Source organism: Paracoccus sp. IB05 (genome assembly GCF_016405985.1).
In the GTDB taxonomy this organism is placed as follows: domain Bacteria; phylum Pseudomonadota; class Alphaproteobacteria; order Rhodobacterales; family Rhodobacteraceae; genus Pseudogemmobacter.
Genome location: NZ_JAEFCF010000042.1, coordinates 1 through 45,687, shown reverse-complemented (window position 1 = coordinate 45,687; position 45,687 = coordinate 1). Strand labels below are relative to the sequence as shown.

Genomic DNA, 45,687 nt, shown 5'->3' with positions numbered 1-45,687 from the left:
TCCGGTCCCGGCGGCGCTGTTTGATTTCGGGCTGCATGTCTTCCATTCCGGCAAGACGCTCGCCGCTGACGGGCGTGGTCCGTTCTATTACCTGCCAAAGCTGGAAAACCACCGCGAGGCGCGGCTGTGGAATTCGATCTTCCTCTATGCCCAGGAAGAAATCGGTCTTGCGCCTGGCACGATCAAAGCCACGGTGCTGATCGAGACGCTGCGCGCCGCCTTCGAGATGGATGAAATCATCTGGGAGCTGCGCGACCATATCGCCGGTCTGAACTGTGGCCGCTGGGATTACATCTTCAGCTATATCAAGACATTGCGCGCACATCGCGGTTATGTTCTGCCCGATCGGGCCGAAGTGACGATGGACCGCGCCTTCCTTGCGACCTATGCGGCGCGACTGGTCAAGATCTGCCATCGGCGCGGCATCCATGCGATGGGCGGCATGTCTGCCGTGGTGCCAGGGCGCGATAACCGGGAGGCGACAGAGGCCGCCTTCGCCCGCGTCCGCGCCGACAAAGAGCGCGAGGTGGGCCTTGGGCATGACGGCAGCTGGGTTGCGCATCCGGATCTCGTGCCGGTCGCGCTGGAGGTGTTCGACGCCGCGATGCCTGGCCCGAACCAGATCCGCCGCCCGCGTCAGGATTACCGGATCGACCCCGCGATGCTGTTGAAACCGCATGACGGACGGGTGAGCGAGGCCGGCCTGCGCGACAATATCGCGGTCGCGATCGAATATCTGGCGCAATGGCTGCAAGGACGCGGTGCGGTCGCCATCCATGGGCTGATGGAAGATGCCGCTACGGCCGAAATCGCCCGGATGCAGATCTGGCAATGGCTGCGCCATGGCGCAGAGGTGCAGCTTACCGATGGCGACCACACGAAGCTGACCGCGGAATGGCTCGCCTCGCTGATCCAGGAGGAGATCGTCGCGATCCTCGGCCACCTCGGTCCGACCGGCTTCCATTGCGGCCACTACGCCTCGGCCTCGCGGATCGTGCATGAGGCGGTCACCGCCGCCACGCCGCCCGATTTCATCACCCTGCCGGCCTATGACGTGCTGAACGCGCTCGACTGATGGACCGGCTGACCACGCTTTCCCCCTTTGGCGGGCCTGTGCCTGCCAGCCTTCTCTTCTCCATGAAAGGATCTCCTATGCCCCGCAAGACCTATGCAGAACTGCGCCGCGAGGTTGCGCAGCGTTACCCGACCGGCCAGACGGCGGGTGGGGTTTCGGTCGAGGATATCGTGCAGCTGCGGCTGCAAAACTCCTGGGAGAGCCATCTCGAGATTGCCCGCGAAATGTCGGTGGTGATGCGGGCCGATATGGCGGCCTATGACCAGGACCCGTCGAAATTCACGCAATCCCTGGGCTGCTGGTCAGGCTTTCATGCCCAGCAAATGATCAAAGCGGTCAAGCGGATGCGCGGCACCGCGAAAGGCACTTACGTCTATCTATCTGGCTGGATGGTTGCGGGGCTGCGCAATCGCTGGGGTCATCTGCCCGACCAGTCGATGCACGAAAAAACCGCCGTCGCCGATCTGATCCAGGAGATTTACACCTCGTTGCGCCAGGCCGATGAGGTGGCGCTGAACGATCTGTTCCGCGCGCTGAAATCCGCGCAGACCGAAGAGGCGCGCGACGCCGCCATTGCCGCCATTGATGGGTTCGAGACCCATGTCGTGCCGATCATCGCCGATATTGATGCCGGTTTCGGCAATGAACATGCCACCTATCTGCTGGCGAAAGAGCTGATCAGAGCGGGGGCCTGCTGCCTCCAGATCGAAAACCAGGTGTCAGACGCCAAGCAATGCGGCCACCAGGACGGCAAGGTCACCGTACCGCGCGAGGATTTCATTGAAAAGCTCCGCGCCTGCCGCCTCGCATTCGAGGAACTCGGCGTTGATCAGGGGGTGATCGTCGCGCGCACCGACAGTCTCGGTGCGGGTCTCACGCAAAAAGTGCCGGTCTCCGCCCGCCCGGGCGACCTTGCCAGCCACTATAACAAATGGCTGAAGGTAGAGCCGGTCTCTGACGCAAACCCGATCCGGGAAGGCGAGCTGGCGCTTTACCAGGGGGGCGAATTCGTGCGGCCGCTGCGCCTGCCGAACGGCCTCTTCCCCTTCAGGGAGGGCACGGGTCGCGCCCGGGTGATCGAGGATTGCATCGCGAACCTCACCGAGGGCGGCGCCGATCTCCTCTGGATCGAGACCGACACGCCGAATGTCGATGAGATCGCCGGCATGGTCGCCGAGATCCGCAAGGCGGTGCCGAATGCGAAACTGACCTATAACAACTCACCCAGCTTCAACTGGACGCTGAATCTGCGCAAACAGGTGCGCGAGGAATGGCTGGCAGCAGGCCGGATCAAAGCCACCGACTACCCGGAAGGCAATGAACTGATGAAAGCCGATTTCGACGCGACCGATCTGGGCCGTGAGGCGGATCAGCGACTTCAGCGCTTCCAGACCGATATTTCGGCGCGGGCGGGTGTGTTCCACAACCTGATCACGCTGCCGACCTTCCACCTCACCGCGAAATCCGTCGACGAGCTGTCGCGCGGCTATTTCGGCGAGGAAAAGATGCTCGCCTATGTCAAAACCGTGCAGCGCGAGGAAATCCGTCGCGGTGTCTCGGCGGTCAGGCACCAGCATGAGGTCGGGTCAGACCTTGGCGACACTTTCAAGGAAATGGTCTCGGGCGAACGTGCGCTGAAAGCCGGTGGTCACGCCAATACCATGAACCAGTTCGCGGCGGAGTGATCCCGCGACCATTGCCGGTGCTCTCCCGGCAATTGGCGCCGCCCTGTCAAAGGGGCGGCGCCGCCTGCCAGGCCACTGAGCTGTTCTGGCCCGGCCCCGGTTTCGGATCATTATTTACCTTCCGCAGCGCAAAAGCGGCGGTGGAGCCGCGCGTATCCCGGCGCGGCTTCCGTGGCGTGAGATCCGGCAGGTGGTGAACGACGCGCGGCTGGGCTTCGATGCGGGGGGCCTGGTGCTCTGCACCGGGTTCGGCCTCCCTTCGCCTGCGCCAGAGCGGCTGGTCTGCGCCTGGCACATCGCGAGGTCGCCCCTCCCGCCAGAGCCGCCCGGTTCGGATGCGGCCTGAGCGGTTTGCAGAAGCGTTCACTCTAATCTCAGAGGTCAGTACGCATTTGCCTGCCAGCCTGGTCAGTCGCCGGCGGGAGCGCGCGTTCCCTGCAGCGCCAGCTGCTGCATCCAGCGGGCGAAATGCACCACCCGGCTGCGGGCCAGCCGCTCGGTCGGGATGTCCAGCCAATAGCCATAAGGGCCGGTCACCACCACCGGATCGATCTGGATCAGCGCGCCGGAAACCAGCTCGGATTCAATCATATTGCGGTCGATCACCGCAAGACCCGCCCCCGAGACTGCGGCCTGTGTCACCATGTCCAGCGTCGCGAATTCCATCGCATTTTCCGGCAGATCGCGACGATCATGCTGAGCCGAGGCGAACCAGTTATCCCAGGTGGGCAGCCGGAGCGCGCGGTCCAGCACGTAAAGCAGGCAGCTTGCGCGCAGCCGTTCGGGATCGGCCCAGAGATCGGGGGCGCAGACCGCGATATGCTGCTCGACCATCAGGCGGGTCGATGACTGGCGGTCGCGCGGATCGGTGCCGAACCGGATCACACAGTCGAACCGCACATTGTCATCCGGGCTCAGATGCAGCGAGAGATCGAGATCGGGGAAACGCTGCCGGAACGAGACCAGCCGGCGCGAGAGCCAGCGCGCGGCAAAGGTTGGCGGCGCCAGCAGGGTCAGCTTCTGACGCGGCACAGATTTGCGCGCCTCCTGCACGGCGTCGTCGATCAGATCAAAGGCCCCGGCAAGGCGATCATGCAGGATCGCCCCGGCCTCGGTCAGCTCGACCGCATTGCCGATGCGGCGAAAGAGCGCGATGTCGAGCGTGCTTTCCAGCTGACGGATCTGCCGGCTGACCGCGCTTTGCGTGACGCCAAGGCGATGCGCGCCTTCGGTGAAGCTGAGGCATTGGCCAACGGTCGCGAAAGCGCGCAGCGAAGTCAGAGAGGGGGCGGACGACATCGGAAGGGCAGGGCTCCCGGCACAGGAAACGGGGGCGCGCCGACCGGGCGCGCCCCGAACCTTCTGCTGCTGTCTGCCGCGCGTCAAGGCCCCGTCTGATGCTTTGGCCCGGGGCGCATTGGCCCGCTTTCCCTCAGAACGCGTCGCGCCCGGGGGCGGCGGCGATCAGCTCGCGGGTATAGGGGTGCTGTGGCCGGGTCAGGACCTCGCTTGCCGGGCCGCGCTCGACCACATGGCCTTGGCTCAGCACCACGATCTCGTCGCTGATCTGGGCGGCGACACGCAGGTCATGGGTGATGAACACGACCGCAAGCTGCAGCCGTTTTTGCAGATCGGCCAGCAGATCCAGCACCTGGGCCTGGACCGAGACATCCAGCGCCGAGACGCTTTCATCGGCGATCAGAACATCGGGCTGCATCGCCAGTGCGCGGGCAATGCCGATCCGCTGCCGCTGTCCGCCGGAAAAGGCGGCCGGTCTGCGGGTATAGGCGCTGCGCTCAAGGCCCACCAGCTCCAGCAGTTCCTTTGCGCGGGTGACGGCCTCGGCGCGGCTGGCGCCCGAGAGCACGGCGGCGCGGGCGATCATCGGCCCGACCCGGCGGCGCGGGTTCAAAGATCCGAACGGGTCCTGGAAAATCATCTGGATCCGCTTGCGCATCCCGCGCAGACCCTCGCCGCCTGCGCCCAGAATATCCTCGCCCGCCACCACGATCCTGCCGGAAGTCGGATCGATCAGCCGGATCAGGTTCTTTGCGATCGTGGATTTCCCCGACCCGCTTTCGCCGACGATCGAGAGCACGCGGCCCGGTGCGACGGCGATGCTGATATCATGCAGCACCTGTTTCGCGCCGTAAGCATGGTTCAGCTGCGTGACCTCCAGCGCCGGTTTGGCGGCCTCGGGGGCAGGGCGGTCATGGGGCACAAGGCTTGGAACTGCCGCGATCAGGGTCTTGGTATAGTCATGCTGCGGATCTTTCAGCACCTGTTCGGCGGTGCCAAGCTCCACCACCTCGCCCCGCCGCATCACCGCAATACGGTCGGCGATATCGGCCACCACGCCCAGATCATGGGTGATGAAGATGATCCCATGGCCATGCACATCGCGCAGTTCCCGGATCAGTTTCAGCACCTGGGCCTGGGTGGTCACATCCAGCGCCGTGGTCGGTTCATCGGCGATCAGCAGTTTCGGGCTCATCGCCAGGGCCATCGCGATCACCACGCGCTGGCATTGCCCGCCGGAAAGCTGATGCGGGTAGCTTTTCAGGATGCGGTCGGGTTCGGGCAGATGCATTGCCTCGACCAGGCGCCGTGCCTCGCGGGCGCGATCCGCCTTTGACATATCGGAATGGAGGATGAAGACCTCTTCGATCTGGCTCGCCACCGTGAGGGCCGGGTTCAGCGAGGCCATCGGCTCCTGAAAGATCATGCCGATCTCTTTGCCGCGGATCTTCTGCCACTGCCGTTCCGAAAGTGTCAGCAGGTCCTGGCCCGCCATAAGGGCCTCGCCACCGGCGACCGAAAGACCCTTGGGCGCGGCCCCCATCAGGGTTGCGGTCAACACTGATTTGCCCGAACCGGATTCGCCAACGATGCAAAGGATTTCCCGCGGTTTCACATCCAGCGTAACGCCCTGGACCGCGAAAGGCCGGTCGGCACCTTTCGGCAGCGCGACCGAGAGATTGCGGATATCAAGCAATGCGTCGCTCATGCCTGGCGCTCCTTCGCATCATTCACTTCACGCAGCCCGTCGGCCAGCAGGCTGAGGCCCAGTGTCAGGGTCGAGATCGCGATACAGGGAAAGACCACCAGATGCGGGAAGGCGATGGCCATGGCACGGCCCTCATTCACCATGCCGCCCCAGTCGGGGGTGGGCGGCGGCAGGCCGAGACCGAGGAAGCCGAGCGTCCCGATGGTGATGGCGGTATAGCCAAGCCGCAGGCAGAAATCGACGGCGAGCGGCCCGGTGGTGTTCGGCAGGATGTCGATGAACAGGATACGCCAGGTGCTTTCGCCCTGCGTGATCGCGGCCTTGACGAAATCGCGGCTGGCGACATCAATGGTGATGGCGCGCACGATGCGGAAGATCGCCGGGGCCGAGCTGAAGGTCACCGCGATCACGATATTCACTGGAGAGGCACCGATCACCACGATGATCACGATGTAAAGCACCAGCACCGGGAAGCTGAGGATCACATTGGCGAGGAAACACAGCACCGCATCGGTGCGCCCGCCGGCATAGCCCGCGATCAGGCCAAAGCTCAGACCCAGAATATAGGCAGTCAGGGTGGCAAGCGTGGCATAGATCACCACGGTCTGCGCGCCCCAGATCAGCCGCGAAAGGATATCACGGCCCAGCATATCGGTGCCCAGCAGGAAATATTCGCCATTCGATCCGGTGGTCAGGGGTTTGACCAGAGGCTGCAGGGTTTGCAGCGGGTTATAGGGCGCAAGGACCGGCGCGAGGATCGCGACCAGCAGCCAGCCGAAGGCGAGGAATCCACCGATCAGAACCAGCGGCTTTTGCAGGTAGGGGGTCAGCGCCTTCATGCTTTTGCTCCCAGCTCGATACGGGGGTTCAGCCAGCCATAGAGCACATCCGAGAGGATCTGGCTCAGAACGACGACGAGGACCGAAATCATCGCGCAGGCTTCGATCAGATAGATGTCCTGGTTCAGCGCGGCGTCATAAAGGAGGGTGCCAAAGCCCTTATAGGCATAGAACACCTCGACCACGATCACGCCGGAGAGGAGCCAGGGCAGTTGCAGCATGATGACGGTCACAGGCGTGATCAGCGCGTTTCTCAGCGCATGGCGCAACACGATCCGCGACAGGCTTGCGCCCTTGAGCCGCGCGGTGCGGATGTAATGGGTGGACATCACATCGACCATCGAGGCACGGGTGACGCGCGCCAGATAGCCCATCGAATAAAGCCCCAGCACCGAGACCGGCAGGATCAGCTCGCGGAAAGAAAACCCGGAAATCATCGTACTGGCCCCTGGCAGCAGCCCGAGCCAGAAGACGAAGATCCCCGAGAGAAACACCGCCGAGGCGAAATCCGGGATCGAGGTAGTGATGACAGAAAACACTGAAATCACCCGGTCCAGCACGGTGCCAGGCCGCATCCCGGCAAGGATCCCAAGGCCAAGCCCGAAGATGATGATCACAAGGAGCGCGCCGCCCGCAAGGATTGCCGAGGCGCCAAGGCGCGGCAGCACCATATCCATCACCGGTGCGCGGTAATAGGTCGACTGCCCCCAGTCGCCGGTCACAAAATTCGCGAGCCAGCGGAGATAGCGGATCAGAAACGGGTCGTTATAGCCGTTTTGCAACAGCCAGGCCGCGCGCTGATCGGCGGTGGAATACTGCCCCAGCACCTTGACGGCGACTTCCTCGATATTCACCTCGAGTGCGAGAAAGATCAGGAACGAGACCGCCACCATGGTGGCGATCGCGATCGCGGTCTTTCGGATCAGAAATTTGCCCAGGGACACCAGACACCCTCCTTTTTCAGTTGAACCGCGCCGAGGCGCGAAAGGGGGCCGGGCGCAAAGGCCCGACCCCTGTTTCGGGTGGCGATCAGGCCAGCCAGACGCCATCCATACGGAAGAAGTCCGACGGATGCAGCACAAAGCCACGCACATTCTGCGCCGCGGCCGAGAAACGGTTCGGCCAATAGGGCTGCACCATCACCGCGTCATCGCGCAGAATGGTCTCGACCACCGCCATTGCCTCGCGGCGGGCGTCCGGGTCCACCAGCGACATCGCCTTGTTCAGCGCCTCGTCAAAGTCCGGGTTGGCGTAATGGCTTTCGTTCCAGGCGCCGCCCGTGCGATAGGCCAGATCCAGCGTCATGGTGCCCAGCGGGCGATGCGCCCAATAGGTGACGCCGAAGGGCACCTTGTCCCAGATCGGCCAGTATTGCGAGGCGGGCAGCACGTTCAGCTTCAGCCTTATGCCGGCCTCGGCGAGGTTCTGTTGCAGGACCTGAGCGGTGTCCTGCTCCCATTTGCCCTGGGTATTGCCAAGGGTCAGCTCGATATCGATGCCATCCGGGTAGCCGGCCTCGGCCAGCAGCGCCTTTGCGGCCGCCACATCGCGGGCAATCGGATCGACCGGCGCGTAATCGGCCTGAACCGGCGAGACATGGTAGTTTGCGCCCAGATCACCTTCGCCCCGATAGGCAATCGCCAGCATCTGGCCATTGTCAGCCGCCAGCTGCACCGCTTTGCGCACGCGGATATCGTCGAAGGGCTTCTGATCCACCTGCATCCGGATCGCCAGGGTATGGGCCGCTTTGCCGCTCAGGATCTGGATATTCGGCAGCGATTGCATAAGGTCATATTCGGCAATCGTCGCGCGGTAGAGCACGTCGACCTGGCCGCTCGACAGCGCTGCCAGATGGGTGGTGATATCCGCGCCGAGGTCGATGTAATGCACTTCGTCCAGATAAGCCGGGGTGCCCCAGTAATCGGTCCGCTTTTTGAAGATGGCCTGACGACCGACCTCATGGCTGACCAGCGAGAAGGGGCCGGTCCCGACCGGATCGGCCGGCCAGTTGCCCGCAAAACCACGATGCGCGATGGCGCAGGTATGGGAGTAAAGCTGCTCGGGCAGCGATGCGATCGGGCGCGACAGGGTGATGCGCACCGAATGATCGCCGGTCTTTTCGATTTTCGTGATCGCCTCAAACGCGCTCTTGTTCGAGGATTGCGAATCCGGTGCAATCCAGCGCTCGATGTTGAAGATCACGTCTTCCGGGCCGAACTGGTCGCCATTCGACCATTTGGCGCGCTCATCCAGCTCGAAATCCCAGACGGTCAGATCATCCGAGGCCGACCAGCTTTTCGCCAGATAGGGATGGGTGATATTGTCGGCATCGACAAAGGTCAGGAATTCAAGGCAGTTGCGCAACAGGTTCGAGGATTCGATCCAGGTCGCCATCATCGGATCGGTGATTTCCTGGATCTGGCAGGCGAAACGCAGCGTGCCGCCGGCTTTCGGCGTCTCTTCGGCGCGCAACATACCAGGGGCAGCACCTGCGGCCCCCACGGCGACGCCAAGCCATGCCATGCCACGCAGGAAACCGCGACGGTCAATCTGCCCTGCCGCAAAACGGCTTTGCATCGCGCGCGCTTCCGGGTGCAGCGGCTTGCCGCTCAGCGTTTTGAACTCATCCATCCTTATTCTCCCTGTCGGATACTTTATTGAAATGTGACCGGAGCGGCGTTGCCGCCGCTCCGGTAAAGGCCTCAGGCCACGGCCTCCAGCGCGAAACGGCCCGCAGCCGGGCGCGGCGCGCGGGGGATGCGCTTGCCGGCGGTGTAATCGTTGATCACGTCACAAGGGGTGTAATTGCGCTCGATCTCATAAACCTCATCGGCGTCAAGCTCGGTGGTCAGCGCAGCCAGCGCTGAATCGAATTGCGCCCGCGTATCGGCACCAACCAGCATCGAGGAGACCTCGGGCTTTCTCAGCACCCAGGCCTGGGCGATCTGCGCCGGGCTGAGGCCGCGCGCCTCGGCCACACGCGCGACCGACATCGCGACATCGCGCGAGGCGGCATCGTTATACATCTCGGCGGTGAAGAAGTCGGTCTTGTTGCGGACCGAATTCATATCGCTGGAAAGGATCCCCCGCGCCAGCGGGCTGAAGACCGAGACGCCCACGCCCTGATCCATGCAGAAGGGCAGCATCTCGCGTTCCTCCTCGCGGTAGGCGGCGTTCAGCTGCAGCTGCATATTGATCGGTTTCGCCCAGCCATGCTTTTCGCAGATCGCGAGGATTTTGGCGAATTGCCAGGTGAACATCGTCGAGACGCCGATATAGCGGGCTTTGCCGGCACGCACGATGTCGTTCATCGCTTCCATGGTTTCTTCGATCGGGGTCTCGGTATCGAAGTAATGCAACATATAGATGTCGACATAATCGGTCTTCATCCGGGCCAGCGAGCCATGCAGCGCATCGAACACATGTTTGCGGGAATGGCCACCATTGTTCGCGCCGCCCCCGATCGGATAGCCAAGCTTGGTCGCGATCACCAGCTCATCACGTTTCGCCAGCTTGCGCAGCACGTTGCAGACGACTTCTTCGCCCGCGCCCGCCGAGTAGAAATCGGCGAGGTCGATGAAGTTCACGCCATTGTCCAGCGCATGGCCGATGATCGGCTCGGACTCGGTTTCGTCGAAAATCCACGGCTTCCAGGATTTCGAGCCCATATTCATCGTGCCAAGGCAGAGGCGCGAGACTTTCAGGCCGGATTGGCCAAGACGGGTATATTGCATTTTGGTCTGTCTTTTCAGGGTGATGTTGCGGTCTCGGTCGGGTAGTCAGCCGCCGAAATGGATCCAGGTGCCTTTGGTTTTCGTGTAGGAAGACAGCGAATGGATCGCCATTTCCTTGCCCCAGCCGCTTTCCTTGAAGCCGCCGAAGGGTGCTGACAGCCCATAGCAGCCGTAGCGGTTCACAAAGACCATGCCGGCATCAAGGCGCTCGGCCATGCGGTGCGCGAGGTTTACATTGCCGGTATAGACGCCGGCGGCGAGGCCATAGCTGGTGCCATTGGCGATGCGAACAGCGTCCTCAGCGGTCTCGAACGGGGTGCAGGACAGGACAGGGCCGAAGATCTCTTCCTGCGCGATGCGGGCGGTGTCAGGGACGTTGGAAAAGATCGTCGGGCGGACGAACAGGCCTTTTGCGTTGCTGCCAGAGGTGTCTGCGGTACCTCCTGCGACGAGTTCGGCCTCTGTCTTGCCGATCTCGATATACTCCATAATGCGTTTGAACTGCGCCTCATTGCATTGCGCGCCCTGCTCGGTCAAAGCCAGCAGCGGGTCGCCGCAGGTCACTGCCTCCGCCTTCGCGATCAGCTTCTCCAGAACATAGTCATAGATGCCCTTCTGGATCAGGAAACGCGTCGGCTCGGAACATTTCTCGCCTTTTTGCGAGAACATGACATAGAAGGCGCGGTCAATCGCGGCATCCAGATTGAGCGTATCCTCAAAGAAGATGCAGGGCGATTTTCCGCCCAGTTCCAGCGTGACGCCTTTCAGGTTCGAGGCCCCCGAATTCGCCACGATGCGGCGCCCGACGCCGGTCGACCCGGTAAAGGACACTTTATGGACATTGCGGCTCAGCGTCAGCTGGTTCGCGGCTGCGCCATCGCAAAGGACCAGGTTCAGGAGGCCTTTGGGAAGATCCAGTTCGCGGTCGATCAGCTCAAACAGATGCAGTGTCGCAAGGGGCGTATATTCCGATGGCTTCATCACCACGGCATTGCCCATCGCCAGTGCCGGCGCGATCTTCAGGCTGGCCTGGTAGAGCGGGTAATTCCAGGGCGCGATCAGGGCGCAGACACCGACCGGCTCTTTGGTGGTGAAATTCAGGAACCCGTCTTCGACCGGCGAGACCTCGCCATAGAATTTATCGGTCCAGCCGGCGTAATATTCAAAGATCTCGGCGCAGGTGTAGATGTCGTCATTGACGGCCTCAAGGTAGGTCTTGCCATTGGCAAGGCTTTCCAGCAGCGCCAGCTGTCTGACGTTTTCGCGGATCAGCCGCGCAATCGCGATAAGCTGATCGGCGCGCGCCTTGCGCGAGGTCTTGCGGCTCCAGGCTTCCGACTGATGGCAGCGGTTCGCGGCCTCGGCGGCGGTCTCGATCTGACCGGCATCGGCCAGCGCGATCTGGCAGAGGGTTTCCCCGGTGGCCGGGTTCTTCACCCCCCAGGCGGCACCGTTTCCGGCAACCCATTCACCATTTATATACTGTTTCTTGCTCTCTTTCAGCCAGGATCTGGCCCAGTCAAGATCGGTATCGAGCAATTTATCTGTCATTGTCGTCTTCCACAGAGGAGGTCTGTTCGGGGAAACTGTCGGGTGGGTGCGGGGTACTCAGCGGGGTTCGGCTTCGGCCACCTTGCGGCGCACGAAATCAAGGTCACCCGCGGCGTCTTTGGCGACCTGCGCCGAATAGCTGTAGCCTTTCAGCTGTTTCAGCCGGATCAGCGAGGGCAGCAGGCTGGTCGAGAGATCCCGGTTGCGGTCCGTATCTGGCTGCAGGCCCTGAACGCAGTTGCGCCGCAGGGTCGCGACGCCGCTTTCCAGCACCGCGATCATCTCGAGAAGGCTTACGATCACCACCGCTTCCCAGGGGTTGTAATCCATTTCGCCATGATCCTGGGTCATCGCCATCGCCGCCGCATGGCCGGTCGCGATCATGCCGCATTGCACCATGAATTCCGGGATCGTCGGATTGACCTTGCCGGGGATTGCGGAGGATCCCGGCTGCATCGCCGGCAGCCGGATTTCGCCAAGGCCGCCATGCGGGCCCGAGGCCATCAGCCGCAGGTCTTTCGCGAACCGGATCAGGGTCCGCGCCAGCTGATCAAGCGAGGCGCCAAGCGCCAGCAGCCGGTCATGTGCCTGGCTTGCGGCAAAAAGATTGTCGGTCCGGGTGAGGCCCGCGGGCAGGCCCGCCGCCGCAAGCGCGGCATTCAGGGCGGGCAGGATCGCGGCAAAAAAGGCCGGTTCGCAATCCTCGGACCGCCCGATGATATTGCCGCCGATGGAGACCTCGCGCAGCGCATCGGCGTCACGTGTGGCGCGCTCCAGGTTAAAGCGCAGCGAGGCGGAGACGCCGCCAAGGTAATCGGCAAAACCGATATCAACTGCATCCTGCAGGCAGGTCCGCGCCAGTTTGCGCAACGGCGCCCAGCCGGCGCCCAGCCGGTCAAGATCCGTCGCGAGGCCCTCGATCTGCGCCGCCAGCCCGGCGAAAGCCGCCCGTGCCGCGATATGGCAGCCAGTGGACAGGCAGTCAGCGGTGGAGTGGTTCAGGTTCGCATGATCGTTCGGGTGGACCGGGGTGTAAGACCCGTAATCCGCGCCAAATCCGGCTTTATTCGCCAGATTGGCCAGAACCTCGTTGAGGTTCATATTAAAGGAAATCCCGCCGCCGCCATGGAAGGCATGGACCGGAAACGCCTCGGGGCGTGGGGTGGCCAGGAGGTCCGAGGCCGCCTCGATCAGCGCTTCACCCATGGCAGGCGCAATCGCGCCGGTGTCGATATTGACCTGTGCTGCGGCCTTTTTGACGATCAGCATCGCGTTCAGCAGGCCGGGGTAATCGGAAAAGCGCTTTTGCCCGGCCAGCGGGTAAAGCCGCACAGCGCGTTCGGTCTGGATGCCGAAAACGGCGTCCAGGCTGACATCAAGCATACCAATACTGTCACGCTCGACGCGTGTCTTCCGTCCGCTGACCATGAATCGGGTTCTCCCCCACGATGGCGATCAGGAAAGTCGATTTCTTGGCAGTGAACAAACGACTATTCCGCCAGGGTCATTCCAAAAAGTCATGACTTGGGGAGAAAGCGGTATTTCAGCTCAGAGGATATGCGAGGAAAGCTGGCGCGCTGCCTGGACGACGTTTTTCGAATAGACCCGCGCGCTTTGCAGGCTCAGCGCCTCGCCGGTGAAACAGGCGCTGATGGCTGCGACTGGCTCACCGCGCCCGTTCACCACGGGTGCGGCGACGCAGCCGACATCAAGCTGGATCTCGTTAAGGCTGACCGCATAGCCAAGCCGCGCCGAACGTTGCAGGTCCTGGGCCAGCGCCGGCAGATCGGCCGCCATGCCGGGCGCGGCAAGGCCCTCATCGCGCAGATAGGTGAGCTGATCTTCCAGCGGGCGGGCGGCAAGGATCGCCTTGCCGGAGGCCGAAAGATGCATCGGCATGGTGCGCCCGACATAGGCATTGAAGGCCGTGCTGGCCGGCGCATCCAGCCGCGCAAGGATCACCACCTGATTGCCGATCGGCAGGCTGAGGAAGATCGAGCGGTGGATCTCGTTCTTCAGGATCTCGGCGATGGGGTAGAAATGCGGCACAAAGGGCTGGCGGGCGAACACCGCCGAGGCAAGCTGGAACAGCCGCGAGCCGGGCATATAGGTCTTGCGCCGGCCGGGGGCGGGCGCGATCAGCCGGTGGCTGAGCATCGCATGGATGATCCTGTGCGCCGTGGCCTGGGCGATGCCGGTCTTCTCGCAGATTTCCGAGAGTTGCAGCGGCCAGGGCGAGGCCGAGAGCACGTCAAGCACAGCCACTGTGCCGTCAATGGCAGGGGCGGCGGTTTTCACGAAATCGCGTTTCGCGGCATCAGGCTTTCCGGGATCTGTCATGTTCAACGCGCTCATCGGCAAGGGGGGCGGATATTTTTTCCATATATGGAATATTTATTCCTGATATGGAAATTTATTGACAGGCTGATGCGTCTGGCCTCTGGTCCTGGCCGAAATCGGACCGGAGAACGCCATGCGGATCGACCGCAACTTCGTCAATAATGACTTCCTGACATCGGATGGCGAAGAGCTGATCGCAGTGCTGAACCCGGCCACTGGTCAGCAGATCGCGCATGTCACCGCCGCCACCGCCGCCGAGGCGCGGGCAGGCGTAGAGGCGGCGGCCCATGCACAGCGCGGCTGGCGGCGTCTGACCTCGGTCGAGCGGGCCGGGCATCTGCGGGCCCTGGCCGATATGCTGGTCGCGCGTAAGGACCGGATCGGCGCGGTGCTGGCGCTGGAATCCGGAAAAAGCCTTGAGGATGCGACCGGTGAGGTCTTTTACGCCGCCGAGCTGACGCGCTACCATGCCGAATGGGCGCGGCGGATCGAGGGGGAAATCATCCCCTCGGACAGCCCTGATGAGAACCTGCTTTTGCAGCGCGAGCCGATTGGCGTCGTCGCGGCGCTGATCCCGTTCAATTACCCGATCTATACGCTGATGCGCAAAATCGCCCCGGCGCTGATTGCGGGCAATACCGTGGTGGCGCGGCCTTCGAACAACACGCCGTCTTCGGCGCTGGAAGTGGCGCGGGCGGTGAAAGATTGCGGCTTTCCGGCGGGCGCAATCAACATCATCGCGATGACGCATCAGGTGGCGCAGACGGTCTGCACCCATCCGAGGGTTGGCATGATCACCCTGACCGGCAGCGTCGGTGCGGGCCGCAAGGTGCTGGAATACAGCCAGGTCAATATCGCGAAATCCTCGCTGGAGCTGGGCGGTAAGACGCCCGCGATCATCGAGGCGGATGCCGATCTGGAAAAAGCAGCCGCGGCGGTGGTCGCGTCGCGCACCACCCATTGCGGCCAGCTCTGCACTGCGATCGAACGGGTCTATGTGCAGGACAGCGTGCATGATCGGTTTGTCGATCTGCTGCGCAGCCATATGGCAGCGCGTAAATTCGGCGACCGGATGCGCGAGCCCTCGGTGATGGGGCCGCTGATCAACCAGAATTCCCGGGTGAACATCCATCAGATGGTCAGCCGCGCCATTGATGACGGGGCAAAGCTGGAATGCGGCGGGGTCATTCCCGAAGGGCCGGGCTGGTTCTACCCGGCCACGCTCTTGACGAATTGCCGCCAGGAGATGGAGATCGTGCAGGAAGAGGTCTTCGGCCCTGTCCTGCCGGTGCTGCGCTATCAGACGACCGAAGATGCGCTTGAGATGGCCAATGACCATCAGTTCGGTCTGTCCTCGGTCATTTATACCGAGAATTACCGCAAGGCGATGATGGTCGCGAACAATATCGAAGCGGGCGAGGTCTATATCAACCGCACCCCCGCAGACCCCTATCAGGGCTACCATTCGGGCTGGAAACGCTCGGGCCTTGGCGGGGATGACGGCAAACACGGGATGCTGGATTTCACCCAGACCCGCCTTGTGATCCAGAGCTGGTGAGGAGCGGCTTATGAAACTCGTATCCGTTAAAACCGATATAGTCGCCGTGCCGCCGCCCCATATCGGCGGTATGTACTGGATTTTTGTCACCCTGCGCACCGATGACGGGATCGAGGGCGTGGGCGAGGTCTATGCCGCGACCTTCCACCCCAAGGTCATGGTCCCGGCGATCCAGGATGTGTTTGACCGGCTGCTGGACGGCGAGGACCCGCATCATGTCGAGAAATTCTTCCGCCGCGCCTATTCCAGCGGATTCACGCAGCGCCCTGATCTGACGATGATGGGCATCGTCTCGGGCCTGGAAATGGCCTGTTGGGATATTATCGGCAAGGCGGCGGGCAAGCCGGTCTATGAGCTGATCGGCGGTCGGGTGCATGAAAAGCTGCGCTCTTACAGCTATCTTTATCCGAAGAACGCGCGTGGCGAACACGATTACAGCAATATCGAACTCAGCGTCGATTGCGCGCTGGAATATATGGAACAGGGTTTCACGGCGCTGAAATTCGACCCCGCCGGGCCTTATACCGTGATGGGCGGGCATCAGCTGTCTTTGGAAGACATGGACCGTTCGGAAACCTTCTGCCGGCGTATCCGCGAGGCGGTGGGGAACCGCTGCGATCTTCTGTTCGGTACCCATGGCCAGATGACGGTTTCCGGTGCGATCCGTCTGGCGCGGCGGCTGGAGCAATATGATCCTTTGTGGTTCGAAGAACCCGTGCCGCCCGGGCAGAGCGAGGCCATGGGCCGCGTCGCCGGGCAGACCACGATCCCGATTGCCGCCGGTGAGCGGCTGACCACGAAATACGAATTCCACGATCTCTTGCGCAACAATGGCGCCTCGATCCTGCAGATGAACCTTGGCCGCGTCGGCGGCATTCTGGAAGGCAAGAAGGTCGCGGCTTTGGCCGAGGTGCATTACGCCCAGATCGCACCGCATCTCTATAACGGGCCGGTGGGGGCTGCGGCCTCTGTGCAGCTGGCGACCGCCACGCCGAATTTCCTTGTGCAGGAAAGCATCCGCCGCTGGGATGGCTTCCATGCCGAGGTGCTGGAGGAAGGGCTGACCTGGTCTGACGGCTGGATCATCCCGTCGGAGAAGCCCGGCCTTGGCATCACCCTGAACCGTGAGGTGATCGAGGCGCATTCCCCCTATAGTGACAAGCGCCTGCACCTTTCCATGTGGGAAACCCCGCATGATTTCAAAGCGCAATCCGACACGTCCTGGAAAGAACCGCCCGCAAAGGCCTGATCATGTCTTACGATTACATCATCATCGGCGCCGGTTCGGCGGGATCCATCCTCGCCGCGCGGCTGAGCGAAGACCCGGCCACCCGCGTCTTGCTGCTGGAAGCGGGCGGCTCGGACCGGTCCTTCTGGTTCGACATGCCGGCGGGATATGCGCGCAATTATTTCAACCCCGAAACCAACTGGATGTATTCGACCGAGCCCGAACCGGGCATGGCGGGGCGTAAGATCTATACGCCGCGCGGAAAGGTCCTGGGCGGATCCGGCTCGATCAATGCGATGATCTGGGTGCGCGGACAAAGGCGTGATTTCGACGACTGGCGCGATGCGGGCAACCCCGGCTGGGGCTATGATGATGTGCTGCCCTGGTTCAGAAAGCTGGAAAACCATCCGCTGGGCGATACCGAATGGCATTCCTCCCGGGGGAAGGTCGGTATCACGCCGATGAAGGGGCAGACCCATCCGATCTGCGACCGGTTCATCGAAGCTGCGCGGGAACTGCAGCTGCCGGTCAGCGACGATTTCAATGGCGCAGAGTTTGAAGGCGCCGGGATCTATGAGACGAATATCGGCAGGGGCAGGCGGCAATCCAGTTCGAAAACCTATCTGAAACCGGCTCTGAAACGGCCCAATCTGACGATGCGGCTGAAGGTGGATGTCACCCGCATCGTGATCGATGACAGCGGGCGCGCGACCGGGGTCGAGATCCGCGCGAATGGCGTGACCGAAACCCTGAGCGCCGCCCGCGAAGTGATCCTCTCGGCCGGTGCGGTCGGGTCTCCGAAACTCCTGATGCTGTCGGGGATCGGCGATCCGGCAGAGCTGGCGCAGCACGGAATCCAGGTCAAAGCGGCGCTGCCTGCGGTGGGCGGCGGTCTCCAGGACCATCTCTGCGCAAGTTATTATTACCGCGCGAATGTGCCGACCCTGAATGACGAGCTGCGGCCCTGGTGGGGCAAGCTCTGGGCGGGGATGCGCTATGTGCTGAACCGCAAAGGCCCGCTCGCGCTCAGCGTCAATCAGGCGGGCGGGTTCTTTCGCACCGCGTCTGCGGGCGATGCGCCGAATATCCAGCTTTATTTCAACCCGATGTCCTACCGCATTCCGGCCAGCACGAAAGCAAAGCTGGAGCCGGAGCCCTATCCGGGTTTTCTGCTCGCCTTCAACTCCTGTCGCCCCGACAGCCGGGGGCGCATCTCGCTTGCCTCGGCCGATCCGCTGGCCGCGCCGCTGATCCGGCCGAATTACCTGTCAACCGGGCGCGATTGCCAGGAGGTGATCGAGGCCAGCCGGCTGATCCGTCGGTTCATGCAGGCCCCGGCGCTGCGGGCGATCACGGCAGAAGAGGTGACGCCCGGCCCCGGATGCGACAGTGATGAGGCGATGCTAGCCCATCTGCGCCAGGAGGGAGGATCCATCTACCATCTTTGCGGCAGTTGCGCGATGGGGCCGGATCCGGCAACGTCGGTGGTCGATGCCGAGCTTCGGGTGCATGGCATTCGCGGGCTGCGCGTCGTCGATGCCTCTGTCTTCCCCAATATCACCTCCGGCAATATCAATGCGCCGGTGATGATGGTGGCCGAAAAGGCCGCTGCGATGATCACAGGGCGGTAAGGCATTCAGGCAGACCGGGCCAGGGCGCGCTCCTGGTTCGGGCAACCATCGCGGTCCGGCGCCGAAAGACTCTTGCGGTGAAGAGACCTCAATGGTGGCAGGGGCCGGGGCCTTGGAGATCGACGCATGAAAGCTTGAGAAGCTCAGCCGCCTCGCGTCCTGTAACTCTACCGGCAAGGTCTGGGCCTCAGATCGGGATCGATTCATCCCGAACCCGATCCGCCAAATGCCGGGGCTTAACAGCTTGTAAGGCACCTTCTTTGTAAGGCGCAGGTCCAGGTTCGCCTTGCCGGGTGACCCGGATGGCGAGAAGGTCTGTCAAAAGACGCCGGATGCGCCGCTTGCGCTGATCTGGTGGGGCCGGTGGTTCTTCAGGCTGGGGGCTGCGCCTGGTCTTCCCTGTGGCGGCCATGGGACCGGAGCGCGTGGGGCGCGTCCGCCTTTGTCGCGATAAGGATCGAGGTCGGCGGCGTGTTCAGCCTGCTCCGGCGATGCCCCGCGCAAAAGTCTCGGCAATGGCCAGGACGGCGGCATGGATCGGGCCGGCGGTCAGGGCAGGCAGCACCGAGGCATCGACCACCGCAAGATTATCGGTGCCGTTCAGCCTCAGATCGGGCGTGGTCACCGCGCCCGCATCGCGCCCCATGCGGCAGGTGCCGGACGGATGGTGGTGGGTGATCGCGGCCTGGGCGATAAAGGCATCCAGATCCGCATCCGTATAGACCGGGCCCGGCAGGATTTCATGGTCGCGCCAGGGGTCGAGTTCGGGCCTGGCACCGATCTCGCGGGCGGCTTTCAGCGCCGCGCGGAAGAGGCGACGGTCATTGCCGGTTGAAAGATAGCGCGGCTCGATCACCAGCGGATCGCCGGGCGAGGGGCCGGTGACGCGGATCTCGCCCCGGCTGGTCGGATGGGTGACCCCGAACAGCAAGCTGTAGGCGGTGCCCTGGGCAGGGGCGTCGAACATTTCGGAGGTGATCGGCGCCACGCCGCAGCCAACCACGATTTCCGGCTGGCCGTTGGCGGTGAAACCCTCTGCCCGCATATAGGCCATGCTTTCGGAGTGCTGGAGCCTTGAGGGCGCCACAGGGCGCTTTGCCGTATAGAGATTGCCGGCGCCGAGCAGGTGGTCCATCAGGTTCCGCCCCAGCTCCGGCACCGCCAGCTGGCAGGGGATCCCGGCAGCTGCCAGCACCGCTTCCGGACCGATGCCGGAGCGCATCAGCAGGGCCGGGCTTTCGAGCGCGCCTGCGGAGAGGAGGATCTGATCGGCCTCGATCCGGCCCGCAGAGGTCTCCAGCGCGGTGATGCGCGATCCCGCCAGGATAAGGCGGGTCACCAGTGTCCCGGTGAGGAGTGTCAGGTTCGTGCGCGCCCGAACGGCGGGCGTCAGCCAGGCCTCGGCGGTGGTCACGCGTTTCCCGTTGCGGATCATCAGCGAATTGGGCGTGACCCCGATCATCGCGCCGGTGTTATGTCCGTTCAGGCGTTTCAGCCCCAGCCCCGCGCCCGCCTCGATAAAGGCGCGGGCGAGGGGAGAGACCTCTTCGCCCGGCAGCCAGACCGGCATCGGGCCGCCTTTGCCATGGATACCATCCCCGCCATAGCTATGATCCTCGATGGCGAGAAACGCAGGCATAAGACCCTCCCAGGACCAGCGGGGATCGCCGGTCGCCTGCTCCCAGGTGGCAAAATCCTCGCGGCAGCCCCGGAAATGGCCAAGCGCATGCAGCATCGACGAGCCGCCAAGCCCCCGCCCGCGTGCCCAGGAGAGAGCGCGCCCGGCAAGCCCTGGCTGTGGCGTGGTGCGGTAATCCCAGTCATAGTCGCGATGCTGGATCGCGGGCCACATCTGCGGATTGAGGATGTCGGGGTCGGTGGGTTCGCCCCCGGCCTCGATCAGCACCACCTGCCGCGTGGGGTCTTCCGACAACCGTGCCGCCAGCAGGGCGCCGGCAGAGCCGCCACCGACAATCGCGAGGTCAAAGCGCATGGGTTACTTCTGGTCCGGTGGTTGCACCACGCCGTCAATCGTCATCGCCTCACCATCCAGCGAGACCGAGCAGTTCCGGAGCGGAATATCGAGGTGGCAGGGCGTGTCGCGGTCGCCGCCGGCCTCGGTATTCGGGCCGGAAGACCAGAGGAAATTGCCTGCAAAAGACCGCGCATCCATGCCGAGCTGCGATTGCGGGTTGTAAAGGCCCAGCACCGTCCAATGTGCGCGGTTTTCCAGCCCCCAGCCGACATGCGCCATGGCATAGGCACGCGGATCATTGAAGCTTTCCATGAATTTGCGCATGAATTCGGCCTCGGTGCGGCCTTTGATATCGACGATCATGCCTTTCTCGATGGTCACGAAGACCTGTTCGCGGGCGTAATGTTTGAAGGGCAGGATGATGTCACCCTCATCGATCACGATGGTGCCCTCGGCGCTGCCCTCATCGGGCCAGCGCGCCGAAAAGCAGGAGGGCCAGTGATCCCAGCGGCCCGGCTCATCGGCCAGCCCATATTGCGTCAGCACCGGATATTGCCCCAGCCTGCAGCGGAAATCCGTCCCGGCAGCTGAGGTCACGTGCATTTCTTTCGCCTGCCCGATCTTCTTTGCCGCCGCCAGCACGCGGAGCTTATCTTCCGGGCGCGGGATCTGGCGCATCATGATCTCGGGTGGCTCGACCGCGAGCAACATGCGGGTGCCGCCTTTCAGCACCTCTTCCTGTTCTTTGGAAAACAAGAGTTGCAACGTGTCGATCACCAGGTCGGACGCCTTCAGGCAGGCGAGCGCCGCCGAGTTCAGCTCCAGCGCGGTTTTGCCGACATAGCCGGATTTATCCGGCGACAGCGCCTTCTCGCCATTCATCACCGGCAGGTTCAGCTCGGTCACCACCGCGCCAAGATCCGAGGCTGCCAGCTTGGCAATATAGGCAATCTGGCGGTTGCTGTCGTCGCCCGTCAGCACCGTCACCTGTTCGCCGGGTTTCAGCTTGCACGCGGTCAGCACCTCTTTCCAGCCCCTGAGGAAATGCGCGTCGCTGATGGCCATGGGGGGATCCTTCCTGATGGGGCGCTGTCAGAGCGCGGTCGTATGGGCGAGGGTGAAGAAGCTGCGGTTGAAATGCAGCAAAGGCGACGGCGCGGTGCCAAAGCGGATGGCCCGGACCTCGCCGATAAAGATCGAATGGCTGCCTGTTTCGGTCGCGCCTGCGATCTGGCAGTCGAGATTGACCAGCGCGCCGTCGAGGGCAGGTGCGCCGGTGGCGAGATGCGTCCAGCCATGCGGGGCGAACTTGTCCTCGCCCTGGTCACCGGTCTGGCCGGCAAAGCGCTGTGCCACCTCGCGCTGGTCATCGGCGAGGATATTGACGCAGAAACTGCCCGCGTCTGAAATGGCGCGATGTGCCGCGCCGCCCCTGTTGACGCAGACCAGCATCGAAGGCGGCGTGACCGACATCGAACAGACGGCAGTGGCGGTGAGGCCGCGCCGGGCAGGGCCTTCTCCTGCGGTGATGATGGTGACCGTGGCCGCCAGCAGCCGCATCGCGGCGCGGAAATCATCTGGCAGCGGGTCTGTTCCATGGGTCGGGTCTGGGCCTTGGGTCATGGAAGCGCCTTTTGCATCTGTTCCAGCCAGAGCGCCGCAGAGGCCAGCCGGTGATCCGCGCCGCGCGCGCCCACAAGCTGCACGCCGATCGGCAGGCCCCTGGGCCCGGTCGCGCCGGGAAGGTTGATCAGAGGCACCTGCAAGACGCTCCAGAGCCGGTTGAAGATCGGATCACCCGTCGCGATGCCTTCCGGCGCCTCGCCTGGGGCTGCGAGGGTGAGCACGGCGTCGAACCGCGCCAGCAGATCGTCCATCCGGGTGCGAAGGGCGGGGAGCTGTTCCCGTGCGGCGCGATAGCGCGGCTCCGTCACCCGGGCCTGATCTTCCAGCATGGCGCGGGTGACGGGGGTCAGGCCCTGCCAGTGGTCGCGGATCTCGGGGGCGAGGGAATGCGTTACTTCCCAGCCCATCACGGCTTCATGCAGGTCGAAAATACCGTCATACCAGGCGGGCGGGTCGAGAAAGGTGACCTCGGCCCCGGCCTGTTCTGCCCGGGCCTTAAGGCGTAAAACCGCCTCTGTGCTTGCCGGATCGGCCTTTTCAAGCCGCGTGCCGGGCAGAACCGCGAGGCGCGGGCGGGCAGGGGGTGTAAGGGTCGCGAGGGCCCTATACCCCGAAAGCACCGAGGCCGCATGCGCGGCGTCTTCAATGCCGCGCGCGAGGATCCCCAGCGTGTCGAGGCTGTGGCAGAGCACTTTGATCCCCACCGTATTGATCAGCCCGAATGAGGGTTTCAGCGCAGTGACGCCGCAATAGCTCGCCGGCCGGATCACCGAGCCGGAGGTCTGGGTGCCAAAAGCCAGCGGCACATGGCCGGCGGCGACAGCGGCACAGGATCCCGAAGAGGAGCCGCCCGGCGTATGGGCCGGATTATGCGGGTTTCGGGTCTTATTCGGGCTCGCCATGGCGAGTTCGGTCGAGACGGTCTTGCCAAGGATCAGCCCGTCGGCGGATCGGGTCAGCGCGACCGCTGCCGCGTCCCAGGGGGGGCGGAAACCATCATAGATATTCGTGCCGTAACCCGTGGGCATATCTGCGGTGTCGATCACATCCTTGACGCCGACCGGCACACCCGCAAGCGGACCATGTGCGCCGCGCCGGTCCAGCGCATCGGCGCTTGCGCGGGCCTGATCCGGGTCGAGATATTGCCAGGCCATGACCGGGCCGTCAGTGGCGGCGATGTGGTCGAGATGCGCCTCGGTCACCTGGCGGGCGGTGAGATCACCCGAGGCGACGCGGGATGCGATCTCGCGGGCGGAAAGGGCAAGGATCGTCTCTGGTTTCATCGCGCTCACCCGAAGATCGTCGGGCGGCGCCTGGCCCAGGGCATGGCGGATTCGATGTCATGGGCGAGTTGCAGCAGCATGGCGTCCTCGCCAAATCCGGCGCCGATATGAATGCCGATGGGCAACCCGCCGGCGCTTGTGCCGAAGGGCACCGACATGGCGGGGCAGCCGGAGGCATTGAAGACGGCGGTAAAGGGGGAATGCGACCAGAACTGGTCATAAAAGGCGTCGAGGCTCTGACCGCTGCCGGCAAGCTTTCCGATGGGCGGTGCCGGTTCAGCGGCGGCGGGGGTCAGAACAGCGTCATATTGTGCGAAGAAGCGGCCAAGCGCGCGGGCTGCGCTGTGCAGGGTCTGCACCGCCGCAAGATAGGTGGTCGCGGGCAGCAACAGCGCCTCGTGCACCCATTCGCGGTTGACCTCTTCCAGCTGCGCGAGGCGGGGCGATTTCGGGTCGCCGCCGGTCACGCCAAGCGCCACGTTCGTGCCGACGACCTGGCGCCAGGCGGTCTTCAGCGCGAGCGCATCATAGCCCATATCGGGGACCGGGATAATGGTATGGTTGCAGTCTTTCAGGAAGCGGGCGGCCTCATTGGTGACGCGGATCATCTCGGGGTCGATGGTCTCGCCAAGGGGCGCTTTGGTCACCAGGGCGATCTTCAGATGCCCGGTCGGTTTTGTAAGCGCGGCAAGATAGCCCGGGCGCGCAGGCGAGGCCCAGGGGTCACCGATATCCGGGCCGCCGCTGATGTCGAGCATCGCCGCGCTGTCGCGGACCGACCAGGTCACGGCATGCGGCGTCGACATGCCGCCAATGGCCTCGGCGGCCATGGGGCCGACCGGGTTCACAAGGCGCGAGGGTTTGAACCCGAAAAGCCCGCAATGGCTAGCGGGCAGGCGGGTTGATCCGGCGCCGTCTGACGCGTTCGCGAGCGGCACCATGCCGGAGGCGACGGCAGCGGCGGACCCGCCTGATGATCCGCCCGCCGTGCGGGACAGATCCCAGGGGTTGCGGGTCGGGCCGAAGGCCTCGGGTTCCGAGGTGAAGGAAAGCGCAAATTCCGGTGTGTTGGATTTGCCGAGGATCACCATTCCGGCAGCCTTGTAACGCGCAGTAATGGTCGAATCGCGCTGGCTGACCACGCCCCGCAACAGCTCCGAGCCAGAGGAGAGAAGCATCCCTTCCGCCTCGAACCCGGTGTTTTTCAACAGCATCGGTACCCCGGCCAGCGGGCTGAAGGGCAGGAAGCCTTTGGCGGAAGCATATGCCGCGACCTGCCTGCGGGCGAGGTCGAAATGCTCATGCACGACCGCATTCAGCTTTGGGTTCAGCCGCTCGATCCGTTCAATCGCAGCCTCCAGAACCTCGGAGGGGGTGACCTCGAAATCGTCGATCAGCTTTGCGGTGGCGATGCCGTCGAGAGTGGAGAGTTCCTGCATTGCCTCAGCCCATCTGTGCTTTGAAGAGGTCGAGGTCCCAAAGGTCTTTGGTGACCCGCAAGACCCCATCCCGGATTTCAAACAGATGCAGCCCGTCCAGCGCAATGGGGCGGGGACGGCCATCCTTGCCGGTGAAGGTGCCGGTCATATGATAGGGCACCGCGACGTGATCCCCTGCGCGGATATAGCCCTGGCGGGACCAGGCGACATCCGGCAACATGCGCCAGAAGCCTTCCAGCCCCTCGGCCAGCGCCTCGCGCCCCTGCCGTGATTTGCCCATGGCGACTTCGTCATGGCGGCCATCAGCCGCATAGAGCGCGGCAGCCCCCTGCGCGTCGCGCGCGGCATAGGCGGCGTAAAAGCGGTTGATCAGGTCTACGTATTGCATGGCAGCACCCGGGCCAGAATCCGGAATGGCCCCGCCCGTGGCTGAAACGGGCGGGGAAATCAGGGATCACTCGATCCCGGCGATCTTCTTCACCTGGGCGACGTAAGTGTCGCGCTTCACCTCATTATAGAGGCGGGCGCGGAGGGCCGGCGCAGGCGTCGCGTTGACGTTTTCGAACAAAGCCACCCGACCGGCGAGCGAGCCCGAGGTCATATCCCAGATGAAGTTCATCAGCTGTTCCTTGACCATGGCAGAAACGCCATGGCCGGGCAGCAGCTCATGCAGGAAATGGCCAACTTCGGGGTTGTCGAAAGCGCTCTTGCCGAAGCGCATCACCAGACCCTGGCCGCACATCTCTTGCAGGATATGGATGATCTTCGGGTAGTTTTCGATGGAATAGAGCCGCCCTGCCGTCAGCATGCCGACATCGGGGCGCACCACGCCGCCTTCCAGCTCCACCGCCAGCGCCTCGGCTGCGGTGACAAAGGCGCGCAGCGTCTGCGCATATTCCACCAGCTGGCCCAGCATCATCTGCACTGCCGGGATCTTGCCGGTGCCGAGATAGTCAAGCACCATCTGCCCCGCGCCGACAAACAGTTCAGCCTTGACCGCAAGGCGGGTCAGCACATGCCAATGGGCATAGACGCAGACCGGGCCATACCAGGACATGCCGGTCGGATCGCCCAGGTTGAAGAGCCGCTCTTTCGGGACGAACACATTGTCGAAGACGATGAACTGGTCGGCTTCCTCGCCCAGGGATGACACCGGATGGTCGAATTTCGACGCCTCCGGCTGCGAGACCATCTCGCGCGAGATCATCTTGATACCGTCGGTGTCAATCGGCACCGAGCCCCAGATACAGGCCTCGGGCGGCGTCTCCATCAGCCCGCCGAGATTGGTGAAGAAGATGTCATTGGCCTGGGCGGCGATCGAGCCGACGGTCTTGGCGCCGTAAATATAGACGCCGTCCTTCGTGACCTTTTTCACCTTGAGCATCGAGGCTTCGGAGGCTTTCGGCGAGGAGCGGTCGGCCTGTGGTCCGGCAAGGCTTTCCGAGGCGGTCAGGTTGTTGTTCTGACCGAATTCCATATAGGCTTCGATATTGGCGCCGAAATCGGGGTCGACCCCGTCAATCATCGACTTCTTCTGCCGGAAGGTGGGCAGATAGGCGTAAAGCCCGGCCACAATCGCGGGCGAAAGATCCGGCGGGCGGCCAAAGGTGCCGGCGGTTTTCAGCGAGGTGTATTCGATCATCCGGCGCCGCGCGGCGAGGTCTTCTTTCGAGCGCGGCACCTGCCAGGCGCGCGAGATCACGGCGCCGACCTTGTCATCGTAATAGGTGGTCGCGTCCTGGTGTTCCGGGTCGAACTGATCGTCGAACATCGAGGCCAGCGTGTCGATGCCTTTCGCAAGCGCAGGCTCGTCATAGACCGAAGTAAGCTTGCGGCCCCCCACCCAGATCTGCCGGTTATCCTTCAGCGAGTCCTTGTATTCCGCGCCGGTCTTCAGCCGATGTGGCCTGCCGTTGATCGTGTCTGGTTTTCCCTGTGTCACGGGGGTGTTCTCCTGTTGGGATGACATGCCGCGCCCCTCGTGCCGGGGGCTGCGGCGAAAGCAGGTCAGGCCTTTTCGGCGGCGGATTTCTCATCGCGCATCTGGCGGATCACCTCGGTCGCCGACCGCATCGCATCCAGCGCCGCCGGAACACCGCAATAGATCGCGGCCTGCAAAATTACTTCGATGATCTCGGCTTCCGTCACGCCATTGTTCAGCGCGCCGCGGACATGCAGCTTTACCTCATGCGGGCGATTCAGCGCGATCAGCATTCCAAGGTTCAGAAAGGATCGGGTCTTGCGTTCCAGCCCCGGCCGGGTCCAGATTTCGCCCCAGCACCATTCGGTCACGAGTTTCTGCAAGGGCGCGGTCAGCTCATCGGCATTGGCAAGGGAGGGCGCGACATAGGCGTCGCCCAGCACCTCACGGCGGACCTGCAGCCCTTTTTGAAACTGCTCACCCTCGAATTCGGGACGGGTCATGTCATTCTCCGCTGGGGATAGGGGCGCGGGCCGGGAACGGTCGGGTTGGACGGGCCTGCTGAACTGCATTCAGGTTAGGCATGGCGCGCTTGACCTGTCAACAGATTGTATGACAGGATTACGGTCATACTGATAGACAAAACACCGCTGCCCGCAAATGAGGCAGACGCAAAAGGGGAGGCGAGGCCGCGATGCAGGATCAGCACTTACCTCCGGCAGAGGCGGCGGTTTTCGAGCTTTTTGCCCTGCGATATGCCGAACATTCGGGCCGCCAGGCGGGTGAGAATTTCCTTGATGCCACCGCTCTTCCCGCTGATCCGCATGAGGCGGGATCGAACCTGGATTACTTCATCTGGCTGGCGCGGCGCGGGCATGAGGTCGTCGTGATTGATACCGGATTCGGGCCGGATGCCGCTGTTCGGCGGGGGCGGCGCCTGCACCGGACCGCGCGCGAGGCGCTGGCGCTGATGGGCATCGATTCGCATCAGGTGAAGACGGTGATCCTGACGCATCTGCATTACGATCACGCGGGCGGCTTTGGCGATTTCCCGGCAGCGACCTTCCATCTGCAAGAGGCCGAAGCGGCCTATGCCACCGGCCCCTGCATCTGTGACCCGGCCGCGCGGGGTGTGTTTGATGTGGAAAACATCGTCGATTACATCCGCAGCCTTTACGCCGGGCGCATCCGGTTTCATCGCGGGGATCACGATCTGGGCAATGGCCTCATCCTGCATGAAATACCCGGCCACAGCGCCGGGCTTCAGGCGGTGTCAGTCCCGACCGCGCGGGGGCGGGTGCTGATCGCCTCGGATGCGACGCATCTCTATGCCAATCTCGCGCGGCGCAATCCCTTCCCGATCCTCTGGGATGAGGCGCAGCTGCGCCGTGGGTTTGAGCGGCTGGCGACACTCGCGCCCTCGCTGGATCACATTATCCCCGGTCATGATCCGCTGGTGATGCGGGCCTATCCACCCGTGTCGGAGACGCTCGACGGTATCGCCGTGCGCCTTGATGTGGCGCCGCTGATCGCCTTTGCCGGGCTCAGCGCATGAGCCGGGGCGTGCTGATCACCGGTGCGGCGCTTGGCCTTGGGCTGGGGCTGGCGAAGGCCTTTGCCGCTGCGGGCGACCGGGTGTTTCTGTCCGATATTTCCCCTGCCGTCACGGATGCGGCAGCGGGCCTCGGTTCGGCCAGTTTCATCACGGATCTGGCGCAGCCCGGGGCAGCGGTGGACCTTGCCGCGCGGGCGGCGGATCACCTTGGCGGCGTCGATATCCTGATCAACAATGCGGTGGTCCGGCGGATGGCCGGCGTCGGGGATCTGCCCGATGCAGACTGGGACCTCGCGCTGGAGGTCAATCTTTCGGCGCCCTTCCGGCTGATCAAAGCCTGCCTGCCGGGGATGAAGGCTAAGGGCTGGGGGCGGATCGTCAATATGGGCTCGGTCTATAGTCTGATCGCCGCTCCGGGCCGCGCCGATTACGTCACCACGAAACATGCGATCACCGGGCTGACGCGGACGGTGGCGCTGGAACTCGCCGATACCGCGATCACCTGCAACGCGATCTGCCCCGGGCTGATGGCGACGGAGTCGGCGCTGGCACGGATCAGCGCGCTGGCTGAGGCGCGCGGGATCAGTCAGGCCGAGGCCGAGCGCGCGTTTCTCTCGACCCGCCAGCCGGGCGGCAAATTCATCCCGATGGAGACGGTGACGGCGCTGGCGGTCTTCCTTTGCGGGGGCGCGAGCGCGGGGATCAACGGGGCAGCGATCCCGGTGGATAATGGCTGGTCCTTTGCCTGAGGGGCGGGGCCACAACAGGAGAGCGAGATGGCTGAGACGGGTTTTGCGGGCATCGGATTTGTAGGCCTGGGCAATATGGGGCGGCCGATGGCGGCGAATATCATCGCCGCCGGTGCATCGCTGCTGGTGAATGACCGCGATGCAGGCGCGGTGGCTGCGCTGGTTGCGCAGGGGGCAGAGGATGCCGGTTCCCTCAAGGCACTTTGCGCCCGCGCAGAGACGGTTTTCCTCTCGCTGCCAACGCCGGAAGTGGTGCTGGCGGTCGGGCGTGAGATCGCCGCGCATCCCGGTAGCGTGAAGCGGGTGGTTGATCTTTCCACCACTGGCCCTAAGGCCGAGATGGATCTGGCCGAGGTGCTGGCGGCTGCCGGCATCGCGCTGATCGACAGCCCGGTTTCGGGCGGCGTGGCGGGGGCGAAGAAAGGAACGCTCGCGCTGATGGCCGCCGGGCCGTCGCCGCATTTCGAACGGGTCGAACCCCTTTTGCTGGCTTTGGGCAAGGTCATTCGCGTGGCCAATGAGCCGGGCAAGGCCCAGGTGATGAAGCTGATCAACAATATCTGCTCGGCCGCCTCGCTCGCGATCACATCCGAGGCGATGGTGATGGGCGCGAAGGCGGGGCTCGATGCTGATGTGATGATCGAGGTGCTGAATGCGGGATCCGGGCGGACCTCGGCCAGCACCGACAAGATCCCGCGTTTCGTGCTGCCGCGCGGGTTCGATTTCGGTTTTGCGATTGCACTCTCGCTGAAAGACATCCGGCTCGCACTGGAGGAGGCCGAGCGTCTTGGCTGTCAGATGCTGGTGGGAAATGCGGTCAGGACGCTGTTTTCCATCACCAAAGCCCAGCTTGGCCCCGATGCCGATATGACCGAGATCATCCGCCCGCTGGAGGCCTGGGCCGGCACCGAGCTGCGCGGCAAGGCCGCTGGCTGATGTCCCTCAGCCGCCGGATCGCCGCCTTTGCCACTGATCCCGGCCCGCTGCCAGAGGCAGTGCGGGCGGCGGGGCGGCGGGCGTTCCTGAATATGACCGGCTGTGCGATCGGCGGCGCGCGCGAGGGCGCGATTGACCGCCTGGCCGCACTGCTGCCGGCATTTTCCGGCCCCGCCACCGCCAGTCTGATCGGGCGGGAAGAGTGCGCCGATATGCTCTGGTCCGCGTATATCAACGCGGCGGCGGCGAATATTTTCGATTATGACGACACCCATATCCCGACCGTGATCCATCCTGCCGCGCCGGTCGGCCCGGCGGTGCTGGCGCTGGCGGAAACCCTGGCGGGGCAGGGGCGCCCGGTTTCGGGTCAGGCGCTGATCCGGGCCTTTGTGACGGGGATGGAGGTGACCTGTCGCCTTGGCCTCGCGCTGCATCCTGTGCATTACGCGCGCGGCTGGCATATCACCTCGACCTGCGGCACGTTCGGGGCGGCGCTGGCTGCGGGGCAGATCCTCGGGCTGACCGGGGCGCAGATGGTTGATGCCATGGGCCATGCGCTGGCGCAGAATGCCGGTTCGGTCGAGACGCTCGGGACCATGTCAAAAAGCCTGTCGGTCGGGCAGGCGGCGCGGGCGGGGCTGATGGGGGCGCTGCTGGCGCAGCGGGGGTTTACCGGCCCGGAGGCACCGCTGGAGGGCAGGCAAGGGTTTTTGGCGCTGCATTCGGATGCCCCCGATCTGACCGCTTTTGAAGATCTGGGCCAGCGGTGGGAGGTTTTGCACAATACGTTCAAACCCTATCCCTGTGGCGTGGTGCTGAACCCGGTGATCGAGGCCTGTCTGGCGCTGCATTCCGACCTGAACGCTGGGCAGATCACCCGTGTCACCCTGACCGGACATCCGCTGCTCAGAGCGCGCACAGACCGGCCCGGCGTGACCTCGGGGCGGCTCGCCCAGGTCTCGGCGCAGCATGCGGTAGCCGTGAGCCTGATCCGGGGCGAGGCCGGGCTTGCGGCGTTTTCCGATGCGGCGGTGGCTGACCCGGTCTTGCGCGATTTTGGGTCCAGGCTGGTCTTTTGCGATGATCCGGGCTTTTCGCTGGAGGCGGCGGAGGTCAGGCTGGAGCTGGCCGATGGCCGCCGCCTGACCCGCCACGTCGAGGCCGCGAAGGGCGGGCTTGCATATCCGTTGTCCGACGAAGACCTTGCCGCGAAACTCGCCGGTCAGATCCGCCATAACGGCGCCGCGCTGGATGCTGGCACGCTGGTCGCTGCGCTGACCGGGATCGAAGAGACTGACAATGCCGCCGCCTTCCTCGCCATGGCCCGCCCGCCAAAAGGAGCCTGAAATGACCAGAAAACCGATTGCCCCGCCGGTTATGACCCTGACCACCGGTCCGGTCGATGCCTATCCCGAAGTGCTGCGCGCCCTCTCGCGCCCGGTGCTTTATGATTACGACCCGGCGTTTCTGGACTTCTATGAAAGCGTCAATGCGAAGGTCCAGCGCGCCTTCCATACCGACACCCCGCCGGTGATCCTGCAGGGCGAGCCGGTGCTGGGGCTGGAGGCCGCCGCCGCCTCGGTCATCGCCAAAGGTGATGTCGTGCTGAACCTCGTCTCGGGGGTCTATGGCAAGGGCTTTGGCTATTGGGCAGCGCGCTATGCCGGCGAGCTGATTGAGCTGGAGGTGCCTTATAACGAGGTGCTGACGGCGGGGGCCGTGGCGGATGCCTTGGCGGCCCGGCCGGATGTGGCGGTGGTGTCGCTGTGCCATCACGACACGCCTTCGGGCACGCTGAACCCGGTTGATGAGATCGGCGCAGTGGTCCGGGCGGCGGGGAAGATCTTCATTGTCGATTCGGTCTCGGCTTTCGGTGGCGTTAAGGTGCTGCCCGAAGACTGCGGGGCGGATATTTTCATCACCGGGCCGAATAAATGCCTCGGCTGCCCGCCGGGCCTGTCGCTGTTGCATGTGTCGGATCGCGGCTGGGCGAAGATCGCCGCCAATAAGGATGCGCCGAAAGACTCGATCCTCTCGATTGCCGACTGGCGGCAGGCGCATCTGGCGGGGCAGGGCTTTCCCTTCACGCCGTCCGTCTCCGAGATCAACGCGCTGGATGCCGCGCTGGATGTCTATCTGACCGAGGGCGAAGAGGCCGTCTGGGCGCGTCATGCGCTGACCGCGAAAGCCTGCCGCGCCGGGATTATCGCCGCCGGAATGCGGCTTTGGCCGGCGCGCGAAGAGATCGCCTCGCCGACCTGCACCGCTGTGGCCACGCCGGATGGCGTCGATGAAGCGGCGCTGCGCGCCCTGATCCGGGCGCGTTACGGGGTGATGCTGTCTTCGGGGCGCGGCGAGACGCTGGGCCGGCTGACCCGGATCGGCCATATGGGGCCGACGGCGAAACCGACCTATGCGCTGGTCGCAGTGGCGGCCATGGCGGGGGGGATGCGCGCGATGGGGGTCAAGGGCATCGACCCCGGCGCCGGAGTTGCGGCGGCACTTTCGGTGATCGACGCCGCCGGAGAGACGGTCCTTTCACCAGGGCCGATTGTCGTATAGTAACATTGTCATATGGCCGGCGGCGCGACACCGTGCTGCAGCCCCGATCATGATGGTATGGAATGAACGGCAAAGCCCTTCCGCTGGAGTTTCGTGTGACCAAGGCCGCCGCCCCGGTGCGCCATTCGGTGACCGAGAGCATCCGCAATTCGATCGCGCTTGGCTATTTCACCGCCGGGCAGCGCATCACCGAACGTGACCTTTGCGAAATGACCGGCGTGTCCAGGACCGCCGTGCGCGAAGCTCTGCGCCAGCTGGAAAGCGAGGGTCTTGTTCAGGTCGTGCCGCATCGCGGGCCGATCGTGGCGGTGCTGACGCCGGAACAGGCCGAGGGTATTTACCAGGTCCGGATCGAGCTGGAGGGCCTCGCCTGCGAGTTGTTCACCCGCAATGCGACCGATGCAGATATCGCCGCGCTGAAAGCCTCGTTCGAGGTGCTCAAGGGCATCGGCAATATGACCGACCCGCTGGAGCGGCTGACCGCGAAAAACGCCTTTTACGAGAGCCTGATTTTTGGCGCCCATAATGAGGCGCTTGGCCATACCCTGTCTTCGCTGAATGCGCGGGTCATGGTGTTGCGCGCGACCTCGCTGGCGGCGCCTGGCCGCACCGCCGAAAGCCTGCTGGAACTGGCAGAGCTGGTCGACCATCTCGCGGCGCGGCGCGGGAAAGAGGCGCGCAAGCTCGCGGCGCGCCATGTGATGAATGCCGGCAAGGTGGCGATCGGGATCCTGAAGAAGCGCCTTGCCGAGGAAGCGGCTGAAGGCTGACTGCGCGTCACCCCGCCCGGTCAGATTCCGGGCGTCGCCCCGCCATCGACATTGATCACCGTGCCGTGGACATAACTTGCGGCCGGGCTGCACAGGAAGCGCAGCACATCGGTGACCTCCTCCGGCTGGCCGTAAGCGGCAATGCCATGTTCGACCCGCATTTCCTCCTGGGCTTCAGTGAAACTGATGCCGCGTTCCGCCGCCCGGGTCCCGATCCGGCGGGAGAGGCGGTCGGTGACGATATGGCCGGGGCAGAGCGTGTTGATGCGGATGCCTGCACCCTGTGCCCGTTTCGAGATCGCCTTGGTGAAATTGATCAGCGCCGAATTGACCGAGCCGCCGATGGTGAAATCGGGTTCGGGCGTATGAGCGCCGACGCCCGAGATATTGACGATCACACCTTTTGACGCCGCCAGCGCCTCCCATGCGGCGCGGCAGAACCGGACGGTTGCGTGATATTTCAGCGCGAAGCCTTCGAGGAAATCCTCATCCGTCAGCGCGAGGAAATCGCCGCGTTTGGTGGCGCCCGCATTGTTGATCAATGCGTCGATCCGGCCCAGCTGGGCAAGCGTCGCCGTTACGACCTCGCCTGCCGCCCCGGGCTCAGAGAGGTCGGTCGCGGTGATGATCACCTGAGGCGCTCCGGCGGCCCGTGCCTCGCGCGCGGTTTCCTCAAGCGCAGCCGCGTCGCGCGCGGCAAGGGACAGCGCGAATCCGTCCCGGGCAAGGCCGATGGCAAAGGCTTTTCCGAGGCCCCGGCTTGCTCCGGTGACGATGGCGCTGCGCATGGCATTCTCCCGTTTCCTCCGGCGTGACCGGATAAAATTCCGGCACCCGCCCCGGGAATATGATGAAATTTCAGTCATGTGACGGAAATTTCAGCCAGGGCTGCAGATGTAGGATTTTTTCACATTGTATTACGGTATGATAATGTTATCGTATTCTTGTGCTGTCAATCGGGGACCTGGTTTCTTGTGCTGCCGCAGGGAAAATTCTCTCGATTCAGGCAGCCGGCAGATGGGTTCCCCTGAACGATACCTGCCACGATATCCCTCAAACGAAAGGGGTCTGATGTACAGCTTTGCGGCAAGAGATGCGGGTGCGCGCGGTCATTCGGCCGCTTTGGCCGTGCAGCGGGTCGTGCCTTCCACCGCCGCGCAGTCCAGCGCGACCGGGGCAGGGGCCTCGCCCGCCCGCCGCTCCAGCGGGATCTCGGCGCGGGTGGGCCAGGCATTGCCCGCAAGCCCGCACCAGACCCGTTGCACCGCCATTTCATCGCCAACATCGTTCAGGCGAAACACGGTGCCGGTTGCAAGGTCATATCCAAAGCTGAATTCCAGCGTCTCGCCCGGCGCCGCACGGCCCAGGTCTTCGGAAAACCAATGCGCAATCGCGGCACCGCAGGCGAGGCCCGCATCTCCGGTATTGGTTATTGCGATTTCCACACTATGCTGCGCGGCAAATGCCGGTGCAGTCAGAGGCCCGGCAAGACTGGCGACAAACGCCAGGGCAGGGGTCGTAACAGAACGTATGCGGGACAACTGCATCATAAGCCGTGCGTCTGAATTTCACCTGACCGGATGGCATCCGGGCGGCGGCTGACTGTCAACTGTAAAACGACAACAGGGAAAGATGAGATGAAAAAGACGATTACCGGCACTGTCAGCCGCGCTGTCCTGACGCTCGCCCTTGTGGGCTGGGGGGCTGTTGCTTCGGCGGATGAGATTGATTCCATTGCAATTCTGGCGCCCGAAATGGGCACCGATATGGGCTGGAACCAGCAAGGCGTCGATGCGGCCAAAGCCGCAGGCGCGGCGGCAGGGATCGAGGTCATCGTGGCCGAAAACCTCGGCTATGGCGATGTGCGCCCCACTTTGCGTGAGCTGGCCGAAGACGGCGCCGATCTTCTGATCGGCCATGCTTCGGGCTATAACACTTCTGCGCCCGAGATCGGCGAAGAGCTGGGCGTGCCGGTGGCCATCGTCGATATGCCCGACAAGCTTTCGAAGGGCAAAGTCGCCGATTACACCGCGACCGGCTCGGATGGCGCCTATCTTGCGGGCCGTCTGGCTGCCAAGATGACCCGCACCGGCGTGGTCGGTATCGTGGTGTCAGGCGAGCCGCCATCCTGGAACAATATGTCCATCGCCTTCGCCGAAGGCGTCAAGGCCGAGAAGCCTGCGGTCGAAGTCCGCTATGCGGTGATCGGGCCGGCTGCATATGCCGATGCGGCAGGCGGCAAGCGCGTGACGGAAACCGTGATCGCCTCGGGCGCCGATATCATCTTTGGCCAGGGCAACGGGTCTTCCTTCGGGATGCTTCAGGCGGTGGAAACCACCCCTGCGACCGATGGTGGCAAGGCCTATTTCATCGACGTGATCGGCGACAAGACCTCGATCGACAAGGGGCATCTTCTGTCCTCGGTGGTCTGGGATCTGACCCCGGTTTATTCCGCGATGATCACCGATCTGAAGGCCGGCACTTACGGCGAAAAGAATTACGACATCAAACTCTCGGATAACAGTCTGCGCCTGCTGAAGACTGCGAATATCCCCGACGATGTCTGGGCCGAGATCGAGGCGCTGAAAGGCGAGGTCATTTCCGGCGCGATCAAGGTCGAGGCCAAATATGATGCCGAAAGCGTGCATGCTCTGGTGAAAACCGTCGAGTAAGCTGCAACTGCAGGGGCGGGGCCGGTCAGGCCCTGCCCGTCAGTGACATGTCCCGCGAGGCGGCAACGGGCCGCGGGTTTTCCATGAGGACCACTCCATGCAGGCACCTGTCGGGGCGATGGCGGATGCGCCATCTGCAACCCCCGGCCCGGTTGTTGCGCTGAAAGGCGTGACCAAGAGATTTCCGGGCGTGATCGCCAATAACAATGTCAGCGCCGGGATCTATGCGGGCGAGGTCCATGTTCTTCTTGGCGAAAACGGGGCGGGGAAATCGACCCTGGTCGGGATGCTTTCCGGGCTGCAACAGCCCGATGAGGGGCATATCGAGATCGGGGCGAAGCGCGTTACCGTGACCTCGCCGCGCCATGCGTTGTCATTGGGCATCGGCACAGTGTTTCAGCATTCGATGCTGGTGCCGTCGCTGTCGGTTGTCGATAATTTCACCCTTGGCGGTGCCTGGTGGAAGCGCCCCGACCGCGAGGGCCAGGCGGCGCGCATCCTTGAGACCGCCGCGCGGCTTGGCCTGCGGGTCGATCCTTTCGCTCTGGTCGCGACTTTGTCGCTGGGCGAACGCCAGCAGGTCGAGATCCTGCGCGCGCTGATGCGGGGCTCGCGCTGTCTGATCCTTGACGAGGCGACGGCAATGCTGACGCCGCAGGAGGCGGTGTCGCTGGGGGAACTCATGCGCCGCCTGGTGACGGAGGGGCTGGCGATCATCTTCATCACCCATAAGCTCAATGAAGCGCTGGCTTATGGTGACCGGATTTCGGTGCTGCGGCTGGGGAAAAATGCGGGCGAGATCGGGCCGGAGGAATTGCGCGCGCATACGGATGCGGAAAACACGGCCCGGATCATCGCACTGATGTTCGGCAGCGCCGCGGGGCAGGGCGAGGCGGCGATGCGTGAGCCGCGCGCGCCTGGGCCGGTCGTGCTGGAGGTCGCAGGCCTGACCGCCGGATCTGGCCGTATCCCATTGGAAAATATGACATTCGCGGTGCATCAGGGCGAGATTTTCGGCATCGCGGGGATTGATGGCAATGGGCAAAAAGAACTGGCGGAGGCATTGTCAGGCCAGGTGCCCTCGCGCGGGTCGGTGCGGCTGAACGGGCGCGAGATCGGCGCGCTGACCGTCGGCGGGCGCCGCGCGGCAGGGCTGCGCTATGTGACCGATGACCGGCTGGGCGAGGGCACCGTCGCCACTTTCCCGGTCGCGGTGAATTTCCTTTTGAAAGAGATAGGGTCTTCGCCCTTCTGGAAGAAAGGGGTCGAGAACCCGCAGGCGATCCGCGCCCAGGCCGAAGACCATGTGAAGGCCTTCGACATCCGCACCCCGGGCGTGCAGACGCCGGTGGGCAAGCTTTCGGGCGGCAATATCCAGAAGGTGCTTCTGGCGCGCGAGCTGACGGGTGCTGCCGAGGCGGTGATTTTCGCCAAGCCAACCTATGGCCTTGACGTGCAGAATATCCGCGCGACCCGCGCCCGTATCCGCGAGGCCGCGGCGGCGGGAAAGGCCGTGCTGCTGATCTCGACCGATCTCGATGAACTGCTGGAGCTGGCCGACCGGATCGCGGTGATCGACCGGGGCCGCATCCGTGGCATTGTCGAAAACGGCCCCGGCGCGCGCGACGCCATTGGCCGGCTGATGAGCGCGGGAGACAGCGCATGAGCGACACAACCCTGACCGCTGCCCCGGGCCGCGACTGGCTCTGGATGCTGGGCCTTTTGATCGGGCCTTTGCTGGCGGCGCTGGCGCTTGGCGCGCTGATCCTGATGGCGATGGGGGTCAACCCGCTGGATTATTACGCTTTTGTGGTCGAACGCTCGATTTTCAGACCCTCGGGGCTGGAAGCGACACTGACCCGAATGGGGCCGCTGCTTCTGATCGCGGCAAGCCTGATCGTCGCCTTCCGGGCCGGGATCTGGAACCTCGGCGGTGACGGGCAGTTTCTGTTGGCCGCCGTGCTGGTCGCCGCGCTGACGCCGCTGATGTTTGCCGCCGGTATGCCGGTCTGGCTGGTTCTGGCCACGGGCCTTGTCATCGGGGCGGTGATCGGCGCGGCCTGGTCGGTGCTGCCGGCGATCCTCAAGGCCTGTCAGGGCATCAATGAGATCATCACCACGCTGATGATGAGCTTTCTGGGCGTCTCTTTCGCCAATGTGCTGGTGAAGCTCGCGTTCCTCGACCCCGCCACCACCACGCCGCAGACAAGGACGCTGCCGGTCGAGGCACGGCTGCCGCGTCTTTTCGACACGACGGTTTCTTCGGGGCTGATCATCGGGCTGGTCGTGGTGATCCTCGTGCATCTGGTGATGACGCGGACGGCCTTCGGGATGCGCTTGCGGGTCGTGGGGGCGAACCCGCGCGCGGCGATCCATGCCGGGCTGTCGGTTCCGAAACTGACCATCGCGGTCTTTGCGATTTCCGCCGCGCTTGCGGGCCTGTCGGGCGCGGTCGATATCCTTGGAACGCAAGGCAATCTGCGCGCCGACTGGAACCCGGCCTATAGCCTGACCGTGGTGCCGCTGGTCTTCCTGGCGCGGCTGAACGGGTTCGGATCCATCGCCTATGTCTTCCTCTTTTCCGCCCTGACCATCGGCGGCGAAAGTGCTGCGCGCCGCCTCGGTGTCCCGAGCTTCTTCTCGCTTGTCATCGTGGCGCTGTTGCTGATCACCCTCGGCCTTGCCGAATATGCCGACAAGCGCCGCCGCGCGCGTGCGAGAGACTGAGGTCCTGATGTTCACGGAAACCTTCCTCATCACGCTTTTCCTTGGCGCCGTCATGGCGGGGATCCCGCTATTGCTTGCGGGCCTCGGTGAGCAGCTTTCGGAAAAGGCGGGCGTGCTGAATATCGGCCTTGAGGGCATGATCCTCGCCGGGGCCTATGCCGGGTTCCTCACCGCCTGGGCCAGCGGCAGCTCCGCCGTCGGTTTTGCCGGCGGTGCGGGGGCGGGGGCGCTGGTGGCAAGCCTGATGGTGGTGTTTTGCGTCATCCTGGGGCTGAACCAGATCGTGATTGGCATCGCGCTGACGCTGCTGGTCCAGGGCCTCACCGCTTTACTGCATTTCGTGCAATTCTCGCGATCCTATCCCAGGCTTGACGGGATGCAGAGCTGGCGCATCCCCGGCCTCGCCGAGATCCCGATCCTCGGGCCGATGTTTTTCAGCCATAATCCGGTGGTCTATCTTGCGGTGATCCTGGTGGCGGTTTTCGCCTGGATCTACCGCATGACCCATCTCGGATCGGCTTTGCAGGCGGCGGGCGACAAGCCGGCCGCGCTGGATGCGGCTGGCGTCGATGTGATCCGCACCCGCGCGCTGGCGGTGCTGACCACGGGTGCATTGGCGGGTCTTGGCGGGGCCTTCATGTCGGTCGCGGTTGCGGGTGTCTTCATCCCTTTCATGAGCCATGGCAATGGATTCATCGCCATCGTGCTTGCGATGCTGGCGCGGGGGCGGCCGCTCTGGGTGCTGGGCGGCGCGCTCCTGTTTGGCGCAAGCCTTTCGATGACAACCGCGCTGCAGGTCGCAGGCGTCAATGTGCCGGTCGATGTGATCCAGATGCTGCCCTTCGCCATGGTCATGCTGGTCCTGCTGGTTGCCGGCCGCAAGGCAAGCCTGCCCGCAGCCCTTGGCGAAAGCTTTGAGCGCGGCGCCAGATAGGGCAGGGGTTAAAGCGCCGCCATATCGACCGTAAGCCCGAATTCCCGCGCCTCGCCCGGGGCGAGGGTCAGGCTGAAGGGCCGCGCTGCCAGCTCTGGCCCGGCGCCAATCTGGCCGGGCAGGCCCTGCCAGGGCTCAACACAGAGAAACCCGGCCTGCTGCGGGCGCCAGAGGACCAGATTTTCCAGACCCTGCCAGCGGATCACCAGCCCCCGGTTGCCCGCGCCGTAAAACAGCCCCTCGCCTGCGCCCCGGGCGAGGATGATCGAGGAGGACGGGAAGAAGGTCTCGTCCCGGATCGCGAGCCGCCCGGCGTCAAATGGTGTGGCAATCTCCCCGCCGGTCAGGAAATTCTCGCGCTGTTCCGCAGGCGCGGGCGCGGCGCCGTTCAGGAGCCGCACCTCATGCGCGCCAGTCACACCCGGCAAGGGCAGGGCAAAGCCGGGGTGATAGCCAAAGCTGAAGGGCATCGGCCGCGCGCCGGTATTTTCAACCCGTGTCCGGCAGTCAAGCCGGTCGGCTGCCAGCCGGTAGCTCTGCTCCAGCCGGAACGCGAAAGGATAGAGACGGCGGCTGGTTTCATCGGCCTCGAGCGCGAAAGTGCAGCTGTCGGAAGTGGTTTCAACCAGCGTGAACCGGCTTTCCATCGCGAAGCCATGGATGGTCATCGGGTAATCGACCCCGTCAACGCTGACGCGATTGTCTATGGCCCGGCCACAGATCGGGAAGAGAAGCGGGCTCGACTGGCCCCAGAACGCCGGGTCGGCCTGCCACAAAACCTCGCGCGGGCCTTGTTTCAACGACCGCAGCTCGGCCCCCATGATAGCGATTTCCGCTGTGACAGAGCCATTTTCAAGCCGGATCCTCTCCGCCATTCTGTTCCCTCCTGATCGCGGCCATGACCGCCTCTGCCGCCCGCAGCGACCCACATTGGCGGATTTTATGGCCGCCCTCTGTCACTTCGGCCAGCACAGCCGGCTCCCGGTCAGAGCGATGCATCGTCACCTTACGGCCAATATTGGCCGCGTGGCGCGCATGGTCGTGACCGTCCCGGCAGCAGAGCATGATCAGAGAGGCTGCGCCATAAAACTGCGCCTCGCAAAGGAATTATTGCCGCCGCAACAGATCAGACCCTCCGCCCCGGCTCCGGTCAGAACTGCGACCAGTCGGCGGGTCAGCCGGACACCTGGCCGGAAAAACAGACACTGTTTTCGGTCACCTTAAGCGAGCGGTAGGGACTGCCGGCCAGGCTGACGAACAGGTCAGGCATAAGGGCTTGGGAAAGCTTCATTTTTGAGGCATGAGCGGATAAAATCTGTTGCCCCGACAAATCGCACGTTCGGCCTGACTCCAGCCCGAACACGGGGCGCGCGATTGTTCCGAGCAATTCCGGCCAGGGCGATCCTATTCCGCGTACCACTGTGGGAACGACAGTGAGAGCATGAAGAATTTTACTAAAATAGTTCAATAACAATGGCTTAAATTATCCGCGTGCGGCATAATGTGCAGCAAAAGTAGATAGCCCGCTCTCGTTCCTGTAGCCTTGGCGGCGCATAAGCAAACCCTGGTGCTCGGTCGTGGTACGATGCGGCGACGTCTGGACCGCCGGGCAACGATACTCATCGGCCTTCACAAACTGTCCTTTGGCCCGGCTGCCCGGCTGCCCGGGTGCGGCGGGTCGAGGGCCGCAGCAGAGGCTGCATTGCCATATTGCTGTCGTTCGACATTGGCCTGGCCAGCCTGCAAATCCGAGCTGCGTTCCGGTGGGTCCCGATGGCAGTACTCGCGGGTTATCCGGACCCAAGAATTGGTTTGCATTTCTGGGGTGTGCGGGTAGTTTATCGCTCAACTTTCGGATTTACCTATTCTTTTAGCCTCTCGGAGTGACCGTATGTGCACCGCCTGTTTTGAAGCCGTCACATATAACGGTCTGATGCATTTCTGCCATTGCGGGAGCCCGGACACTCTGACAGCGATGCGCCGAATAGAGGCGGATATTTCCCGGCGTCAGATGCTGGGAGGCATGGCGGCGGTCGTGGGGATGTTTGCAGGTTTTGGACTTGCCCCAAAGGAGCTGCGGGCGCAGACGGCGGGCGCGCCCCTTTTGCTGACCAATCTGAAATATTTCGACGGCACAACGCTGAGCCTGCACAGTGGCGTCGACATTCTGGTTGAGGGCGGCCGGATTGCCGCGCTGCCGGCAGCGGGCCAGGGTCCGGCAGAGGCCGAGCGGATCGATTGTGGCGGGCGCACTGTCATTCCTGGTCTGATCGACAGCCATTGGCATACGACGCTTGCCTCGGTCAGCCAGCTGGCTGCGATGACCCAGGATATCGGCTTCCTGCATCTGATGGCGGGGAGAGAGGCAGGCGCGACCCTGATGCGCGGCTTTACCACCGTGCGCGATGTCGGCGGACCGGCCTTTGGCCTCCAGGCCGCGGTGGATCGCGGTGTGGTGACCGGCCCGCGCATTTTCCCCGCCGGGGCGATCATCAGCCAGACCTCGGGCCATGGCGATTTCCGTTTTCAGAACACGCTGCCGATGATGCCGGTCGATCAGCCCGATTATGCGACCAAAGCCGGCATGTCGGCACTGGCTGACGGGGTCCCCGAGGTGCTGCGCCGCACCCGCGAGCAGCTGATGAAAGGCGCAAGCCAGATCAAGATCACTGCGGGTGGCGGTGTGGCCTCGCAATATGACCCGCTCGAATCGCTGCAGTTCACGCTGGAAGAGATGCGGGCCGCAGTCGATGCCGCGAGCGACTGGGGCACCTATGTCTGCGCCCATGTCTATACCTCGGCTGGCATCCAGCGCTGTATCAAAGCGGGTGTGAAATCGATCGAACATGGCCAGCTGGCGGATGAGGATACGGTCCGCATGATGGCGGATAATGGCACCTGGTGGTCGATCCAGCCGTTCCTGGCGGACGAGGATGCGAATAAATACACTGACCCCAAGGCCATCGCCGCACAGAAGATGGTGGCCGAAGGAACAATGCGGGCCTTTGAATGGGCCGACAAGCACAAGGTCAACTGGGCGTTCGGCACGGATATTCTCTATGGTGGCGGGGAAACCCAGGCCAAACAGCTGACCAAGCTGGCCCGTTTCATGTCGCCGCTGGAGGCGCTGCACCGGGCAACCGGGGCGGCGGGGGATCTTCTGGCACTGTCGGGGGCACGCGCGCCCTATGACGGACGGCTGGGCGTGATCGCCGAGGGGGCGCTGGCCGATCTTCTGGTGGTCGATGGCGATGCCGAGGCCGGTCTCGACTGGCTTTCTGACAGCAGCAATCTGAGGGTGATCCTCAAGGATGGCCGCCTGTTTAAAAATACCTTGTGAGGAGCATGACATGATCCGCAACCTGCTGGGGGCTATGGCCATTCTCGCCCTTGGATCAACCGCGGCTCTGGCCGAGGGCTGGTCACGCCAGGTCACCCCCTATGTCTGGGCCGCAGGCTTTGGCGGCGACATCACCCCCTTTACGGGTGCTCCGACCCTGTCCTTCGACAAGGGCTTTTCTGATCTCGTCGATGATCTTGACGGGGCCTTCTTCCTTTCGGGCTATGCGCGCCGCGACCGTCTGATCTTCATGGGGGATCTGAGCTGGTCATCCAGCTCGAAATCCGGCCATGTGCCTCCGGGCCTGCCTGCAGAGGGAAAGCTGACACAGCGCTCGCTGACCCTGCTCGCGGGCTGGCGTGCGGTGCAGAATGAGGCCTTTACCCTTGATCTGCTGGCCGGTGCACGTGCCTGGAGCATCAAAAGCAGCATCACGGTCGCTGGCGGAATGATGCAGGCCTCGCCGGGCAAGGATTTCGTCGACCCGGTCCTCGCGGCCCGCGCCAATATCGCGCTGGCCCCGCAATGGTCTGCGCTGGTCTATGCCGATTTCGGCGGCTTTGGCGTCGGCTCGGAAAGCACCAGCCAGGTTCTCGTGACGGTGAATTACGAGGTGAATGACACTCTCTGGCTTTCGGTTGGCTATCGCCAGCTGAATGTCGATTACCGAAGCGGCGGCACCGAATTTGATATGCGCATGGGCGGGCCGCTTTTCGGCGCGACCTGGCGATTCTGAGGAGATCGAGATGTTCAGAACCCTTGTCCTGGCGCTTTCTCTCGCCGTGGCGGCCGCGCCGATTGCCGATGCCTGCACCCGCGTGGTCTATCACGGGCCGGAGGGGCGCGTCCTGACCGCACGGTCCATGGACTGGAGCCTGCCGATGGTCTCGAATCTATGGGTCTTTCCGCGCGGCATGACCCGCACTGGCGAGGCAGGTCCGCGCTCGCTGGAATGGACCTCGAAATATGGCAGCCTGATCGTCTCGGGCTATGACATCTCCACCGTCGACGGCATGAACGAGGCGGGGCTGGTTGCCAATATGCTCTGGCTGGTCAGCTCGGAATACCCTGAGGATGACGGCCAGACGCCGCAGATGTCGCTGTCCCTCTGGGCGCAGTATTTCATGGACAATTACGCAACCGTTGCCGAGGCGGTGAAGGATCTGGAGGCGCAGCCCTTCCATGTCCTGACCAGGGACGTGCCGATGCAGCCGGGGCGGCTGACGACCGTGCATCTGTCTTTGTCGGATGCGAGCGGTGACAGTGCCATTCTGGAATGGCTCAATGGCGAACTGGTGATCCATCACGGGCCCGAATTCAACGTCATGACCAATGACCCGCCTTATGATGCGCAACTCGCGCTGGCCTCCTACTGGAAGGGTGTCAACCCGCGCGAGGTGCTGCCCGGCACCACCCGCGCCGCTGACCGTTTCGTGCGCGCCGGCACCTATATCGACATGGTCGTGCAATCGGATGACCCGCGCGAGGCTGCGGCAGCGGCCTTCAGCGTGATCCGCAATGCCTCGGTGCCTTATGGGATCTCGACCCCGGATGCGCCGAACCTTTCGACCACACGCTGGCGGGTGGTGGCGGATCAGAAGGACCGGCTGTTCTATGTCGAATCCGCGATCTCGCCCAATGTGTTCTGGGTTGATCTGAAGCAGCTGGATTTTACCAGGGACAGCGGTGTACGTCAGCTGGATCTGGGCGTGGATATGGGCAGCATCCGCTCGGGCGAGGTCTCGGCAGAGTTTGTCGCTGCAGAGCCTTTCCGTTTCGAACCTGCCGAATGAGTGAGGTATCAGCATGACCAGGACCCTGATCCGACTGCCGCTGCTTGCCATGCTTGCCGCAACACAGGCGGCCTGTGTCAGCAGCCCCAGGCCCGAAGAGCCGGTGAGAATTCTGCGAAGCACCGCCGATGGGGTTGTGCTGCACGGGCTGATCGACGCCACGCGAAAGAGCCCGCCCGAGCGCTATGACTTGCTGGCGCAAAGTGAATGTGCGCGTTCAGACAGGCATGCTGTTCTGAGCAGAATGGAACAGAAATCGACCTTTGGCTTTGATGTGACCTATCGCTGCCTCTCAAAGACCTGACGTAACCCGGCCGCGCGGATCAGTTCAGAGCGTCCAGGTGTTCGCATTACATTTGTGCTGAGGACCTGTAGGCTGTGTCGGGAATCCGGATGTTTGCCAATCAGTGACTGCGCAAACAGATGCCAGCTTTGATCGGTCCAACCGGAATGGCGCAGAGAGTTTGTGCCTGTCCTCTGGCTTTGCACTGCCATTGGAATGCCGCGCCTCATGCGCGCTTATCCTGCGCTCCGGTTTCCGATTGCCACCGCCGCGCAGTCCACATCGCAAAGGCGCAGGGCAGCATCACCGACCACCGCCTATGCGCCAGCACCGCATCCGGATCGGGCCGGAAGCGGCCGTGCCGGAGCCGCCCGACAGCATCGGCTGGACCTCGACGCGCTATGGCTACACCGCCAAGGTGAATAGCCCCATGTTTCGTGGACGCCTTCTTCGCTAACTTTGAGGCAAGGAGGC

The 45,687-nt window shown here is 63.7% G+C and carries 39 protein-coding genes; 19 read left to right on the top strand and 20 right to left on the bottom strand.

Features of this window, described 5'->3' with window-relative positions; all coding sequences use genetic code 11:
- On the top strand, positions 1 to 1,075 hold a 1,075-nt coding region (locus tag JC607_RS21035; protein ID WP_198838786.1), incomplete at its 5' end, for an aldolase/citrate lyase family protein.
- Positions 1,076 to 1,152: 77 nt separating this feature from the next.
- Positions 1,153 to 2,760, top strand: coding sequence for an isocitrate lyase (locus JC607_RS21030; protein WP_198838785.1), 1,608 nt, complete (start codon positions 1,153 to 1,155; stop codon positions 2,758 to 2,760).
- Positions 2,761 to 3,168: 408 nt separating this feature from the next.
- Here the strand turns inward: JC607_RS21030 and JC607_RS21025 are convergent, their stop codons facing one another.
- The 9 genes from JC607_RS21025 to JC607_RS20985 all read right to left on the bottom strand — a co-directional run bounded on the left by JC607_RS21025 (position 3,169) and on the right by JC607_RS20985 (position 14,231).
- Positions 3,169 to 4,059 (bottom strand): LysR substrate-binding domain-containing protein, encoded by an 891-nt coding sequence (locus JC607_RS21025; RefSeq protein ID WP_198838784.1) that lies wholly within the window; start codon positions 4,057 to 4,059, stop codon positions 3,169 to 3,171.
- 133 nt (positions 4,060 to 4,192) lie between these two features.
- Positions 4,193 to 5,767 carry an ABC transporter ATP-binding protein gene (locus JC607_RS21020; protein ID WP_198838783.1) on the bottom strand — a complete coding sequence of 525 codons (1,575 nt, stop codon included), beginning with the start codon at positions 5,765 to 5,767 and terminating at the stop codon, positions 4,193 to 4,195.
- The gene (locus JC607_RS21015) at positions 5,764 to 6,606 is read right to left on the bottom strand and encodes an ABC transporter permease (RefSeq protein WP_198838782.1); all 843 of its coding nucleotides are present in this window, start codon (positions 6,604 to 6,606) and stop codon (positions 5,764 to 5,766) included. The genes JC607_RS21020 and JC607_RS21015 overlap by 4 nt, the downstream gene beginning before the upstream one ends.
- On the bottom strand, positions 6,603 to 7,550 hold the full coding sequence (locus tag JC607_RS21010; RefSeq protein ID WP_198838781.1) for an ABC transporter permease: 948 nt from the start codon (positions 7,548 to 7,550) through the stop codon (positions 6,603 to 6,605). Before JC607_RS21010 ends, JC607_RS21015 begins: the two co-directional genes overlap by 4 nt.
- Positions 7,551 to 7,635: 85 nt before the next feature.
- Positions 7,636 to 9,237: an ABC transporter substrate-binding protein gene (locus JC607_RS21005; protein ID WP_198838780.1), complete on the bottom strand. Its 1,602-nt coding sequence runs from the start codon at positions 9,235 to 9,237 to the stop codon at positions 7,636 to 7,638.
- A 71-nt stretch (positions 9,238 to 9,308) separates the two neighbouring features.
- Entirely contained in the window at positions 9,309 to 10,340 is a 1,032-nt protein-coding gene (locus tag JC607_RS21000) for an aldo/keto reductase (protein WP_198838779.1), read from the bottom strand.
- 45 nt (positions 10,341 to 10,385) lie between these two features.
- Positions 10,386 to 11,891, bottom strand: coding sequence for an aldehyde dehydrogenase (locus JC607_RS20995; protein WP_198838778.1), 1,506 nt, complete (start codon positions 11,889 to 11,891; stop codon positions 10,386 to 10,388).
- A gap of 57 nt (positions 11,892 to 11,948) precedes the next feature.
- The gene (locus tag JC607_RS20990) at positions 11,949 to 13,319 is read right to left on the bottom strand and encodes a lyase family protein (protein WP_198838777.1); all 1,371 of its coding nucleotides are present in this window, start codon (positions 13,317 to 13,319) and stop codon (positions 11,949 to 11,951) included.
- Positions 13,320 to 13,439: 120 nt separating this feature from the next.
- Positions 13,440 to 14,231 (bottom strand): IclR family transcriptional regulator, encoded by a 792-nt coding sequence (locus JC607_RS20985; RefSeq protein WP_198838776.1) that lies wholly within the window; start codon positions 14,229 to 14,231, stop codon positions 13,440 to 13,442.
- 133 nt (positions 14,232 to 14,364) lie between these two features.
- Between JC607_RS20985 and aldA the strand changes: the two genes are divergently transcribed.
- The 3 genes from aldA to JC607_RS20970 are packed head-to-tail and all read left to right on the top strand — an operon-like array spanning position 14,365 to position 18,648.
- Entirely contained in the window at positions 14,365 to 15,789 is a 1,425-nt protein-coding gene (aldA, locus tag JC607_RS20980) for an aldehyde dehydrogenase (protein WP_198838775.1), read from the top strand.
- Positions 15,790 to 15,799: 10 nt separating this feature from the next.
- Positions 15,800 to 17,038: a mandelate racemase/muconate lactonizing enzyme family protein gene (locus JC607_RS20975; protein WP_198838774.1), complete on the top strand. Its 1,239-nt coding sequence runs from the start codon at positions 15,800 to 15,802 to the stop codon at positions 17,036 to 17,038.
- A gap of 2 nt (positions 17,039 to 17,040) precedes the next feature.
- Positions 17,041 to 18,648, top strand: a complete 1,608-nt coding sequence (locus JC607_RS20970) for a GMC family oxidoreductase (RefSeq protein ID WP_233093065.1) — start codon at positions 17,041 to 17,043, stop codon at positions 18,646 to 18,648.
- A gap of 475 nt (positions 18,649 to 19,123) precedes the next feature.
- Here the strand turns inward: JC607_RS20970 and JC607_RS20965 are convergent, their stop codons facing one another.
- The 8 genes from JC607_RS20965 to JC607_RS20930 all read right to left on the bottom strand — a co-directional run bounded on the left by JC607_RS20965 (position 19,124) and on the right by JC607_RS20930 (position 27,395).
- The gene (locus JC607_RS20965; RefSeq protein ID WP_198838773.1) at positions 19,124 to 20,641 is read right to left on the bottom strand and encodes a GMC family oxidoreductase; all 1,518 of its coding nucleotides are present in this window, start codon (positions 20,639 to 20,641) and stop codon (positions 19,124 to 19,126) included.
- A 3-nt stretch (positions 20,642 to 20,644) separates the two neighbouring features.
- On the bottom strand, positions 20,645 to 21,688 hold the full coding sequence (locus tag JC607_RS20960) for a 2,5-dihydroxypyridine 5,6-dioxygenase (protein WP_198838772.1): 1,044 nt from the start codon (positions 21,686 to 21,688) through the stop codon (positions 20,645 to 20,647).
- A gap of 27 nt (positions 21,689 to 21,715) precedes the next feature.
- Positions 21,716 to 22,246 carry a flavin reductase family protein gene (locus JC607_RS20955; protein WP_198838771.1) on the bottom strand — a complete coding sequence of 177 codons (531 nt, stop codon included), beginning with the start codon at positions 22,244 to 22,246 and terminating at the stop codon, positions 21,716 to 21,718.
- Positions 22,243 to 23,532 (bottom strand): amidase, encoded by a 1,290-nt coding sequence (locus JC607_RS20950; RefSeq protein WP_198838770.1) that lies wholly within the window; start codon positions 23,530 to 23,532, stop codon positions 22,243 to 22,245. Before JC607_RS20950 ends, JC607_RS20955 begins: the two co-directional genes overlap by 4 nt.
- A gap of 5 nt (positions 23,533 to 23,537) precedes the next feature.
- The gene (locus tag JC607_RS20945; protein WP_198838769.1) at positions 23,538 to 24,971 is read right to left on the bottom strand and encodes an amidase; all 1,434 of its coding nucleotides are present in this window, start codon (positions 24,969 to 24,971) and stop codon (positions 23,538 to 23,540) included.
- A gap of 4 nt (positions 24,972 to 24,975) precedes the next feature.
- Positions 24,976 to 25,359 carry a nuclear transport factor 2 family protein gene (locus JC607_RS20940; RefSeq protein WP_198838768.1) on the bottom strand — a complete coding sequence of 128 codons (384 nt, stop codon included), beginning with the start codon at positions 25,357 to 25,359 and terminating at the stop codon, positions 24,976 to 24,978.
- A 66-nt stretch (positions 25,360 to 25,425) separates the two neighbouring features.
- Complete coding sequence (locus tag JC607_RS20935) at positions 25,426 to 26,913, bottom strand: 4-hydroxyphenylacetate 3-hydroxylase N-terminal domain-containing protein (RefSeq protein ID WP_198838767.1); 1,488 nt, start codon at positions 26,911 to 26,913, stop codon at positions 25,426 to 25,428.
- Positions 26,914 to 26,978: 65 nt separating this feature from the next.
- Positions 26,979 to 27,395 (bottom strand): carboxymuconolactone decarboxylase family protein, encoded by a 417-nt coding sequence (locus JC607_RS20930; RefSeq protein ID WP_198838766.1) that lies wholly within the window; start codon positions 27,393 to 27,395, stop codon positions 26,979 to 26,981.
- A gap of 191 nt (positions 27,396 to 27,586) precedes the next feature.
- Between JC607_RS20930 and JC607_RS20925 the strand changes: the two genes are divergently transcribed.
- The 6 genes from JC607_RS20925 (at position 27,587) to JC607_RS20900 (ending at position 33,464) form a co-directional block, all read left to right on the top strand.
- Complete coding sequence (locus JC607_RS20925; RefSeq protein WP_198838765.1) at positions 27,587 to 28,447, top strand: N-acyl homoserine lactonase family protein; 861 nt, start codon at positions 27,587 to 27,589, stop codon at positions 28,445 to 28,447.
- Positions 28,444 to 29,196, top strand: coding sequence for an SDR family oxidoreductase (locus JC607_RS20920; protein WP_198838764.1), 753 nt, complete (start codon positions 28,444 to 28,446; stop codon positions 29,194 to 29,196). Before JC607_RS20925 ends, JC607_RS20920 begins: the two co-directional genes overlap by 4 nt.
- Before the next feature lie 27 nt (positions 29,197 to 29,223).
- Positions 29,224 to 30,132, top strand: coding sequence for an NAD(P)-dependent oxidoreductase (locus tag JC607_RS20915; RefSeq protein WP_198838763.1), 909 nt, complete (start codon positions 29,224 to 29,226; stop codon positions 30,130 to 30,132).
- The gene (locus JC607_RS20910) at positions 30,132 to 31,478 is read left to right on the top strand and encodes an MmgE/PrpD family protein (RefSeq protein WP_198838762.1); all 1,347 of its coding nucleotides are present in this window, start codon (positions 30,132 to 30,134) and stop codon (positions 31,476 to 31,478) included. Before JC607_RS20915 ends, JC607_RS20910 begins: the two co-directional genes overlap by 1 nt.
- A 1-nt stretch (position 31,479) precedes the next feature.
- Positions 31,480 to 32,694 (top strand): pyridoxamine--pyruvate transaminase, encoded by a 1,215-nt coding sequence (gene ppaT, locus JC607_RS20905; RefSeq protein WP_198838761.1) that lies wholly within the window; start codon positions 31,480 to 31,482, stop codon positions 32,692 to 32,694.
- A 62-nt stretch (positions 32,695 to 32,756) separates the two neighbouring features.
- Positions 32,757 to 33,464, top strand: a complete 708-nt coding sequence (locus tag JC607_RS20900; RefSeq protein ID WP_198838760.1) for a GntR family transcriptional regulator — start codon at positions 32,757 to 32,759, stop codon at positions 33,462 to 33,464.
- 20 nt (positions 33,465 to 33,484) lie between these two features.
- On the opposite strand, the gene JC607_RS20895 is transcribed toward JC607_RS20900, so the two are convergent.
- On the bottom strand, positions 33,485 to 34,252 hold the full coding sequence (locus JC607_RS20895) for an SDR family oxidoreductase (protein WP_198838759.1): 768 nt from the start codon (positions 34,250 to 34,252) through the stop codon (positions 33,485 to 33,487).
- A gap of 321 nt (positions 34,253 to 34,573) precedes the next feature.
- Entirely contained in the window at positions 34,574 to 34,909 is a 336-nt protein-coding gene (locus JC607_RS20890) for a hypothetical protein (protein WP_198838758.1), read from the bottom strand.
- 192 nt (positions 34,910 to 35,101) lie between these two features.
- On the opposite strand from JC607_RS20890, the gene JC607_RS20885 reads away from it, so the two are divergent.
- The 4 genes from JC607_RS20885 to JC607_RS20870 all read left to right on the top strand — a co-directional run bounded on the left by JC607_RS20885 (position 35,102) and on the right by JC607_RS20870 (position 39,797).
- Positions 35,102 to 36,136 (top strand): BMP family protein, encoded by a 1,035-nt coding sequence (locus JC607_RS20885; RefSeq protein WP_198838757.1) that lies wholly within the window; start codon positions 35,102 to 35,104, stop codon positions 36,134 to 36,136.
- Positions 36,137 to 36,233: 97 nt separating this feature from the next.
- Complete coding sequence (locus tag JC607_RS20880; RefSeq protein ID WP_198838756.1) at positions 36,234 to 37,802, top strand: ABC transporter ATP-binding protein; 1,569 nt, start codon at positions 36,234 to 36,236, stop codon at positions 37,800 to 37,802.
- Positions 37,799 to 38,863, top strand: a complete 1,065-nt coding sequence (locus JC607_RS20875) for an ABC transporter permease (protein ID WP_198838755.1) — start codon at positions 37,799 to 37,801, stop codon at positions 38,861 to 38,863. Before JC607_RS20880 ends, JC607_RS20875 begins: the two co-directional genes overlap by 4 nt.
- A 7-nt stretch (positions 38,864 to 38,870) precedes the next feature.
- Positions 38,871 to 39,797 (top strand): ABC transporter permease, encoded by a 927-nt coding sequence (locus JC607_RS20870; RefSeq protein ID WP_198838754.1) that lies wholly within the window; start codon positions 38,871 to 38,873, stop codon positions 39,795 to 39,797.
- A gap of 8 nt (positions 39,798 to 39,805) precedes the next feature.
- On the opposite strand, the gene JC607_RS20865 is transcribed toward JC607_RS20870, so the two are convergent.
- Entirely contained in the window at positions 39,806 to 40,672 is an 867-nt protein-coding gene (locus tag JC607_RS20865; RefSeq protein WP_198838753.1) for an aldose 1-epimerase family protein, read from the bottom strand.
- 1,100 nt (positions 40,673 to 41,772) lie between these two features.
- Here JC607_RS20865 and JC607_RS20860 point away from each other — a divergent pair.
- From JC607_RS20860 to JC607_RS20845, 4 genes are read left to right on the top strand one after another with little or no spacing between them, the layout of a single operon-like run.
- Entirely contained in the window at positions 41,773 to 43,137 is a 1,365-nt protein-coding gene (locus tag JC607_RS20860; protein ID WP_233093063.1) for an amidohydrolase family protein, read from the top strand.
- A 10-nt stretch (positions 43,138 to 43,147) separates the two neighbouring features.
- A complete protein-coding gene (locus tag JC607_RS20855; protein WP_198838751.1) occupies positions 43,148 to 43,873 on the top strand; it encodes a hypothetical protein in 726 nt (241 codons plus the stop codon).
- A 10-nt stretch (positions 43,874 to 43,883) separates the two neighbouring features.
- Positions 43,884 to 44,930, top strand: coding sequence for a linear amide C-N hydrolase (locus JC607_RS20850; RefSeq protein WP_198838750.1), 1,047 nt, complete (start codon positions 43,884 to 43,886; stop codon positions 44,928 to 44,930).
- Positions 44,931 to 44,943: 13 nt separating this feature from the next.
- The gene (locus tag JC607_RS20845; RefSeq protein WP_198838749.1) at positions 44,944 to 45,234 is read left to right on the top strand and encodes a hypothetical protein; all 291 of its coding nucleotides are present in this window, start codon (positions 44,944 to 44,946) and stop codon (positions 45,232 to 45,234) included.
- Positions 45,235 to 45,687 lie beyond the last annotated feature (453 nt).

Coding starts and splice junctions, on each gene's coding strand:
- JC607_RS21030 (WP_198838785.1), top strand. CDS start 1,153: ATGCCCCGCAAGACCTATGCAGAACTGCGCCGCGAGGTTGCGCAGCGT.
- JC607_RS21025 (WP_198838784.1), bottom strand. CDS start 4,059: ATGTCGTCCGCCCCCTCTCTGACTTCGCTGCGCGCTTTCGCGACCGTT.
- JC607_RS21020 (WP_198838783.1), bottom strand. CDS start 5,767: ATGAGCGACGCATTGCTTGATATCCGCAATCTCTCGGTCGCGCTGCCG.
- JC607_RS21015 (WP_198838782.1), bottom strand. CDS start 6,606: ATGAAGGCGCTGACCCCCTACCTGCAAAAGCCGCTGGTTCTGATCGGT.
- JC607_RS21005 (WP_198838780.1), bottom strand. CDS start 9,237: ATGGATGAGTTCAAAACGCTGAGCGGCAAGCCGCTGCACCCGGAAGCG.
- JC607_RS21000 (WP_198838779.1), bottom strand. CDS start 10,340: ATGCAATATACCCGTCTTGGCCAATCCGGCCTGAAAGTCTCGCGCCTC.
- JC607_RS20995 (WP_198838778.1), bottom strand. CDS start 11,891: ATGACAGATAAATTGCTCGATACCGATCTTGACTGGGCCAGATCCTGG.
- JC607_RS20990 (WP_198838777.1), bottom strand. CDS start 13,319: ATGGTCAGCGGACGGAAGACACGCGTCGAGCGTGACAGTATTGGTATG.
- JC607_RS20985 (WP_198838776.1), bottom strand. CDS start 14,231: ATGACAGATCCCGGAAAGCCTGATGCCGCGAAACGCGATTTCGTGAAA.
- aldA (WP_198838775.1), top strand. CDS start 14,365: ATGCGGATCGACCGCAACTTCGTCAATAATGACTTCCTGACATCGGAT.
- JC607_RS20975 (WP_198838774.1), top strand. CDS start 15,800: ATGAAACTCGTATCCGTTAAAACCGATATAGTCGCCGTGCCGCCGCCC.
- JC607_RS20970 (WP_233093065.1), top strand. CDS start 17,041: ATGTCTTACGATTACATCATCATCGGCGCCGGTTCGGCGGGATCCATC.
- JC607_RS20965 (WP_198838773.1), bottom strand. CDS start 20,641: ATGCGCTTTGACCTCGCGATTGTCGGTGGCGGCTCTGCCGGCGCCCTG.
- JC607_RS20960 (WP_198838772.1), bottom strand. CDS start 21,688: ATGGCCATCAGCGACGCGCATTTCCTCAGGGGCTGGAAAGAGGTGCTG.
- JC607_RS20955 (WP_198838771.1), bottom strand. CDS start 22,246: ATGACCCAAGGCCCAGACCCGACCCATGGAACAGACCCGCTGCCAGAT.
- JC607_RS20950 (WP_198838770.1), bottom strand. CDS start 23,532: ATGAAACCAGAGACGATCCTTGCCCTTTCCGCCCGCGAGATCGCATCC.
- JC607_RS20945 (WP_198838769.1), bottom strand. CDS start 24,971: ATGCAGGAACTCTCCACTCTCGACGGCATCGCCACCGCAAAGCTGATC.
- JC607_RS20940 (WP_198838768.1), bottom strand. CDS start 25,359: ATGCAATACGTAGACCTGATCAACCGCTTTTACGCCGCCTATGCCGCG.
- JC607_RS20930 (WP_198838766.1), bottom strand. CDS start 27,395: ATGACCCGTCCCGAATTCGAGGGTGAGCAGTTTCAAAAAGGGCTGCAG.
- JC607_RS20925 (WP_198838765.1), top strand. CDS start 27,587: ATGCAGGATCAGCACTTACCTCCGGCAGAGGCGGCGGTTTTCGAGCTT.
- JC607_RS20920 (WP_198838764.1), top strand. CDS start 28,444: ATGAGCCGGGGCGTGCTGATCACCGGTGCGGCGCTTGGCCTTGGGCTG.
- JC607_RS20915 (WP_198838763.1), top strand. CDS start 29,224: ATGGCTGAGACGGGTTTTGCGGGCATCGGATTTGTAGGCCTGGGCAAT.
- JC607_RS20910 (WP_198838762.1), top strand. CDS start 30,132: ATGTCCCTCAGCCGCCGGATCGCCGCCTTTGCCACTGATCCCGGCCCG.
- ppaT (WP_198838761.1), top strand. CDS start 31,480: ATGACCAGAAAACCGATTGCCCCGCCGGTTATGACCCTGACCACCGGT.
- JC607_RS20900 (WP_198838760.1), top strand. CDS start 32,757: ATGAACGGCAAAGCCCTTCCGCTGGAGTTTCGTGTGACCAAGGCCGCC.
- JC607_RS20895 (WP_198838759.1), bottom strand. CDS start 34,252: ATGCGCAGCGCCATCGTCACCGGAGCAAGCCGGGGCCTCGGAAAAGCC.
- JC607_RS20885 (WP_198838757.1), top strand. CDS start 35,102: ATGAAAAAGACGATTACCGGCACTGTCAGCCGCGCTGTCCTGACGCTC.
- JC607_RS20880 (WP_198838756.1), top strand. CDS start 36,234: ATGCAGGCACCTGTCGGGGCGATGGCGGATGCGCCATCTGCAACCCCC.
- JC607_RS20875 (WP_198838755.1), top strand. CDS start 37,799: ATGAGCGACACAACCCTGACCGCTGCCCCGGGCCGCGACTGGCTCTGG.
- JC607_RS20870 (WP_198838754.1), top strand. CDS start 38,871: ATGTTCACGGAAACCTTCCTCATCACGCTTTTCCTTGGCGCCGTCATG.
- JC607_RS20865 (WP_198838753.1), bottom strand. CDS start 40,672: ATGGCGGAGAGGATCCGGCTTGAAAATGGCTCTGTCACAGCGGAAATC.
- JC607_RS20860 (WP_233093063.1), top strand. CDS start 41,773: ATGCGCCGAATAGAGGCGGATATTTCCCGGCGTCAGATGCTGGGAGGC.
- JC607_RS20855 (WP_198838751.1), top strand. CDS start 43,148: ATGATCCGCAACCTGCTGGGGGCTATGGCCATTCTCGCCCTTGGATCA.
- JC607_RS20850 (WP_198838750.1), top strand. CDS start 43,884: ATGTTCAGAACCCTTGTCCTGGCGCTTTCTCTCGCCGTGGCGGCCGCG.
- JC607_RS20845 (WP_198838749.1), top strand. CDS start 44,944: ATGACCAGGACCCTGATCCGACTGCCGCTGCTTGCCATGCTTGCCGCA.